Origin of the sequence: Arcobacter aquimarinus (assembly GCF_013177635.1) — a bacterium.
GTDB classification, from domain to species: Bacteria; Campylobacterota; Campylobacteria; order Campylobacterales; family Arcobacteraceae; genus Aliarcobacter; species Aliarcobacter aquimarinus.
In genome coordinates, this window is sequence record NZ_CP030944.1 from 2479046 (window position 1) to 2520808 (window position 41763).

The following is a 41763-nucleotide window of genomic DNA, read 5'->3' on the forward strand; positions in this document are numbered from 1 at the left end:
TTAAAGAGATGATTGAGTTTAGAGATAAAAGAGCTAAAGAAGTTGGTATGGAACTTTTAGTTTATATCAATCCAAAAGGAGCAGAAATGAATATCTCTCCATTTACTCATGGTTCAGCGTTACACACAGATATCATGAAAACTGAAGGTTTAAAAAATATGTTAAACATTCAACAGTTTGATGCTGTTTTTGGTGGAGCTAGACGTGATGAAGAAAAATCAAGAGCTAAAGAGAGAATTTACTCATTTAGAGATAAAAACCATAGATGGGATCCCAAAAATCAAAGACCTGAACTTTGGAATATTTACAACGGAAGACACACAAAAGGTGAGTCTATCAGAGTATTCCCATTATCAAACTGGACAGAACTTGATATTTGGCAATATATCTATTTAGAAAATATTTCTATTCCTGATTTATACTTTGCAAAAGAAAGAGATGTAGTAGAATATATGGGTACAAAAATCATGGTTGACGATGATAGAATGCCTGAAAATTTGCGAAAAACAGCTAAAAAAGAGATGGTAAGATTTAGAACTTTAGGGTGTTATCCATTAACTGGAGCAGTAAATTCAACTGCTACAACATTACCTGAAATTATTCAAGAAATGCTTATTTGTACAACAAGTGAGAGACAAGGAAGATTAATAGATAGTGATGGTGACGCATCAATGGAGAAAAAGAAACAAGAAGGATATTTTTAAGATGGCACATCAATCAGATTTAATTTCACAAAATATAGAACAATATTTAAAAGAACATGAGAATAAAGAAATCTTAAGATTTATTACTTGTGGAAGTGTTGATGACGGTAAATCAACTCTAATTGGAAGATTATTATACGATTCAAAAATGATTTTTGAAGACCAATTAGCTGCTATTGAAAAAGATAGTAAAAAAGTTGGAACAACTGGTGATAAAATTGACTTAGCACTTTTAGTTGATGGATTAGCAAGTGAAAGAGAACAAGGTATTACTATCGATGTTGCTTATAGATTTTTCTCAACAGAAAGAAGAAAATTCATCATCGCAGATACTCCAGGTCACGAGCAATACACAAGAAATATGGCAACAGGTGCAAGTACAGCTGATGTTGCTATTATTTTAATTGATGCAAGACAAGGTATTTTAACACAAACTAAAAGACACTCTTATATTGCAAGTCTTTTAGGAATTAAAAACCTAATTGTTGCAATAAATAAAATGGATTTAGTTAACTTTAGCCAAGAAGTATTTGAAAAAATCAAAAATGATTATAATGAGATTATTGAATATCTTCCTCATAACAAAGATTTGAATATTCAATTTATTCCTATTTCTGCATTGGATGGAGATAATATTTTAACAAATTCTCCGAAGTGTCCTTGGTATAAAGAGCTTCCATTGATGCCGTTGTTAGACACAATTCCTATACATAAACAAGAGTCTTCTTCATTTAGACTTCCTGTTCAATATGTGGTACGTCCTCATCTAAACTTTAGAGGTTTTAGTGGAACAATTGCAAGTGGGGAAATCAAAGTTGGTGATGAAATTACTGTATTACCATCAAGAAAAACATCAAAAGTTAAATCAATAGTATCAAATGATATTAAAGATTTAAGACCAATTGGAAAAGATGAAACTGTTGAAACAATACAAAAAGCATTTGCTCCAATGGCAACAACAATTACTCTTGAAGATGAAATTGATATTAGTCGTGGTGATATGATAGTTAAAACTGGAGATATTCCAAAAGTATCAAATCACCTTTCAGTTATGGTTGTTTGGATGGATGAAGCTCCTATGAAACTAAATCAAAACTATGTAATCAAAAGAGCAACATCAGTAATTAATGGTGCATTTAATGCTATTGAATTTAAAAAGAATATTAATACATTTGAAGAAATTGATGCAACAGAATTAGCATTAAATGATATTGCAAAATGTACTTTATCATTAGATAGAGAAATTGCAGTTGATCCATACCATGAAAACAGATACACAGGAAGTTTTATCATTATTGATAAATACAATAACTCAACTGTTGGGGCTGGTATGATTGTATCTTCAGTTGAAGGTTTTGCTCATTTAGAAGAAGAGAAAAAAGTTTATTCAAAAGCAGAAATTGAGTTAAATGAATTTATTAGAAGAAATTATCCTGAGTGGGAATGTAAGGCAATCTAATGTCTAATAATTTAGCTTTAAATATTGAAAAAATCAAAAAAGAGAAAAGTGGAATAGATGTCTTAGCCGATATCTATTTCCATGCTGTTTTTGGTGAAAAAATTAGTCCTGAAAATTTAGAAAGATTTAAATGGTATGGAATTTATGCACAAGATGAACAACAAAACTATTTTAGTATAAAAATTCCTCTTAATATGGGAGAATTAAATTTAATCCAATTAAAAACATTAAGTCTTATATCTAAACAATTTAGTGATGATAGTTTGATTTTTTCAAATGAACAAAAAATTGAGTTTAAAAATATAAAGATTTTTGATTTACCAAAAATTTTCAAACTTCTTCAAGAAGTAAATTTAAACACTTTTTTTGAAGCAGGACACACAGTACGAAGAGTTTTAACTTGTCCCGTAAATGGAATAGATAAAACTCAATTAATTGATGTTGAACCTTTAGCAAATAAACTAAATGAAACTTTTATAGGAAATAAAAAATTTGAAAATCTACCAAATAAACTACAAATTGCAATAAGTGGTTATGAAGAGGGTTGTGATGTTCAATTTACTCCTGATGTTAGTTTTAATGCAATAAAAGATTCAAAAGAAAAAATTCTTTTTAATGTGAAGATTTTAGGTAATTCAATTGGTTTTATATCACCTTCACAAGTTTTAAAAACTGCAATTGCAATTGCAAACATTTATAAAGATTTTGGTGAAAGAGATGATGTTGAAAAAAGTAGTTTTGAATATCTTGTTAAAAATTTAGGATTAATTAGATTTTATGATATTTTAAATTCAACCATAAACTATAAAATTCAACAAAGTTCTTTTAAAAATGAGATTTCTCATCCAAGAAAACCAAGGCTTGGAATAAATGAAAGTAAAATTGAAGGACAAAGTTATATAGGTTGTAAAATCTATGATAGAGTTGTTCAAAGTTCTAAACTTGATAATCTATCTTCATTGCTTGAAAAATATGAGGCAAATAGAGTAAAACTAACTCACAAAGGGAATATTATAATTCTTGATGTTCCAACTTTAAATGCACAAAATCTAGCTTGTGAACTTGAAAAAATAAGTTTTAATCCTTTTGTTTAAAAACAAAGGGATTATCATAAATCTTCTCTCTATTTTTTTATTCTGTCTTAACCAAGAATTTTAAACAATTTTCATAATTTTTGATAAGAATCAATAATTTTCTATTTATTTTGTTTCATTTTTAAATTCTTCTAACTCAAACATATATCTATCAACAATTATTTCAGGATGTACAGATACTGATTTTTCAATAATTTTTTCACAACACTCAATAATTAAGAACATTAAAACTGTTAATTCTGTAATTCCCATTGTTTCGAAAGAATCATATTTATCCATTTTTTTATATTTCACTTTACCTATTCCTAAATAAGTTTCTCCTTTTCCTCCAATAAACCCATTAGAATGTAATGAATTTCTCCTATTGATAAGTCTATTGTTTATCTCTAAATATGTAGTTTTTGTATTTTTCATATTATCAAATAAGCTTTTAAAATTTTCATTATTTTCATTTAATCGTTCAAGTATTTCTGAAAACTTTGATTCTAAATCTATTTTTTCATCAATACCAAAATAAATTAAAATATTTCCTAATAATAGTTGTTTTTTTCTTGTATCTTTAATTTCAATATTAAATTCTTCAATAATCACAGAAAAAAAATGCTCTATATTAAAATATATTTCTATAATAAAATTTCTTCTTATATTGATTTCTTCTAAAATTATAAGACTTTCAATTATTTCATTTATAGAATAATTAAGCTTCTTCATATATAAAAAATTTTCTTTAAAATGTTTTTCAAAATTTCTGAATCTATGGAAAATGGAAATAGTAATTGTCTCAAGTCTATGAAATAGTTGTCTTCTAATATCTAGTTTATCAAAATTATAATATTCAGATAAAACTGGACTTTTAAATATATAATTATGTAAAGAAAAAACACTCTCTTCGCTTTTTATATCAACATCTATAAAATCTTTAATTAAGAGTTTATAGAAAATCTTTTCTATGTCATTTTGGATATACCAATCATACATCTTTAATAAAAATTCATCTAAACACTCTGTTGAAATATTTCCTTGAGATTCTTCATATTTTAATCCATCCATAAACTCTTCAAGAGATTCTTCAAATGCTTTTTGATACATTGCATGTAATGCAAATTTAAAATGATATTTACCATCAATAAAATATTCATATTCTCTCATTGCATTATTAAAACTTGATAAATCAATATTAATATGATAGTTTTCTGGAACATATTGACTTATTAACAAATCAATTAATTTTGATACTTCACCATTTTTTAATATTTCTGGTATTTGTTTTTCCATATGAAAATCACCTTTTTTATTTACTATTGTTTAAGTTACTTATATTTGTAATTAACTATTTATAAACATCACCTCTAAATCCAATATCTTCAATTATTGCTTCAATGATAATTTCATCATCTATAATCTTTAAAATAATTCTAATATTGCCTTTTCTAATTCTAAAAGTATCTTTTAAATTACCTTGAAGTTGCTTATAATCTATATTTATATCAATATTATAAAAATGTTTTTTTATAAATTTTATAATTAGTTCATCAACCTGAGTTTCAGTAATGATTGAATTATTTTTATCCAAAAACTTTTTTGATTTTTTTAGATAAGTTAATTTTATCTCTTTTTTCATCTAAATATCTATTGTTAGAATTTTTGTATGTGAAATTTCTTTATCTTCAATAGTTCTATTTTCTAAAATTGTTTCTATCTCTTTTTGTTCCATCATATCATAGGCATTTTTCAATCTTTCATACTCTTCAATATCTAATAAAACTGCTTCAAGTTTATTGTTTTTTGAGATTGCCAATTTATCTTTTGATTTATCGATAATACTATTTAGAATAGTTGAAAAACTTCTTGCAACATCACTTGCGGACACTATTTCATCTCTTGTATATGCAACCATATTATTTACCTTTTTAAAATATCATGTAAAATTATACATAATATTTAACATAAAATCAATTATAATATTTAAAACTGACTCCTTAAATATACTTCTTATCTAAAATAATATAAAATTATAATATTAATAACTACATATAATTCAAAGAGTAAGTAATCCATGACAAAAGATATTTTTAGACCATTTTTCAATGAAAATACAAATATATTAGAATTTATTAGATACAACACAATTGGAAAAAATAAAAAAGAGTATTTTGATTACACAGCTTCAGGACTTGCATTTAGACAAATAGAAAATAGAATTTTTGATGTTTTAGAAACTTATGCTAATACTCACTCAAAAGAGGCTTCAAACGCTGATACTACATCAAACTATTATGAAGAAGCTAGAAAAAACTTAGCAAAAAGTTTTGATTTAAATGATGAGTTTGCAATACTTCCGTGTGGTTGTGGAACAACAGCTGCTATAAAAAAATTTCAAGAGTTATTAGGAATATACATTCCACCTGCAACTATCAAAAGATTTGGAATAACTGTAGCTAAAAAGAAACTTCCTTTAATCATTGTTGGACCGTATGAACACCATTCAAATGAGGTAAGCTATAGAGAAGCTTTATGTGAAGTAAAAAGAATCAGACTTACAAATGATGGATTAGTTGACCTTGTTCAATTAAAAGAGACTTTACAAGAAAATATGCATAGAGAAATAATTGGTTGTTTTTGTATTGCTTCAAATGTATCTGGAATAATCACTCCTTATGAAGAGATATCAAAACTTATCAAACGTTATGGTGGGAAAGTTTTATTTGATGCAGCAGCAAGTAGTCCTTATATAAATGTTCCTTGCCAACTTTATGATGCTTTAGTTTTATCTCCTCATAAACTTTTAGGAGGTCCGGGAAGTTGTGGATTATTAATTATTAGAAAAAATCTTATTGATACATCAATTGCTCCAACATTTGCTGGTGGTGGAACAGTAGAATATGTAAATAAAGATTCACAATATTATCAAAAAGATATAGAAGCTAGAGAAGATGCTGGAACTCCACCCATTTTGCAATTTATTCGAGCTAGTTTAGCATATCAACTAAGAAATGAAATAGGTTTTGATTTTATAAAAGATAGAAAAAATGAATTAAAAGAATATTTTATAAGTGAATTAAAAAATATACCAAATTGTGAAATCTATGGAAATCAAGAAGTTGAAAATATAGGAATAGTCTCTTTCAATATAAAAGGTTTAAGTCCTTATGATTTATGTAATAATTTATCTTTAAATGATAATTTTCAAACAAGAGCTGGATGTTCATGTGCTGGACCTTATGGACATGATTTATTGGGAATACAACAATTAGATATGACAAATCGTCCGGGATGGGTTAGAATTTCTATACATTTTTCACAAACAAAAGAAGAGATTAAAAGTTTAATTGAGGGAATAAAAAAGATTTTAAAATAAACTACACAAAGACTAAATAATTCATTTAGAGTTCATTAACTAAGATTGATTATTATTTCACCCATGAGTTTTATAATATTTTTTTCAGTCTTTACAATTGTTTTTGCTTTCCAAACTTATGTAATAAAAAAACGATTGATAAATAAACTGGATTTTAATTATAAAACTAAAAAATATCTTAGCCTATTTTTATATCTTACATTTTTTGGGGTACTTTTGTATCCAGCAGCTAGATATTTTCCTGTAGTGCCAAACTGGCTCTACTTTCTTTTATCTCTACCAATTGGGGTGATTTTTTTAACATTTATTATCACTTTATTACACGAAATCATCTCTTTTGGTATCTCTAAAACAAAATATACAAAAAATCGAAGAGAATTCTTTAAAAAAGGTTTAGATATAGGTGCTGTTTCTTTTGTTTTAGCTACAAATGCAAAAGCTATGGATAATGCTAGAAATATCGAACTTGAAGTTGTTGATGTAAAAATCAAAAATCTTTTATCTCCTTATAAAATTGTTCAAATTAGTGATGTCCATATTGGAGGATTAATCGATAAAGAATTCATAAAAAATTTAGTTGATAAAATAAATCTATTAGGTGCTGATATTGTTGTAATTACTGGTGATTTGGTTGATACAAAACTAGAATATGCAAAACCTGCTTTAAATGAATTAGCAAATATTAATTCAAAATATGGAACTTATTTTATAGTTGGAAATCACGAATATTTTCATGGTGTTAAACCAATAATTGATTATGTAAACTCTTTGGGAATAAAAACTTTAGAAAATGAAAATGTTTACATAGGTGAAGAAAATAAAGGTTTTTATATTTGTGGAGTTTATGATAGATTTGGATTTAGATATGGTGCGTTTGAACCTGATATAAATAAAGCTCTTTTAAATACTCAAGATTTTCCAACAGTATTGTTAGCTCATCAACCAAAATATATAAACTCTATAGAGGATACAAAAGGTATAGATTTAATACTTTGTGGACATACTCACGGTGGTCAAATTTTCCCTTTTAATTTTTTAGTTAAACTAGAACAACCTTATGTTAGAGGATTAAATGTACACAATGAACACACTTTAGTTTATGTAAATAAAGGTACAGGATTTTGGGGACCACCCATGAGATTGGGTGCTAGTGCTGAGATAACTGTTTTAAAGTTATCTTCTTAAATTTTATATATTTAATAAAAATAGTGAACTTACAATTGAAATCGTATAAATACTTAATAAAATAATATAATCTACGTTTTTAGCTTTTTCTTTTTCCATTGAAATCTCCTTTAATAGAAGGAGTTCTCACTCCTTCTTATTTTATTGTGATTGTTTTTTTAGTGTTATCATCTTTTAATTTTGGAATAATTACTTCTAAAACTCCATTATCACTACTCGCTTCTATATTTTCAATATCTGCATTATCAGGAAGTGTAAAACTTCTAGAAAATTTACCAAAGTATGTTTCTACTTTATAGTAATCTTCCTCTTTCACCTCATCTTTTACTTTTCTTTCACCACTGATTGTTAAAACACCTTTATTAATATCTACTTTTATATCTTCTTTTTTCACACCTGGTAAATCAACATCAACATGATATGCAAACTCCCCTTCTCTTGTATTTACTACAGGAACAAAAGCATTTACACCTTCATTTTTTGTTTGGTTATATAAATTTTTTTCAATTTCTCTTATTTGTTTAAATGGGTCAAATTTTGTCAATAACATTTTTAACTCCTTAAATATTTTTAATCTTGATAGTATTTATATCAAGTTGATGAAATATTAACATATTTTTTAGCACTTGTCAATATATATTGCTAATAATATTTTAAAAATCTATAAAATAGTAATTTATTATTAGCAATATATGGATATAAATGCTAATAAAAAGACTGTACTACTAATATACAATTTTTAATTATTATTCTTTAATTATTTATGTATAATGTTTTTAACTCAAAAAAAGGATTAGAAATATGTCTTTAAAAGTAGTAATTTCTCATAAAACCCATTATAAATATGATAAGTATATTTCATTGTCACCACACATTATAAGATTACGTCCAGCTCCTCATAGTAGAACTCCAATAGAGGCTTATTCTTTAAAAATTAAACCTGATGGTCATTTTTTAAACTGGCAACAAGACCCTTTTGGAAACTATCTTGCAAGACTTGTATTTCCAGAAAAAACAAAAGAATTTTGCGTTGATGTTGAAATCATTGCAGACATGATTACAATAAATCCTTTTGACTTTTTCGTAGAAGATAGTGCTAAAAACTACCCTTTTGAATATAAAGAAGATTTAAGAAAAGAGTTAAAACCTTATTTAAAAATTGAAGAAAAAAATAAAATATTAAAAGATTTTGTTGCTTCTATTGATAAAAAAGAAAAGTCTATTATTGATTTCTTAGTTGAAGTTAACCAAAAAATAAATCAACATCTAAACTACACTGTAAGATTAGAACCAGGTGTTCAAACTTGTAAAACAACTTTAGAAAAAAAGTTAGGAAGTTGTAGAGACTTTGCTTGGTTATTTGTACAAGTATTAAGACATCTTGGACTTGCTGCTAGATTTGTATCTGGATATTTAGTTCAATTAACAGCCGATGTAAAATCACTTGATGGTCCAAGTGGTCCTGAAGCTGACTTTACAGATTTACATGCTTGGACAGAAGTTTATGTTCCAGGTGCTGGATGGATTGGACTTGATAGTACAAGTGGACTTTTTGCAGGAGAAGGTCATATTCCACTTGCTTGTACACCTCACTATAACTCTGCTCACGCTATTGAAGGATTTAGTGATAAATGTGAAACAGAGTTCTTTTTTGAAAACACAGTAACAAGAATTTTTGAATCACCAAGGGTTACAAAACCTTATAAAGATGAGCAATGGGAAGCTATTTATAATTTAGGTTTCAAAGTTGATGAAGATTTAGTAAAAAATGATGTTCGTTTAACTATGGGAGGAGAACCAACTTTTGTATCTATTGATGATATGGAATCAGCTCAATGGAATAGTGAAGCAGATGGAGAGCATAAAAGAGAGTTAGCAAATAATCTATCAAGAAGATTACTTGAAACAAATACAAATGGTGGATTATTGCATCATGCTCAAGGAAAATGGTATCCAGGAGAGCCACTACCACGTTGGCAAACAACTGTTTTTTGGAGAAAAGATAAAAAACCTATTTGGAAGAATCCAGATTTATTAGCTGATATGAATAAAAATTATGATTACACAATAGCTGATGCAAAAGAGTTTATTTCAACACTTTCTTTAATTTTAGGTATAAGTGATGAAAATGTAATTCCAGCTTTTGAAGACCCTATTTATTATATTATGAAAGAAGCTGAACTTCCTATTGATATTGACCCTTTAAAATATGATTTAAAAGACCCTTTAGAGAGAAAAACTATTGCTCAAAAATTAACTTATGGATTAAACAATGAAGTGGGATATGTGCTTCCTGTTAGTTTTGGATTTACAAAATGGATTACTTCAAAATGGGAATTTAGACGTGGACATCTATTTTTAGGAGCAGGAAACTCTCCTATTGGACTTAGACTTCCACTTGAATCACTTATTGTTAAACCTCAAGTAGAATTAGAACAAGATTTTCAACCTGATTTATTTACTTCATATCCAGCACTTGGTGATTACATAAGTGCTGTTGAAAAACGTGCTAAAAAAATGAGTAAAAAAACTACTCTTAAAAATAAATATTCTGCTTTTGTAAGAACAGCATTAAGTGTTGAAATAAGAGATAACAAACTTTGTGTATTCCTTCCTCCTATTGAAAAAACAGAAGTATTTTTGGATTTAATTGCTTCTATTGAAGAAACAGCAAAACGATTAAATTTAGCTGTTATTATTGAAGGTTATGAACCTCCTCATGATTTAAGAACAGATAGAATCAAAGTTACTCCCGACCCAGGAGTTATTGAAGTAAATATTCAACCAACAAGTTCATGGAAAGAATTAAGTGATAATATTTTAAGTCTTTATGAAGATGCAAGATTATGTAGACTTGGAACTGAAAAATTTATGATAGATGGTAGACACACAGGAACAGGTGGAGGAAACCACGTAACTATTGGAGCTATGAGTCCAAGTGATTCACCACTATTAAGAAACCCTCAACTTTTAAGAAGTTTAATCACATTTTGGCAACATCATCCAGGTTTATCTTATCTTTTCTCAGGAGCGTTTATAGGTCCAACTTCTCAAGCACCAAGAGTTGATGAAGGAAGAGTTGAAAATCTATATGAACTTGAAATTGCTTTCTCTCAGATACCTGAAAGTGGAGATGTTCCATATTGGTTAACAGATAGATTATTTAGACATATGCTCACAGATATTACAGGAAATACTCATAGAAGTGAGTTTTGTATAGATAAACTTTATTCGCCTGATAGTAGTACAGGAAGATTAGGTATTTTAGAACTTCGAGCTTTTGATATGCCACCTCATTCACAAATGGCACTTTTACAAATGTTATTGGTTCGAGCTTTAGTTTCTTGTTTTTGGAAAAGACCATATAAACATAACCTAATTAGATGGGGAACAAGACTTCATGATAAATTCTTACTTGAGCACTATGTAAAAGAAGATTTAAAAGGTGTAGTTGAGTATTTAAATGATGAAGGATATGAGTTTAAACTAGATTGGTTTGACCCATTTTTTGAATTTAGATTCCCATTATATGGAATGACTATGATAAATGGAATGCATGTAGAAATAAGATCAGCTATTGAGCCTTGGCATGTTTTAGGAGAAGAATCAGGAAGTCAAGGAACAGCTAGATATGTGGACTCTTCACTTGAAAGACTACAAATAAAAATAAAAGATTTCAATGAAGAAAGATATATAGTAACTTGTAATGGTGTTCAAGTTCCTCTTACAAAAACTGAAATTGAAGGGGAATATGTAAGTGGTGTAAGATACAAAGCTTGGCAACCTTGGTCAGCACTTCATCCAACAATTAAAGTTGATACACCTTTAACTTTTGATATAATAGATAAATGGAATACAAGGTCAATTGGTGGATTTAACTACTTTGTTACACATCCAGGTGGAAGAAGTTATGATACTTTTCCTGTAAACTCTTATGAAGCTGAATCAAGAAGAATAAACAGATATTGGGATTTTAATCACTCTCAAGGAGAAGTAACGCCAATTGAACCAAAAATAACTGGTGAAGTAAACTCTGTATTTGCTATTGAAGCAAATAGAAAAGTTACAAGTAGAACAGGAAGTAAAAAACTATACTTTCACGAAATGCCAAAAAATAAAGAGTATCCTCATACATTAGATTTAAGACAAAGGTGGATAAAAAATTAAATGTCAATTTTTGATAGTTGTAGATTAGAGTCATCATTTGATGAAGTATTTGATAATGAATGTAATATTAGACCCCATTGGAAAGAACTAATTGAGGGTTTAGAAAATGCAGGAATTAAACAATTAGAACAAAAACAACTAGAAATAGATTGGCGTTTAGAAGATAATGGAGTTACTTATAATATCTATAATGACCCTGAAGGAAATAATAGAAGATGGAATTTAGATCCTATTCCTTTAGTTTTAACGCAAGAAGAGTGGGATGAAGTAACGAAAGGTTTAAAACAAAGAGCAAAACTATTAAATTTAATATTCAAAGATTTATATACAGAACAAAAACTAATAAAAGAAGGAATAATTCCTGCTGAAATTGTTTTTGGTCATAAAAGTTTTATTCCTGAAGTTTTTAACTTTAAAAATAAAGATTATTACTCTTTAAGATTTTATGCAAGTGATATTAGTCGTGGTCCTGATGGTAAGTTTTGGGTTATAAATGATAGAACGCAATCCCCTTCAGGTCTTGGATATGCAATTGAAAACAGACTTACGATGAACTCTATTTCTAACGATTTATATCCAAATGTAGAGATAAAAAAAATTGCTAGTTTTATAGAAGGATATAAAAATACGCTAAAAACATTATCTCCTTCAAATCAAGAAAATCCTCTTATTGCTTTATTAACTCCAGGTCCACTAAATGAAACATATTTTGAACATGCTTATCTTAGTTCTTTTCTTGATTTAACACTGGTTCAAGGAGAAGATTTACTTGTAAAAAACAACCATCTTTGGCTTAAAAGTTTAAAAGGCTTAAGAAAAGTTGATACATTAATTAGAAGAGTTGATGCACAATATTGTGACCCTTTAGAATTAAAAAACTATTCTCAACTGGGAGTTGCTGGACTTGTAAATGTAGTAAGAGAAGATAATTTATCTATGATAAATCCAATTGGAGTTGGTATTTTAGAAAATATTGGATTAAATCCTTTTATGAAAAATATTGCTAACTATTTGTTAAATGAAGAGTTAATTCTTCCTCAAATAGCTACTTGGTGGTGTGGACAAAAAAAGGAGTTAGATTTTGTTTTAGAAAATCTAAAAAATCTAATAGTAAAAAAAATAGATAGAACTGATAATATTGAGATATATTTTGGAAATAAACTAAATGAAACTCAACTTTTACAACTAAAAGAAAAAATAGAAAAAACTCCTCAATATTATGTTGGTCAAGAAATTATTGATTTTTCAACAACAGCCTCTTTTTCTAAAGGAAAAGTAGAACCAAGAAATACAGTAATAAGAGCCTTTTCATATCAACAAGATGAAGACTACAACGTTTTACAAGGAGGACTTGTAAGAGTATCTCCCTCAAAAGATAGTTTAGTAGTCTCAAATCAAAAAGGTGGAACTAGTAAAGATTTATGGATACTTGGAAAAGATGAAGAGTTTAATAGCAATAATATTTTTAAAAATAGAGTTTTTATAGACTCAAGATTAGAAAATATCTCTACTAAAAGAGCTGAAAATCTTTTTTGGATGGGAAGGTATTTAAATAGAGCAATTATAACAGCCCGAATGCTAAGATTTAATCTTAAATCTATGCTAAATATAAATAGATATGATGATAATACAAACTCTAAACAAACAACAAAAATCCTAAATAATGCACTAAGTCATCTTACTATGTGTTATCCAGGATTCTTAGATGAAGAGTTGAAATCACCTTTAAATGAAATTATTTCTCTAATAAAAGATAAAAATAGAGTTGGAACTCTCTCTTTTTCACTTAGTTTATTATCAAACTTAAATACAAACGTAAAAAATCTTCTAACAATAGAAGCTTGGCGTATTTATGAGAAAATGCAAAAAGAGTGGAATATTTATCTAAAAAGAGAAGTTTTAACAAATAAAGACCATATAAATGAACTCGATAAATTATTGATTTATCTTATGGCTTATAAAGAATTAATTGATGAAAGTATTTTCAAAGAACAAGGTTTAATTTTATATGATATTGGCTGTAAAATAGAGATTTCACAACTTTTAATCTCAAAACTAAGGTCTTTACTTACTTTAAAACTTGACAAACTTTTAGAATATGATGTACTTGATTCTATGCTTAACTCTTATGAAAGTTATAACTCTTATAGGGCATATTATAAATCATCTTTAGATTTAAAAAATGTATTGGATTTTTTACTTTTTAACAGAAAATATCCAAAATCTTTGATTTATATTATAACTCAACTACTTGAAGACTTAAAAGAGTTACCAAATGAAGAGAATAACTCTAATTTAAGTAATTTTGAAGAGCCTATATTTAAAGTATTTTCTATGCTTACGCTTATGAATACAAATAAACTTTTAGAGATTAAAGAAGATGAATATGTATATAAAGAACTTGATGGTTTTTTATCTACACTTTCAGATTTATTAAGTAAAACTTCTGAAGAGTTAACAAAAACATATTTTTCACACTACAACGAGTAATTATGATTTATGAAATATACCATGAAACAACCTTTGATTATGCTGCACTTGTGACTTTTAGCCATAATATTGCAAGACTTAAACCAAAAGATTTCGCTACTCAAAAACTTTTAGAGTATTCTTTAAAAATAGAACCCACTCCTTATGAAATGAGTGAATTTGTAGATTATTTTGAAAATACAAATAACTTTATGTTAATAAGAGAAGCACATACTTCTTTAAAAGTAGTGGCTACTTCAAAAGTTCATAGAGTTGAAGAAGAGATAAACAAACAAATTAAAAATTTAAAAAATGTATCTATTACTGTTAGTGAAGCAAAACAAAGATTAAATAAATACTACAAAGATGATGTTTTAGCAAAGCTATTTTTATTTGAAACAGAGTCTATTCCTATGCCTTCAAATGAAATAAAAGCTTATGCTTTAGAATCATTCCAAGAAAATAGAAATCTTTTTGAAGCAACAAATGAATTTATGGGAAGAATTTTTAATGACTTTAGTTTTGTTTCTGGATTTACAGATATTACAACTCCAATAGAAACTGTTTTTAAAGAGAAAAAAGGGGTTTGTCAAGATTTTGCACAATTTGCAATATCAGCCCTTAGAAGTATTGGTATTCCTACTCGTTATGTAAGTGGATATATTCAAACTATTCCTGCTGAAGGAAAAGAGAAACTATTTGGTGCAGATGCATCTCATGCTTGGTTTTCAGTTTATATTCCAACTTTTGGTTGGGCTTGTTTTGACCCAACAAATAATAAAATCCCTAATGAAGAATATATTATTTTAGGATATGGAAGAGATTATTTAGATATTGCACCTTTAAAAGGTGTAGTTCAAAGTAGTGGTGGAAGTAATTTAAAAGTAAAAGTTAATGTTGAAGCCATAAAAGAATAAAGAGTTTTCACTCTTTTTCTTTAAATTCCTGCACCATCTTCAAATGTTCTTAAAGCTCTTGGGCGAATTCCAACAATATCACCTTTTTTAATATTTTTTTCTTTAAATTCATAATGTGAAATTTCAACTAAAACTGTCTTTAATTCATTTTCTAAATGTGTTAATTCTACTTTTACTTGTGAACCTGCAAGTTGAATATATTTTATTTTTGCTTGTAAAATAGCTTCACTATCATTTACAGAAACTATTTCTAATTCATGTGGTCTAATTAAAAATTTAGAGTTGTTATCTTGATTTTCCAAAGATGAGTCGATATTTAATCTTCCATCTTCTTCTCTTCCATGAAATAAATTTACATTTCCTAAAAAATTAATTACAAACTCATTTGCTGGATTATGAAATACCTCTTCAGGAGTTCCAACTTGTTCTATTTTTCCCTTACTTATAACTACAATTCTATCAGCAACTTCAAGTGCTTCTTCTTGGTCATGTGTTACTAAAACAGTTGTAATTCCTAACTCTTCTTGTAACTCTTTTAACCATTTTCTTAAATCTGCTCTAACCTTTGCATCTAAAGCACCAAATGGTTCATCTAAAAGTAAAACTTTTGGTTCAACTGCTAATGCACGTGCAAGTGCAACCCTTTGTCTCTGACCACCTGAAAGTTGCCACGGAAATCTGTTTGCGAATCCATCAAGTTGAATAAGTTGTAAAAGTTTTGTAACTTTTTTATTGATTTCATCATTTGATAATCTCTGCTTTTTTGGTTTTACTCTTAATCCAAAAGCGATATTTTCGAAAACTGTCATATGTTTAAAAAGTGCGTAATGTTGGAATACAAATCCAATATCCCTATCACCTATATCTTTTTTTGAAACATCAATATTATTAAATAAAATTTCACCTTTATCTGTGTCATCTACTGTTTCAAGTCCAGCTATCATTCTTAGAAGTGTTGTTTTCCCACTTCCTGATGGTCCTAAAAGTGCTAGAAGTTCACCTTCAACTATTTCTAAATTTATATTATCAAGGGCTACAAAGTTTCCAAAATATTTTGTTAAATTTTTTACTTCAATTTTCATTTTATTATTCCTTGTCTATTCTTCATTTTTTAATTTTTTTAATTCTCTTGCTACTTTCCACTCTAAAATATATTTTAAAACCAAAGTTAAAAGTGCAAGTATTGCTAAAAGTGTAGAAACTGCAAAAGCTGCTACGAAGTTATATTCGTTATATAAAATCTCAACTTGTAAAGGCATAGTATTAGTAACTCCTTGAATATGTCCAGAAACCACTGAAACCGCTCCAAACTCTCCCATTGCTCTTGCATTACATAAAATTACTCCATACAAAAGTCCCCATTTTATATTAGGAAGTGTCACTTTCCAAAATGTTTGAAAACCACTAGCTCCTAAAAGTAAAGCTGCTTGTTCTTCATCATTTCCTTGTTCTTGCATCAGTGGAATTAACTCTCTTGCAACAAAAGGAAAAGTTACAAATATAGTTGCTAATACAATTCCAGGAACTGCAAATATAATCTGAACATCATTTTCAATCAACCAATGCCCAAACCAACCTTGCGCACCAAATAATAAAATATAAACAAACCCTGAAATTACAGGACTTACAGCAAAAGGTAAATCAATCAAAGTTATTAAAAAACTTTTTCCAAAAAAAGAGTATTTTGCTATCGCCCAAGAAGCACATACTCCAAAAACTAAATTTAAAGGAACTGCAATTGCTGCTGTTATTAAAGTTAATTTTATTGCTTGTAAAACATACTCATCTTCAAAAGAGATAAAATAAGCTTCTACACCTTTTCTAAAGGCTTCAGCAAATATAGTAATCAAAGGAACAACTAACATAATCATTAAAAAGCTAACAGCTGTTCCTATTAATAAATATTTTACAACTTTTGATTCATCTAGCGATGTTTGTGAATTACTTCGTGTTTTCATATTGCCTCCATTCCTCTTCTTCTTGAACTCCATCTTTGAAGTATATTTATTAATAACAACATTACAAAAGAGATTACTAACATAACTACAGCAATTGCAGTTGCTCCTGCAAAATCATATTGTTCTAGTTTTGTAATAATCAAAAGTGTACTAATTTCTGTTTTAAATGGCATATTTCCAGCAATAAAAACAACCGAACCATATTCACCTAAAGCCCTTGCAAATGACAAAGCAAATCCTGTTAATAAAGCTGGAAAAATTGTAGGAAGTATCACTTTATAAAATGTTTGCCATCTTGTTGCTCCTAAACTAGCACTAGCTTCCTCTTGTTCTATTTGAATCTCTTCAAGTGCAGGTTGAATTGTTCGTACCACAAAAGGAAGTCCTATAAAAATCAAAGCAATTGTAATTCCAATAGGAGTAAACACAACTTTTATTCCTAATGGTTCTAAATATTGACCAAACCAACCCTGACTTGAATACAAAGTCGTAAGTGCAATTCCTGAAACAGCAGTCGGAAGTGCAAAAGGTAAATCAACAATCGCATCAAAAACTCTTTTTCCCCAAAAGGTATATCGAACCAAACACCAAGCAACTATAAGTCCAAAAAAAGTATTTACAAGAGCTGCAATTAGTGAAGTAACAAATGTTAATTTATAACTAGCAACTACTCTTGAATCCGTTGAAGCACTAATAAATGCGTCCCATCCCAAACTAAAAGCCTCTGTAAAAAGTGCAATTAAAGGAATAATTACAATTATGCTTAAATAAAAAACTGTATATCCCATCGTAAGACCAAACCCTGGTATTGGGGATTTTTGTCTTTTTAATATTCCAAAATTAAGTCTCATTTTAAATCTTCCTTATTTTAATTTTTTAACATTTTTTGGCTCATCAAACCAATATCCTTGAAAATAATCAATTTCCAACTCTTTACAAGTTTCATAAATCTCTTTTGAAGAAACAAACTCTGCAACAGTTTTTATTCCTATTCTTTTAGCAAAAAAAACTATTGCTTCAACAACTGCTTTTGCCGATTTTGTTTTATTTATATCTTGAATGATAGAACCATCAAGTTTTATGAAATCTGCTTGTAATCTAACTAAATATGAAAAGTTAGAATAACCTGTTCCAAAATCATCTATTGCTATTTTCACCCCAAGATTTTTAACAATTTTTATAAAAGAAATGACCTCTTCAATATTATCAATACCTTCACTCTCTGTTATTTCTATTGTTAAAAAATGCCCTATATCAAATTCATAAATTTTTTGTATCAAAAAATCTACAACATCTTTTTCCAAGATATCACTAATAGAAAGATTTATACTAAACTCAATATTTTTGTTTTCAAAAAATTCAAAAGATTTTTGAATTACTTTTTTTGTAATTTCACTATATAAATTTATTTTTTTTGCTCTATTTATAAAAAAATATGGACTTATTATTTCACCTTTTGAGTTTTTCATACGAACTAAGATCTCATATTTTTTTTCAAATTGATTGCTTATTAACTGTGCAAAAATTTCAAATTTATCTCTTCTTACTGCTTCTATTATTTGCCCTTCCCAATACAAATCTTGTTCTATTGATAAAGAATCTGGATGACAAATATGATGTTGTTCAGCATCATAAATAACTAGATTATGTTTTACTATTTTTGTTTGTTTTAAAGCAAACTCAGCAGTAAACAAAAGTTCAGGATAATTTATAGCAACACCAACTCTCAAAGGTATATATATTTTAAATCCATCAACTTCAATAGGTGAATAACCAAAATACCAAATAATTGATTTTATAGTTTGAATAAACCTATCTTTTGAAATATCTTCACTTGAAGCAGATGCAAAAATATCTGCTCCTAAATAATAGATTTTGCTATTTAAAAATCTATTCTCTAATCTTAAAGAGATTATTTTTAATACTTTTTCTCCAAAATCATATCCATAATAGTGATTAATATTTCCAAACCCATTAACATCAAAAATAGCTACTTTATTAAATGTTTTATTTTTATTATCTTCTAAAAACTCTTTTCTATTTGGAAGATTAATCTCAAACTCTTTATTATCTATAAATTGCGTCAAATGTTCCACCATCATCAAAATGAGTTTTTTGAGCATCTTGCCAACTTCCAAAAATATCATTTATTTTTACAAGTTCAAGATTTGGAAAAAGTTTTAAATCTTCTTGATTTACTAATTCAGATTTTGCTGGTCTATAATAATGCTTTGCTGCTAATTTTTGTCCTATAGGTGAATATAAATACTCTAAATAAGCCTTTGAAACATTATAAGCTACTCTTTTTTTAGCATTTTCATCAACAACTGTAACAGGAGGTTCAGCCAAAATAGAAATAGTAGGTACAACTATTTCAAACTCATCTTTTCCTAACTCATTGATTGCTAAAAAAGCTTCATTTTCCCAAGCTAATAAAACATCACCTATTTTTCTTTGAACAAAAGTATTTGTAGCTCCTCTTGCGCCAGAATCAAGAACTGGAACATTTTTATATACTTTTTTCACAAATTCTAAAGCTTTAATATCTGCTTCTTTGAACTTCTCAGAGTTTCTATCAATATTATTAATATCTTTTAACTCTTGTTTAATTGCATAACTATAAGCTGCTAAATAGTTCCATCTTGCACCTCCAGAAGTTTTAGGATTTGGAGTGATTACTTCAACACCATCTTTTACTAAATCATTCCAATCTTTAATCCCTTTTGGATTTCCCTTTCTTACTAAAAATACAATAGTTGAAGTATATGGAGATGAATTATTTTCTAATCTTGTTTGCCAATCTTGAGGAAATAGATTTGTACTTTGTGAAATTTTATCAATATCATATGCCAAAGCTAAAGTAACTACATCTGCCTTTAATCCATCAATCACAGCTCGTGCTTGTTTTCCAGCCCCACCATGAGATTGTTTTATTTTTATATTTTGACCTGTTTTCTCTTTCCAATAAATACTAAACTCTTTATTATAATCTGTATAAAACTCCCTTGTTGGGTCATAAGATACATTTAAAATCTCTATAGATTCTTTTTCACTCTCTTTTTTGAAATCATAAGTTTCACTTGCAATTGCTAAAATTGGGGCTACAAATGTAGCCACTATTAAATTTTTTATTTTCATTTTATTTTCCTGTTTAAACTAATATACACTAAATGTATGAATATTAAAGATTTAAAAAAATCTCACCTTATTATTTTGAACGAATCTTTATTTTACTCATGGGACACATCATTTTTGCTCCTTCTAATATAATATACACTAAATAGGTGAATATTAAAAGTTTAAAAAAATATAGATGCTTAGGTTAAATACCTAAACCACCTATAAACTCTTCTTTATAAATATCTTCTTTTGAAACTGGCTCTTGTGCTAAACAAGAAGCTATAGTTGTTTTATCTAAAATTTGAGCTGTCAAATTTCTTATATTTAGAAAAACTCTTCTAAAATAACATTTGCTTTCTTGAGAGCAAGGTTCGTAACTTGAAACTGATACACAAGATATCATAGCTATCATACCTTCAAAATATCTTATTACTTCACCTAAAGTTATTTCGTTTGAAGCTTTTGCTAAAATATATCCACCATAACGACCTGGAATACTACTAACCCAACCAGCTTTATTCATTTCAAGCATAATATTTTCAAGAAATCTTCTTGGAACATCAGTACTTTCAGATAATTCTCTAATTGAAATAGAACTCTCTTTTTGTTGAGCTATTGCAAACAAAGCTCTTAATGCATAATCTGTTTTTTTCGATATTTTCATTTATCACCTACTAAATTGGTGATAATTATAATCTTTTATTTTAAACTTGTCAATAGCTATTTTATAAAAATTACAAAATTAGCTAGTTTTCTAGCCAATTTTTGCAATCCTAAAAGCCACTGCATGTTCAAAAATCAGTGAATTACTATAAAAACAAGTAACCATTCCATTACAAGGTGCTAAAAATTGATGTATTACATTTCCCTCTAAAGAATGTACTATTTCACCAATTACTTGGTCTTTTGATACATAATTCCCAGGTAATTCTTTTGAGATAAAAATTCCACTTTTAGCAGATTTTACAACACTTATTGTATTTCTATCCATAACTGTTGATTCATATCCATTAAAAATATGATAATTTAAGATTTTACTTTTATCCATAAATCTAATAATTGCTTGATTTATTTGACTTGCAACTTTTTTATCTACTTGATTATCACTAGGACACATAATAGAAAAAGCTTTAGTTCCCCAAAGTTGCCAGTTATATTGTAAAGTTACAGTATCTATTGATTTCATTGTTCTATGATGAATTAGTTTAAAACCAAACTTCTTTGCTGCAAGTAAATCTTCATATCCACTTTTATAAAGTTTTATATAAGGCAAACAAGTTGCTGGATCAGGACGTCTTTCAAGTATAACTCCATAATCATAACCATTTAAAGCATCAAACACTTTTTTTGCAATTCTTTGTGTTGTTTCACCTAATTCATAACCAGGGAACATCATATTGATATCTGTATTATCCAAAGGCCAAAATCTTTTTGATATATTTAAAGCATAGTGATTTATAGAAGGAATAATTAAAACATCACCTTTTAATTTCTCTTTTTCAAGTTTATTCTTAAAAAAATCAACTAAAGTTGAAGCACAATATAAAGGCAATATAGACTCACCTTCCATCGCTCCAACAATTGCAATTTTAGGAGCATTTGGATTTGTTCCTTTAAATAAATACCCTTCAACAACTAAAGGATCACGACTTAAAGACTCTATTCTTAAAATTTCAATTTTTTCCACTTTTTTCTCCAAAAATTCTAGCAATCAAAGAACCTTCATAAACAACTGGATACTCTCTTAAAGTAAAAAGTATTCCATCATTTGGTGCTTTTAAAGTTGAATAAATTGTCCCTGTTAAAGGATCTACAATATCACCTATTTTATCACCCTCTTTTATAATAGCACAATGATCAAGAGCAGGTACAAAAAGACCACTTTTAGGAGCATTTAAATAAAAAACATCACCTATTTCTGAACTAAATGGTGTTCTTACTGTAAACTCTTCTTCACATTCGATAATGCCTTCTTTTTTCATCAAATTTAAAATACCAATTAAAAGCTGATTCCCATACTCTTTTGTAAGTCTCATTCCTACACCCATTTCAACTACTAAAGTTTTTGTACCCATCGAATTCATAGTATGTGAAAAAGTCGCCTCTAAAACAGTAACTGCATCATGTATCCAAATAAAATCACAGTTCAACTCTTTTGCAAGAGCTAAGGTTGATTTTGAATACTCTTTATTTATTCTGATTTGTGGAATTTCCCGTAAAAAAATATTACTTGAGTGAATATCAATTGCAATATCACTACCTTTTACATCATTAGCTAAAGCATATACAACTTGACCTGGCAAAAATTCATTTGCACTTCCAGGAAAAGTTCTATTTAAATCAACTTCATATAAAGGGAACCCTCTTGTAATTGTATCAACTCCCAAAGAGTTAACAGCAGGATAAATATCAACTATACCTTTTAACTTATCATTATTTTTATTTAACCAATCAGCTAACAAATAAATAACTAATTGCCCTTCCAACTCATCTCCATGGATTCCACTTACAATAGAGATTCTTTTCATTTTTTTATTATCTACACTTTTTGGTTCAAATCTTGTTCTTTTTACAGATAATTTCTCTCCAACTGGTAGATTTGATGTGAAAATTTCACTTGTTTTCATTGTTCCTCAACTATAATTTTTTTTATTTTTCCATTTATTGAACTTATAATAACTTCATAAGAATCTGTTTGATTATGTGGTTTAAACTCCGAATTAGGTGCTAATCTTGTAACTATTTTATCAATTTCATCCATAATAACTAAAGATAACTCCTTATCTTTTTGTACTCTTACATGAAAATCTACTTTTTCTACAAGTTTTCCTAACCTTAAAAAATAATCACTTGTATTTCTTTTTTGACGTCTTGTTAATTCTCCCCAAATTTCACTAATCAACGAAAGTACATAATCAATGAATCTGCAATCTATAGAAAAACTTGAATGACTTGAATGTTTCAATAAGTCAGCCAACTCTATAACAGATCCAAAAGCTTCTGTATCTAGATTTGATCTACATATTATTGCATTCTCTTTTGCATAAGAGATTAGTTGATATAAATTTGAAGAGTGATTACCAAAAACTGCTGCATTTAAGAAATCTTTCGCATTTTCATACTCTATTTCTATTCCTAATTTTTTATAAAATTCTTTTCCTGAATTTTTATCAATATCAATTATTCTATCAAAATGATATACAACCTCAATCAAAGTAGATTCAACTCTTTCTAAATATCTTCCAAACCAATAAAGATTATTTGCCACATTTGCTGTTAATAATTGCTCCATATTAAGCCTCCACAACCCAAGTATCTTTAAAACCACCACCTTGTGATGAATTTACCAAGTAATTTCCTGCTTCCATTGCATATCTAGTCAAACCACATTGCCAAACTTTTGGTTCATCACTCATTACAACATAGGCTCTAAAATCTGCTTTTCTTGGAACTACTTCATCATTTATAAAACACTCTTCATCATAAAATTCTATTAACTCTTGAGCTATAAATCTTCTTGGATTTGCACTTATAATAGTTTTTAAATCTTCTATTTGTATTTTTGACATATTATGTCCAAACATTACGCCATATCCACCAGCTTCTGCCACATCTTTTATTACTAATTTATCCATATTTTCAAATATATATTTTTTATCTTCTTCAAAATATGGTAAATAAGTAGGAGCATTATGTAAAATAGGCTCTTCACCTAAATAATATTTAATCATTTTTGGAACAAAATAGTAAATTCCTTTATCATCTGCTATTCCATTTCCAGGAGCATTCATAATAGCTACATTACCCGATAAATATGCTTCCATAATTCCAGAAACACCTATTAAACTCTCTTCATTAAAGAATCTTGGGTCTAAGAATTCATCATCAAGTCTTCTATAAACAGCCCCTACTTTGATTAATTTCCCATCATAATTTTTGAAATATAAAACCTTATCTTTTACAATTAATTCTTCATTTCTAACAAGTTGAGCGCCTATTTTTTTTGCTAAATATGCATGTTCATAATAAGCTGAGTTAAATCTTCCAGGAGTTAAAACAACATTTATTCCTCCACAACTTACATAATTCATTGCTTCTTCTAAAATAGAAGGATAAGCTTTTATAGGTTTTATCTTTATTTTCTCAAAAAATTCTGGATAGATTTTTCTATAAGTATCTCTTATTGATAAAGGATAACTAGCACCACTTGGAACTCTCAAATTATCTTCCAAAATAACCCAATCATCAGTTTTAGTATCTTTTACTAAATCAATTCCGTTTATATGAGTTCTAATTTTTTTATTTGGAGAAAAACCTTCTAACTCTTTTAAATAACCCTTTGCTTGATATACAAACTCTTGTGGAATTATTCCATCTTTTATAATCTTTTTATCTGTATATAAATCTTCCAAAAAAAGATTTAGTGCTTTTATTCTTTGAGATAAACCTCTATCCATTTTATCAAACTCTTTTGAATCAATAATTCTAGGAATAACATCAAAAGGAAGAGACCTTTCTATAAAATTTCCATCTTTATATAGATTAAAATTTACAGCAAACTTATCCATATACTTTTGAAATTCGTCAATCTTTAGTCTATCTTGCTTGGAAAATATTTCCCAAAACAATTCTGTATTCGTATTTTTAACATCTAACAATTCACACCTCCTAAACTAATAAATTCTAATACGATTAAAATAAAAAAAGACTAAATATTATTTATAGTTTCAATTTTAGCTGTTTAATTTATATACATTATTTTCTCTAAGAAAAGTGACAATAACATAGCAATTTGATATATTTACTAATAATTTTTATAGAAAATAAATTATTTTAAAAAAATAAAGAAATTTATTTAGAAGAACTTGAAGCTTTTTAGCTTCAAGTTATTTTGGAAGTGATTAAAAAGTGCTATTAAGCAAACTTCTCTTTTTTTGCAGTTCTTTTTCTAACTGTAGGATCTAACTCTTTTTTTCTTACTCTAATAGAAAGAGGTGTAATCTCAACTAACTCATCATCTTCAATCCACTCTAGTGCATTTTCTAAAGACATTTGTCTTGGTGGAACTAATTTAATAGCTTCATCAGCACCACTTGATCTTACATTTGATTGAGCTTTTCCTTTGATAGGATTAACATCTAAATCATTATCTTTTGCATGTTGACCAATAACCATACCAATATATACTTTATCTTGAGGTTTAATAAACATAATACCTCTGTCTTGTAAGTTAAAGATTGAATAACCTAAAGCTTCTCCATTTTCCATAGAAACTAAAGCACCATTTTTTCTAGACTCAACTGTTCCTGAATATGGTCTAAACTCTAAGAATGAGTGATTCATAACACCCTCACCTTTTGTTTCTGTTAAGAACTCTGTTCTAATACCAATTAATCCACGTGCAGGAATTTCAAACTCTAACCTTGTATAACCTTCACCCATTGGTACCATGTTTGTCATAGTAGCTTTTCTTTTTCCAAGTTTTTCGATAATTGCACCTGTAAATTCATCTGGTAAATCGATTACTAAATGCTCAAATGGCTCCATTTTTACACCATTTTCTTCTCTAATAATAACCTCAGGTCTTCCAATAGAGAACTCAAAACCTTCTCTTCTCATATTTTCAGCCAAAATAGTAATTTGAAGTTCACCTCTTCCATTTACTTTAAATTTACCTTCACCAATTTGCTCATAACTCATAGCAATATTTGTATTCATTTCAGAAGCTAATCTTTCGTTGATTTTATTTGAAGTAACATATTTACCTTCAGTTCCTGCTAATGGAGAATCATTTACAGCAAATGTAACAGAAAGTGTTGGTTCTTCAATATGCATTGGATCAAGTGGCATTGGATTATTTGGATCACATAAAGAATCTCCAACATCAATAGTTTCAAAACCAGCAACAGCTACGATATCACCAGTTCCTGCTTGTTTAATATCAAATCTATCCATACCTTTAAATCCGATAAGTTTAGTAACTCTTCCTTTGATTTTTTCACCATCAGCTTTACATAAAACTACAGTTTCTCCCATAGAAATTGTACCATTGAAGATTCTTGCAATTCCAATTTTTCCAATAAAATTGTCATAATCAAGAGTAAATACTTGAAGTTGTAAACCATTTGCATCATCACCTTTTGGTTTTGGAACTTCTTTTAAAATAGTTTCATATAATGGCGTTAAATCTTTATTTTCATCTTCTAAAGCTAATTTCGCATATCCATCTCTTGCTGCTGCATAAACAACTGGGAATTCTAATTGCTCTTCTGTTGCATCCATATTTGCAAAAAGGTCAAATACCTCATCAATAACTCTATCTGGCTCTCCACCTGGTTTATCAATTTTATTGATAACAACGATTGGTCTATGTCCTAAAGATAAAGCTTTTTTTACAACAAATTTTGTTTGAGGCATAACTCCCTCTTGTGCATCAACAAGAAGTAAAACAGAATCAACCATTTTTAAAACCCTCTCAACTTCTCCACCAAAATCGGCGTGTCCTGGAGTGTCAATAATGTTAATTCTAACACCTTCATAATCAATTGCTGTGTTTTTAGAAAGAATAGTAATTCCTCTCTCTTTTTCTATAGCATTGCTATCCATAACTCTTTCATCTACATTTTGGTGTGCTGAAAATGTACCACTTTGTTTTAAAAGTTGGTCTACAAGTGTTGTTTTACCGTGGTCAACGTGCGCTATTACTGCGATATTTCTAATGTCTCTCATTGATTCTCTTTTTATAAATTTTCGCGATTATACTAAAAAAAAGCTTAATTTTTTTATATATTAAGTGTAAAGAAAATGTAAAGATTCAAAACAATCTCTTTTTACAATTGTCAATTAAGATTCTATTATCAAAATATATAAAGGATGTTTTTTGTTCTTAATTCGTGAATTAATAAAATCTTATTTACTCTTAGTATCCATACTTTTTATTGGTAGATTATTTTTATATCTATTTTTTTTCGACCGTTTTTTAGATATAAATTTAACAGAATCTCTACTTAGCTTTTTTTATGGAATAAGAATGGACTCTATATTAATAGGAATTATTCTAACTCCTATAATAATATCTATAACTTTAATACCTAAATATTTTAAAAAAACTATTTCAAAAATTTTATATTTTTATCTATTTTTTTGGATGATATTTTTAATATTTATTGAAAATGCAACTTTTCCTTTTTTTCTTCAATATGATGTTAGACCAAATTATCTATTTTTGGAGTATCTTGAATATCCTCATGAAATAGCTTCTTTACTATTTAAAGATTATAAATTAGAACTTTTAATTTCATTTATAATGATGATTTTAGCTTCTATAGTTTTTTTAAAAAAAGATTTCATTAATTTTGAAAATTCTTTTAAAACCTCTTATTTAAAAAGATTAATACTATTTATACCTTTAGTTTTAATAGCTTTTTTAATGATTCGCTCTTCTATAGGACATCGACCTGCAAATATTTCTGATGCACTTTATAGTTCTAACAGAGTTTTAAATGAAATAACAAAAAACTCTCTTTATAATGTCGGTTATGCCTTTTATAGTTACAAAAAAAATGAAAAAAATCTTGCTGATAAATATGGAAAAGTTTCTATTTTGGAAGCTTATAACTTAGTTTCAAATACTCTTAATATAGATTTTAATGATGCATCTAAACCTTTTAATAGGTTAGAAAAAACTCATTTTAAAACAGATAAACCAAAAAATTTAGTAATTTTTGTTCAAGAAAGTATGGGTGCACAATTTACTTCTTTTGCAGGTGAAGAAAAAGATTTAACTCCAAATTTAAATAATTTAGCAAATAAAAATTTAGCTTTTACAAATCTTTATGCAAATGGAACAAGAAGTGTGAGAGGATTAGAAGCTTTAACTTCTGGTTATTTACCTATTATTGGAGATAGTGTTATTAAAAGAAATAAATCTCAAAGTGATTTTCTTACTATTGCAAAACTATTAAAACCTTTTGGTTACAAATCTAGTTTTATTTATGGAGGAGAAGGAAGATTTGACAATATGAGAAATTGGTATTTAGGAAATGGTTTTGATGAAGTAATTGAACAAAAAGATTTTAAAAATCCACTTTTTACAAGTACTTGGGGAGTTAGTGATGAGGATTTAGTTATAAAAGCAAATGAAAAATTTAAAGAATACAATAAAAATAAAGAACCTTTTGTAACAGTAATGTTTTCACAATCAAATCATGCTCCATTTGAATTACCTGATAATAAAATAGAATTTATAGAAAATCTTCCAAAAAATGATGTAAAAAATGCAATAAAATATGCTGATTTTGCAATAGGAAAATTCTTTGAACTTGCACAAAAAGAAGAATATTATAAAGATACAGTTTTTGTTGTAGTTGCTGATCATAATGTAAGAACTTATGGAGATGAAACTATTCCTATTTCAACTTTTAAAATACCTGCAGTGATAATAGCTTCAAATATCAAACAACAGTTTTATAACAACTTATCTTCTCAACCTGATGTTTTAGCAACTGCTCTTGATTTAATAGGTTTAGATTTACAATACCCAATCTTAGGTAATTCAATTTTTAATGATAAAAAGAATAATATTAATTTTATGCTTTTTAATGATACTTATGCTTTTAGAAAAGATAATGAAGTGGCTGTTTTAATTCCAAATAAAGAGGCTAAAACGTTTTATTATAAAGATTCAAAATTACAAGAAAAAGAACATAATAAAAATTTAGAAAATACAGCACTTGCACTAATTCATGTTCTAAGTGATATGTATGAAAAAAAACTTTACAGATAAAGGATTTACTTTGATAAAAATCTCTTCACAGTATAAACTAATATTTTTTACTTCAATATTTTTTACTCTTTTTTATAATTTTTCATTCTTTAAAAATATTATAAATGTATATGGTTTTGAAGGTTTTAATAAAATCTATATTATTTCAACTATTATTTTATTAATTTCAGTATTTACACTATTTTTCACTCTATTTGCTTCAAAATATACCACAAAAACAATTTTAATTTTAACTCTTTTTATCTCATCATTTACAGCTTATTTTATGGATAGTTATAATGTAGTAATTGATAGTGAAATGATAAGAAATAGCTTACAAACAAACCTTGATGAGTCATTAGATTTATTTAACTTAAAACTAATAGTTTATGTATTTTTTCTAGGAATAATCCCAAGTTTTATAATTTTAAAAACAAAAATCACTTATAACTCAACAAAAATAGAGATATATAAAAAATTTCAAACTATCTTTTTTTCACTTACAATAATTGGTTTAATTTTATTTAGTTTTACTAAATTTTACACTTCATTTTTTAGAGAACATAAACCTTTAAGATATAGCGTAAATCCTATTTATTGGATTTATAGTGTTGGAAATTATATAAATAAAACTATAGATTCTAAACCTTTGGAGTTAAAACAAATAGGAATTGATGCAAAAATTGTAGAAAATGAAGAGATAGAAAAACCAGAACTAATTATTATGGTTTTAGGTGAAGCTTCAAGAGCCGATAGATTTTCTTTAAATGGCTATGAAAAAGAGACAAATCCTCTTTTAAAAAATGAAGAAGTTGTAAGTTTTTCAAATATCTCTTCATGTGGAACTTCAACAGCTTATAGTGTTCCTTGTATGTTCTCTATTTTCGATAGAACACAATATGACTATAAAAAAGGAATAAGTACTCAAAATGTTCTTGATGTTTTAAAAAACACAAAAGATGTTGAAATTTTGTGGAGAGATAATAATTCGGATTCAAAAGGTGTTGCTCTAAGAGTAGATTATGAAGATTTTAAAAATCCAGAAATAAATACAAAATGTGATGAAACAGAGTGTAGAGATGAAGGAATGATTATTGGTCTTGATAAATATATCAAAAATCATCCAAATAAAGATATTTTAATTGTTCTTCACCAAATGGGTAATCACGGACCTGCATATTATAAAAGATATCCAAAAGAGTTTGAAAAATTCACTCCTGTTTGTAAAACAAATCAGTTAGAAAACTGTACACAAGAAGAAGTAAGTAATGCTTATGATAATGCCATTTTACATACTGATTATTTTCTATCTGAAGTTATAAAATTTTTAAAACCCTATTCAAAAGATTACGAAGCCGCAATGTTTTATATGAGTGACCATGGAGAGAGTTTGGGTGAAAATGGACTTTATTTACACGGTATGCCTTATTTTATTGCACCAAAAGAGCAAACAAATGTAGCTTCAATTTTTTGGGCAAGCCAAAGTTTAAAAGAAGAGGATATAGATATAGAAAAACTAAAAACTTATAAAGATAAAGAATTTTCGCAAGATAATTTATTTCACTCATTACTAGGACTTTTTGAAGTTCAAAGTGAAGTTTACAACAAAAAGATGGATATTTTCAATGATGCAAGAAAAAATAAATAAGCAAATAGCAATTACAACTATTTTTTTAATAGTTGTTATTTGCATATTTGAATTTACAAATTTAGATATTTTTATTCAATCGTTTTTTTATGATTTTAATACAAAAACTTGGCTTATAGACAAAAATGAGCCTATTTTGAAACTCTTTTTTTATGATGGATTTAAAAAGATTTTTATATTTTTTTCTATTTTAGTTTTGATTTCTTTAATTTTTTTTAGAAAAACAAATCTAATAAAAGAGTATAAAAAAGGTCTATTAATTGTTTTATTATCAACTATTTTTATTCCAACAATTGTAGTATCATTAAAAAACAATACAAATACTCCTTGTCCTTGTAATTTGGCTATTTTTGGAGGAGACTATCCAAATATAAAACTATTTGATTCTTATCCAAAAGATTTTATACAAGAATCAAAAATCAAATGTTGGCCAGCAGGTCATGCAAGTATGGGATTTTCTTTAATGGCACTGTTTTTTTTGTTTAAAACAGCTTCAAATCAAAAAAAAGCTTTAATTATATCTATAATATTAGGATGTGTAACAGGTGCATATAAAATGCTTTTAGGTGACCATTTTTTAAGCCATACCTTGGTAACCATGATTTTAGCTTGGCTTATAATTTTAATAATAGTAAAAATAATAAAAGGAAAAGACTTTGAGAAATCAACCAAAATATAATTTTTTTAAAAATACATCTTATGCAATAAAAGGTTTAATAGATTTAATTAAAAATGAAACTTCATTTAAAATAGAACTAATAATTACCTTACTTTTAATTCCTGTTATTATTTTTATTGATACCAATTTGACAAATAAAGCTTTAATGTTTATAACTTTAATGGGAATGATTCTAGCTGAAACTATAAATAGTGCAATTGAAAGAACTGTTGATTTAGTAACCCTAGAACACCATGAAATGGCAGGACGAGCTAAAGATGTGGGAAGTGCTATTGTATTTATTAGTATTTTTATTTTTGTAATTACTTGGCTAATACTCTTAATAGATATTTTGTAAAGAAATTGTCAAGAAACTTAACAACTTAATTTTAAACTATTCTTCTAAACTTCTATATGTAAAAGGAGGAGAAATTATGAAAATTTTACTAATTAGTGCATTGATTGCTACTTTTAGCTTTAGTGCTGTTGTTGATGATTATTTAGATTCTTTAAAACAAGAAGTTTTAAAAGAGAATCCTAGTTTTAAAGGTTTTGATGCAAAAAGAGGTGAACAAATTTTTACTTCAAAACATATAGGAAAAAAAGGAAAAGAGATTTCATGTACATCTTGCCATGGAGTAGATTTAAGCAAATCAAATGAAAACTTTTTTACAGGAAAAGTTATTGAGCCACTTTCACCAAAAGCAAATAAAAAAAGGTTCACAGATATAGCTGAAATTGAAAAATGGATGAAAAGAAACTTCAATGACGTTTATGTAAGAGAAGGTACAGCTCTTGAAAAAGGTGATGTAACAACTTACATCATAAATCAATAAGGTAAAAATATGAAAAAATTAATATTTTTAACTTTTAGTGCATCTGTTTTATTTGCTAGTGGTTTAAAAGTTACTGTAGCTCCTGTAAACAATGAACTATATATAAAAGAGTGTGGAAGTTGTCATTTTGCTTATCCTGCTGGACTTTTACCTAGTAATGCTTGGAATAAAATGATGAATGATTTAGATAATCACTTTGGAGATAATGCTAGTGTTGATGAAAAAACTTTTCAATCTCTATCAAAATATCTAAATGATAATAGTGCCGAAAAAAATATGAATTATAAAAGAAGTAAAAAAATAGTTGAAAGTTTAACATCAAATGAAATACCTGATTCTATTTCAACAACTCCTTACATGAAAAAAAAGCATAAAGAAATAAAAAAAGAGTTAATTACTCAAAAAGAAGTAAAGGGACTATTTAATTGTACAGCTTGTCATCAAAATGCAAAAAAAGGTATTTTTAGTGAAGAAGATGTTGATATTCCAAATTATGGAAAATGGGATAAAGATTAAATATGAATAAATCATATATTTGGTCTCTTCCTACTAGAGTTTTTCACGCTCTTTTTGCATTATTTATTATTTTGGCATTTTTAAGTGCTGAGGATGAATGGTTAAATTATCATGCGATAATTGGTTATGGTGTTTTGATTTTAGTTTTTTTTAGAATTTGTTGGGGATTTTTTGGACCTAAATACTCTTTATTTAAAGATTTTCCTACAGGTAAAAAAAATGTAAAAGATTTTTTAAATCACATTTTTGAAGAAAAACAAAAATATATAGGTCACAATCCCCTAGCCTCTTATGTGATGATTTCTATGCTTATAGTGGCTATTTTAGCAGTATTATCAGGTGCATTATTATTTGGAATTCAAGAAGGGAAAGGAGTTTTTTCTTTTTTAAATGATTCATTTTTTAAAAAAATGGAGCTATTTGAAGAGTTACATGAAGTTTTATCAAATCTTTTTATAGCTTTAATAATTGCTCATTTATGTGGAATTTTTGCGGACAAATTCTTACATAAAAAACAAGAGACTTTAAACTCTATAGTTACTGGTTACAAAATTACAAGTGAAAATGAAAGTATAAAATTAAACATTTATCAAAAGATGTTCTCCCTTTTAATGTTTATATTTTTTGTTGGATTTCTTATCTTTAATATTTATAACCCTAAAAATCTTCTTGTAGCTTCAAAATATGAAACTATAGATTACAAAACACAAAATGAACTATTTGTAAAAGAGTGTGCTTCTTGCCACACTCTTTATCCTCCTTCTGTTTTACCTAAAAAATCATGGGAATTAATAATGGCTGATTTAGAAAATCATTTTGGAGATGATGCTTCACTGGATGTTGAATCAAATAAAAATATTTTGGCTTTTTTACTTAAAAATAGTGCTGAGAATTCTACAATGGAGTCAAGTTTCAAATTTTTACAAAGCATAAAAAATCAAGATATAATAGCAATGAGTAAAACAACTTATTGGGAAAAAACCCACAAAGATTTACCCAAAGAGATTTTTAATAATGAAAAAATCAAAAGTAAAGCAAACTGTAAAGCTTGTCATATTGATATTGAAAAAGGACTAATTGAAGATGAAAACATTAAAAATCCTCTTAATTGAAGATGATTTACAAATGCAAAAATTTATTGCAGAATATCTAAAAGATTATGGTTTTGATTGTAACGTATTTGAAAATCCAAAAGATGCCATAGAAAACTTTAAAAAAGAGGATTATGAGCTTATAATTCTTGATTTAATGCTTCCTGATATGGATGGATTTGATTTATTTAAAAAATTAAAATCTATTAAAGATACTCCTATAATTATCTCCTCAGCAAGGGGTGATATAGGAAATAAAATACATGGTTTTGAGCTTGGAGCCGATGATTATTTAGCAAAGCCTTATGAACCTAGAGAATTGGTTTTAAGAATTGAAAATATTTTGAGAAAAACTTTTAAAAAAACCATAAAAATTGGTGATTTTTTAATAGATAAAGAAAACCGAACTGTTTTTTTAGATGATTTTCCAATTGATTTTACAAAAATAGAGTTTGATATTTTTATATTTTTATGTGAAAATTTAAATAAAATATCATCAAGAGAACAGATTATAAACGCAACTTCATTAGATATAAATACAAAAAATAGAACTATAGATATGCATATTTCAAATATAAGATATAAAATTGGAGATGATTCAAAAAATCCTAAATTTATAAAATCTGTTTGGGGTATAGGCTATAAATTTGTAGGATAAAAAATGTCAATCTTTAAAAAAATTTCTATTTTATTTTTTCTAAGCATATTTGTTATGGGTCTTATTGGTTTTTGGACTAATAATATAAATAATAAAAGATTAAATAAACTAATTCAAGAAAAATATTTGGCTATTGTAGAAGATATTATTGAAAATATTGAAAATAAAATCCTACTAAATAAATTACTTAATGAACACCACTTTAAAACTTTAAAAAAAAGTTCAGGTAAAGATTTTGAAACTCTTTATTCATCAAAATATGATTTTGGAAAAGTTGAAATTATAAAAGAATCTTTCGAAGATGAATTTATAATCCTAATAGATTATTTTGATAAAAAATATATTTTCAAAGCTCCCGATGAACAAAATATTATTGACAAATATATTTTAAATAGTTTAGTATTTCTTGATATATTTTTATTATTTCTTATTTTCGTATATATTTTAAAACTACTCTCTCCTTTAAAAGTAATAACTAAACAAATTAAAAATTTTGCACAAGGAAATCTTGAAACAAGAATAAATATAAAATCAAATGATGAAATAGGAACATTAGCAAAAACATTTAATACTATGGCTTCTTCTTTGGAAAATTCTATAAAAACAAGAGAAGAACTTTTAAGAGATATAGGACATGAATTAAGAACTCCTATTGCAAAAGGAAAATTTGCAATTGAAAAAATAGATGACTTTTCACAAAAAGAGTTATTGAAAAAGATTTTTAAAGATTTAGAACTTTTAACAAATGAGTTATTAGAACTTGAAAAATTAGATTTAACAAAATTAAATAAAACAACTTTTGATGCAGAAACTTTAATAATTGAATCTTTGGGGAAACTCTATTTAGATGACGAATCAAAAATTAATATTTTAATAGATGAAAATTTTAAAATCCAAGGAGATTTATACTATTTATCAATTGCCATAAAAAATTTGCTTGATAATGCTCTAAAATATACAAATCATCTTCCTATAATTATAGAAATAGATAAAAATCAAATCTCTATTTTAAATAAAGGTGAAAAACTTTCTAAAGAGTTTGAATATTATCTAAAACCTTTTACACAAGAGTTATCACAAAGAGATGGTTTTGGTTTGGGATTAAGTATTGTAAAAAAAGTAATAGATAGACATGATTTTTCACTTTCTTACTCTTACGAAAATGATTTCAATATCTTTAAAATAAATTTTGGTAAATAAATTTTTACCATTTTAAACAAATCTAAGTAATTTTTAACTATTATTTCAGCCTTTAGATTTGTGGTACAAATAGAGACAATTACTTTTTAATCTCAACTTCGGATAGTAATACTTTTAAAAAAAAGCATTATCCAAAAAATTTCAAAAATCAAAACATAATGTTGAAAGGATTTTGCATGGAATATTTCAAGCAATTTAGACAAACCTATATGGTTAATTTTTGGCGTCCAACACCTGCTGTTATAGCACTTGGAGTGCTTGCAGCTTACTATTTTGGTATAACTGGAACTTATTGGGCAGTTACAGGAGAATTTACAAGATGGGGAGGACACATCTTACAATTCTTTGGTGTTGATATCAGTAATTGGGGATATTACAAAATTATGAAGATGGAAGGAACTTCCCTAACTCGTATTGATGGAGTAATGATTATAGGTATGTTTGCTGGTTGTATTGCTGCTGCTTTTTGGGGAAATAATGTAAAACTTAGAATGCCTGCAAGTAACATCAGGATTGCTCAAGCTTTAATAGGTGGAATAATCGCAGGATTTGGAGCAAGACTGGGAATGGGTTGTAACTTAGCTAGCTTATTTACAGGTATTCCTCAATTTTCAGTGCATGCTTGGTTTTTTACAATTGCTATGATTGTTGGTGTTTATTTAGGAGCAAAAGTTACTATGCTTCCATTTTTCCAATCAAAAATCAAACTTCAAAAAGTATCTTGTAGTAAAGAGTTGCAAAAAGATGAAACACAAATAAAATCATTTTTTAAATTTGGTACTTTCGTATTTATTGCTGCAATTATTTGGGCTTTATATTTAATATTTTTTGCAAATAGTGAAAAACTTGGTATTGCTGTACTTTTTGGTTGTGCTTTTGGTCTATTAATTGCAAAAGCTCAGATTTGTTTTACTTCTGCATTTAGAGATATTTTTACAACAGGAAGAAATGAACTTGCTATCGCTATTATTATTGGAATGGCTGTTTCAACTATTGGTGTTTTTAGTTACATTATGATTGGAACTCCTGCAAAAATTATGTGGGCAGGACCAAATGCAATACTTGGTGGATTATTGTTTGGTTTTGGAATTGTACTTGCTGGTGGTTGTGAATGTGGTTGGATGTATAGAGCTGTTGAAGGACAAGTTCACTTTTGGATTGTTGGAATTGGAAATGTAATAGGAGCAACTTTTCTTGCATTTACTTGGGATAGTTTTTCAATATCACTTGCAACTTCTTGGCCAAAAATAAATCTTCTTGAATCATTTGGTTCTTATGGTGGATTATTTATGAATTATATTTTGCTATTTTTACTATTTTTATTAATTTTAAAATTAGAAAGAAATTACAAACAAAAATTAAAAAATAAAGGAAATTAACCTATGAAAGAGAATATAACTCCAGATTATAGACTTGATATGCAAGGTGAACCTTGTCCATATCCTGCTGTTAAAACACTTGAAGCAATGGAAAGTTTACAAAAAGGTGAAATCTTAGAAATAATTAGTGATTGTCCACAAAGTATAAATAATATTCCAATTGATGCAAAAAATCACGGATATAAAGTTTTAAATATAGATAGTAGTGGTCCAACTATCAAATATTTAATACAAAAATAATGTTTAAAAGATTGTATTAAAATTTATTAATACAATCTTTGATAATAGATACTTCAACAACTTTTTTATATAATTGCCCCAATTAAAATTAAGGGTAAAAAATGATTCAACTTATAAATAAAAAAGAAAATATTTTTGAAGATAACATTGCATTTGTTGAGCAATGGGATTTTTCAAAGGCAAATCTAAATGAAGAGAATAGAATCTTAGCTATTACTCAAGTTGCATCAATTTGTTATCAATCACCAAAAGCCTTAGGAAGCGAAAGTTTATATAACAGACTTATGGCTGAATCTCAAGGTTTACCCTCTTCTTCTTTTGAATTTGTACCTGTTTTACTAGACCCTTTAAATTCTAAACATCAAGAAATTTTAGCACTTGAGTATTCAAATACTAAAAAATTTGGTGAATTAATATGTGAAGGAAAATATTTACTTACAAATTATAGAGCCTTAGTTTATGATTTTGAAAACAATCCAAAAGCTTACTCTTTTGATATTCGAACTACTTATAACACACTTGAAGAGTGTAATATTATCAAAGAGCATTTCAAGGTATTTTTATACAAAGTTGATTTCCCAACTCGTTCTCAAATGGTAAGACATAGAGTTAATTGGCAAGAGCTTAGTAGAAGATATGTAAGTGGGAAAAGAGTTCCTTTTGATTTTTATATTAGTGAAAAAATGAAAGATATTACAAGCGATGCTGGTGATACTCAAAAGATTTTAGATATTTGTTTAGAACACTATTATAAAGCATTAGAAGAAGGTGTTAAACCTCAAGAAGCTAGACGTATAATTCCTCAAGCTGGTTATTCTCAAATTTGGGGAGGTTTTCAACCAACTCAACTTGAAAATTACTTCAAATTAAGACTTGATTCTCACGCTCAATGGGAAATTAGAAAAACAGCAGAAGCTATGAAAGAGTTAATAGAAAAATAGATGAACTATCAATCAATTTTAGAAGAAATTGAATCAGAGATTCAACCTTTATTTAATGAAGGGAAAGTTGCAAGTTATATTCCAGCACTTGCAAATGTAAATCCAAATCAATTTTCAATGTCAATTCAAATGTTTGATGGAACATCTTTTGGCATTGGAGAAGTAAATAAAAAATTTTCTATTCAAAGTATTTCTAAAGTTTTCACATTTACTCTTGCTTTAAATAACTATGGAAAAGATTTATATAAAAGAGTTAGTCATGAACCATCTGGAAACCCTTTTAACTCTTTAGTTCAACTAGAATACGAAAATGGAATTCCTAGAAATCCATTTATAAATGCAGGTGCAATAGTAACTGCTGATAGTTTAGTTTCAATTTATAAAAAAAATAGTTTTGAAAATATTTTAGATTTTATAAAAAAAGTATCAAATGATGAAACAATAACTTATGATGAAGAAATTTTTAATTCAGAATTAGAGCATGGTTTTAGAAATTATGCTTTAATAAATATGATAAAAAGTTTTGGAAATATTCATAATAATATAGATGATGTGATTAAAACTTATTTTAAACAATGCTCTATCATGATGAGTCCAGTTCAACTTGCAAAGTCTATGCTTTTTTTAGCAAATCATGGAGAAAATCCACTTACAAATGAGTGTATAATAACTGAATCAAAAGCAAAAAGAATTAACTCTTTGATGCTTACTTGTGGTCATTATGATGCAAGTGGTGATTTTGCATATAAAGTTGGGCTTCCTGGAAAAAGTGGAGTTGGTGGAGGAATTGTTGCAATTGTTCCAAAAAAAATGGCAATTTGTGTATATTCTCCAAGATTAAACATTCAAGGAAATTCACTTATTGGTACAAAAGCTTTAGAATTATTTACTACAAAAACTGGTTTATCAATTTTTTAAATTTAAGGATTTTAGATTATGACTGCATTAGAAATAGCTGATATTATAGGAATTATCTGTTTTGCATTGAGTGGGTTTTTAATTGCTGTTCATTATAAACTTGATATTTTGGGAGTTTTTATCTCTTCATTTCTAACGGCACTTGGTGGTGGAATGATAAGAGATGTTTTAGCAGATAGAACTCCTTATGTTTTCACTACAAATCTACCTGTTATTTTAGTTGTAGCTACTGTTGTAATTGCTTTATTATTCAAGCTTCATAAAATTGATGATTTAGAAGGTAAAACTGCTTTTATAATCTCTGATGCAATAGGTTTAGTATCTTTTTCAATTACAGGTTCTATTGTTGCCATTCAAAATGAATTTAACTTCTTAGGTGTATTAATACTTGCATTTTTAACAGCTGTAGGAGGAGGAACAATCAGAGATATTTTAATAAATAGAGTTCCTTCTATTTTAGTATCAGAATTTTATGCGACTGTTGCTTTAATTATTGCTACTATAATATTTGTTCTTGAAATTTTTCATTTAAGAAATTTACCTATTTTGACTCTTGTTTTTATTTTTGGAGTTGCGTTAAGACTTCTTGCATATTACAGAAATTGGCATTTACCAACTTTATCTAAAGAATAATTTCTTCTTAACCTTTTGTTTACTTTTTATAGATAAAATCACCCAATTTTAATACCAAAGGAAAAGAAATGATAAGAAAATTTTTATTTACAGCTTTATTAGGTCTAAGTGCAATAGCAAGTTCATTAACTATAGATAGTCAAGTACCTGCTATAAAAATCAAAGATCAATTTGAAAAAGAGCATACTATAGATGCAAATGTTAAAACTATTTTATTTGCTTCTGATAAAGGAACAAGTGATATTTTAAAAGAGTATTTACTTTCAAAAGATGCAGATATTCTAACTAAAAACAATGCTGTTTATGTTGCTGATATCTCAGGAATGCCTAGCTTAATCTCAAAATTTATCGCTTTACCAAAAATGAAAAAGTATCCATTTTCAGTTTTATTATTAGATGATACAAATAAAGATAATTTTAGTAAAGAAGAAGGAAAAATTATAGTTTATACTTTAGATAATTCAAAAGTTACGAATATAGCTAAAATTACTACTAAAGAAGAATTAGAAGCTATTATAAAATAAAACTTACTAGCTTAGGCTAGTAGTTTTTTAAATGCTTCAACAATAGCCTCTTTTTCAAGCTCTTTTATTCTAGTTTCCAAACTATCAACTGTTTCGTTTAGTGTAAGTTCTAGCTCTTTTACTAATATTTTCTCACCTTCATCATAAACTTCATTTACATAATGAATTGTAACACCAGATTTTTTTTCTCCATTTTTTATAACAGCTTCATGAACAAATCTTCCATACATTCCAACTCCACCATAAATTGAAGGTAAAATTGCTGGGTGAGTATTTATTATTTTATTTGGAAATGCACTTAAAAGTTTTGATTCAATTTTTTTCATATAACCAGATAAAAATATATAATCACACTCAAATTCCAAAAGTAATTTAGTTATTTTCTCATCTAAATTTTCATTTGGATATCTTTTATCATTTATTATAAAATGAGGAATATTATAAGATTGAGCTTTTTGTAAGACCCCTGCATTAGTATTATTTGTAATTATTACAACCACTTTTGCATCAAATTCATTATTCTGTATGGCTTTTTGAATAGTTTCAAAACCACTTCCATTATAAGAGGCTAAAATTCCTATTTTTTTCATTCTTTTTCCTATTTTTTAAAGCTAAAATTATAACAAAATTATGTTTATAATCTTTGGGCATGAGTTAATGCAATTGCAATAGCATCTGTAATATCAAGTGGTTTAATCTCTTTTTTAATTCCTAATAATCTTTTAACCATAAAAGATACCTGTTCTTTTGTAGCTTTTCCATTTCCTGTAACTGCTTGTTTTACTTGTAAAGGAGTATATTCAGAAAAATTTCCAAACTCTTGTAAAATTTTTAAACTTATAGCTCCTCTAAATTGTGCAAGTTTTATAACTGTTTTTGGATTAAATGCATAAAACATATCTTCTATTGAAACCTCATCAATTTTATGCTTAGAAAATAATAGATCAAATCCTTCTGTCATCTCAACAATTTGCTCTTGTAAAATTTTTGTTTTTATTTTTATAAGCCCTGCTTCTAAAAGTTTTATTTCCCTTCCATTCTTTTCAATTATTGCATATCCACAGTTTCTAGTTCCTGGGTCAATTCCTAATATTTTCAACTTTTCACTCTTTTCATATTTATTTTATTCACATAGCTACAAAGCCCAAATTATGGTATTTTTATAATATAAATTTACTTAAAAGAAAAAATTTATTCACTACTTATTCACTATGTGTACAACTTTGTTTTTTCTATAAATTTAATCACTTTCACCCTATTTGAAGCTCTTTTATAAAAAATTTAGATATAATATCTAGTAATTACAATTAAAGAGTTTATAAATAG

The 41763-nt window shown here is 27.2% G+C and carries 40 protein-coding genes (1 of these 40 running past the window's edge); 23 read left to right on the top strand and 17 right to left on the bottom strand.

Going from position 1 to position 41763, the window contains the following annotated elements:
• The 3 genes in view from cysD to AAQM_RS12545 are tightly spaced (at most 1 nt apart) and all read left to right on the top strand, a layout consistent with a single transcriptional unit that may run on beyond the window.
• Nucleotides 1-704, top strand: the 3' portion of a protein-coding gene (gene cysD, locus AAQM_RS12535) for a sulfate adenylyltransferase subunit CysD (RefSeq protein ID WP_129095525.1). 211 nt of this gene lie to the left of the window's left edge; only the last 704 of its 915 coding nucleotides appear in the window; its start codon lies beyond the left edge, outside the window; its stop codon occupies nucleotides 702-704.
• Nucleotide 705: 1 nt separating this feature from the next.
• Complete coding sequence (gene cysN, locus AAQM_RS12540) at nucleotides 706-2163, top strand: sulfate adenylyltransferase subunit CysN (protein WP_129095524.1); 1458 nt, start codon at nucleotides 706-708, stop codon at nucleotides 2161-2163.
• Complete coding sequence (locus AAQM_RS12545) at nucleotides 2163-3257, top strand: sulfite reductase (protein WP_129095523.1); 1095 nt, start codon at nucleotides 2163-2165, stop codon at nucleotides 3255-3257. The genes cysN and AAQM_RS12545 overlap by 1 nt, the downstream gene beginning before the upstream one ends.
• A gap of 105 nt (nucleotides 3258-3362) precedes the next feature.
• On the opposite strand, the gene AAQM_RS12550 is transcribed toward AAQM_RS12545, so the two are convergent.
• From AAQM_RS12550 to AAQM_RS12560, 3 genes are read right to left on the bottom strand one after another with little or no spacing between them, the layout of a single operon-like run.
• Nucleotides 3363-4532, bottom strand: coding sequence for a hypothetical protein (locus AAQM_RS12550; protein ID WP_129095522.1), 1170 nt, complete (start codon nucleotides 4530-4532; stop codon nucleotides 3363-3365).
• 55 nt (nucleotides 4533-4587) lie between these two features.
• Complete coding sequence (locus tag AAQM_RS12555; protein WP_129095521.1) at nucleotides 4588-4878, bottom strand: hypothetical protein; 291 nt, start codon at nucleotides 4876-4878, stop codon at nucleotides 4588-4590.
• Entirely contained in the window at nucleotides 4879-5154 is a 276-nt protein-coding gene (locus AAQM_RS12560) for a type II toxin-antitoxin system Phd/YefM family antitoxin (protein WP_129095520.1), read from the bottom strand.
• Between the two features lie 159 nt (nucleotides 5155-5313).
• Here AAQM_RS12560 and AAQM_RS12565 point away from each other — a divergent pair, with 159 nt between their 5' ends.
• Together AAQM_RS12565 and AAQM_RS12570 are read left to right on the top strand one after the other, a co-directional pair.
• Complete coding sequence (locus AAQM_RS12565; RefSeq protein ID WP_129095519.1) at nucleotides 5314-6615, top strand: aminotransferase class V-fold PLP-dependent enzyme; 1302 nt, start codon at nucleotides 5314-5316, stop codon at nucleotides 6613-6615.
• Between the two features lie 63 nt (nucleotides 6616-6678).
• Nucleotides 6679-7800 carry a metallophosphoesterase gene (locus AAQM_RS12570; RefSeq protein WP_129095518.1) on the top strand — a complete coding sequence of 374 codons (1122 nt, stop codon included), beginning with the start codon at nucleotides 6679-6681 and terminating at the stop codon, nucleotides 7798-7800.
• Between the two features lie 136 nt (nucleotides 7801-7936).
• On the opposite strand, the gene AAQM_RS12575 is transcribed toward AAQM_RS12570, so the two are convergent.
• Nucleotides 7937-8350: an Hsp20/alpha crystallin family protein gene (locus AAQM_RS12575; protein WP_129095517.1), complete on the bottom strand. Its 414-nt coding sequence runs from the start codon at nucleotides 8348-8350 to the stop codon at nucleotides 7937-7939.
• A gap of 251 nt (nucleotides 8351-8601) precedes the next feature.
• On the opposite strand from AAQM_RS12575, the gene AAQM_RS12580 reads away from it, so the two are divergent.
• From AAQM_RS12580 to AAQM_RS12590, 3 genes are read left to right on the top strand one after another with little or no spacing between them, the layout of a single operon-like run.
• A complete protein-coding gene (locus tag AAQM_RS12580) occupies nucleotides 8602-11967 on the top strand; it encodes a transglutaminase family protein (protein ID WP_129095516.1) in 3366 nt (1121 codons plus the stop codon).
• A complete protein-coding gene (locus tag AAQM_RS12585; protein WP_129095515.1) occupies nucleotides 11968-14457 on the top strand; it encodes a circularly permuted type 2 ATP-grasp protein in 2490 nt (829 codons plus the stop codon).
• A 2-nt stretch (nucleotides 14458-14459) separates the two neighbouring features.
• Nucleotides 14460-15353 (top strand): transglutaminase family protein, encoded by an 894-nt coding sequence (locus AAQM_RS12590; protein ID WP_129095514.1) that lies wholly within the window; start codon nucleotides 14460-14462, stop codon nucleotides 15351-15353.
• A 20-nt stretch (nucleotides 15354-15373) separates the two neighbouring features.
• Here the strand turns inward: AAQM_RS12590 and AAQM_RS12595 are convergent, their stop codons facing one another.
• From AAQM_RS12595 to typA, 11 genes are all read right to left on the bottom strand, one after another.
• Nucleotides 15374-16435, bottom strand: a complete 1062-nt coding sequence (locus tag AAQM_RS12595) for a sulfate/molybdate ABC transporter ATP-binding protein (RefSeq protein ID WP_129095513.1) — start codon at nucleotides 16433-16435, stop codon at nucleotides 15374-15376.
• 15 nt (nucleotides 16436-16450) lie between these two features.
• Nucleotides 16451-17311, bottom strand: coding sequence for a sulfate ABC transporter permease subunit CysW (gene cysW, locus AAQM_RS12600; RefSeq protein WP_129095512.1), 861 nt, complete (start codon nucleotides 17309-17311; stop codon nucleotides 16451-16453).
• Nucleotides 17308-18162 (bottom strand): sulfate ABC transporter permease subunit CysT, encoded by an 855-nt coding sequence (cysT, locus tag AAQM_RS12605; RefSeq protein WP_129095511.1) that lies wholly within the window; start codon nucleotides 18160-18162, stop codon nucleotides 17308-17310. Before cysT ends, cysW begins: the two co-directional genes overlap by 4 nt.
• Before the next feature lie 12 nt (nucleotides 18163-18174).
• Nucleotides 18175-19398, bottom strand: coding sequence for an EAL domain-containing protein (locus AAQM_RS12610; protein WP_228254532.1), 1224 nt, complete (start codon nucleotides 19396-19398; stop codon nucleotides 18175-18177).
• Complete coding sequence (locus tag AAQM_RS12615; protein WP_129095510.1) at nucleotides 19379-20449, bottom strand: sulfate ABC transporter substrate-binding protein; 1071 nt, start codon at nucleotides 20447-20449, stop codon at nucleotides 19379-19381. The genes AAQM_RS12610 and AAQM_RS12615 overlap by 20 nt, the downstream gene beginning before the upstream one ends.
• A gap of 184 nt (nucleotides 20450-20633) precedes the next feature.
• Complete coding sequence (locus AAQM_RS12620) at nucleotides 20634-21095, bottom strand: RrF2 family transcriptional regulator (protein WP_129095509.1); 462 nt, start codon at nucleotides 21093-21095, stop codon at nucleotides 20634-20636.
• A gap of 90 nt (nucleotides 21096-21185) precedes the next feature.
• Nucleotides 21186-22118: a M14 family metallopeptidase gene (locus AAQM_RS12625; protein WP_129095508.1), complete on the bottom strand. Its 933-nt coding sequence runs from the start codon at nucleotides 22116-22118 to the stop codon at nucleotides 21186-21188.
• Nucleotides 22105-23058: a M14 family metallopeptidase gene (locus AAQM_RS12630; RefSeq protein WP_129095507.1), complete on the bottom strand. Its 954-nt coding sequence runs from the start codon at nucleotides 23056-23058 to the stop codon at nucleotides 22105-22107. The genes AAQM_RS12625 and AAQM_RS12630 overlap by 14 nt, the downstream gene beginning before the upstream one ends.
• Nucleotides 23055-23723, bottom strand: coding sequence for an alpha-E domain-containing protein (locus AAQM_RS12635; protein WP_129095506.1), 669 nt, complete (start codon nucleotides 23721-23723; stop codon nucleotides 23055-23057). The genes AAQM_RS12630 and AAQM_RS12635 overlap by 4 nt, the downstream gene beginning before the upstream one ends.
• A gap of 1 nt (nucleotide 23724) precedes the next feature.
• Nucleotides 23725-25089: a circularly permuted type 2 ATP-grasp protein gene (locus AAQM_RS12640; protein ID WP_129095505.1), complete on the bottom strand. Its 1365-nt coding sequence runs from the start codon at nucleotides 25087-25089 to the stop codon at nucleotides 23725-23727.
• A gap of 256 nt (nucleotides 25090-25345) precedes the next feature.
• On the bottom strand, nucleotides 25346-27160 hold the full coding sequence (typA, locus tag AAQM_RS12645; protein WP_129095504.1) for a translational GTPase TypA: 1815 nt from the start codon (nucleotides 27158-27160) through the stop codon (nucleotides 25346-25348).
• 301 nt (nucleotides 27161-27461) lie between these two features.
• Between typA and AAQM_RS12650 the strand changes: the two genes are divergently transcribed.
• The 15 genes from AAQM_RS12650 (at nucleotide 27462) to AAQM_RS12720 (ending at nucleotide 40437) form a co-directional block, all read left to right on the top strand.
• The gene (locus tag AAQM_RS12650) at nucleotides 27462-29216 is read left to right on the top strand and encodes an LTA synthase family protein (protein ID WP_228254531.1); all 1755 of its coding nucleotides are present in this window, start codon (nucleotides 27462-27464) and stop codon (nucleotides 29214-29216) included.
• Nucleotides 29194-30843 (top strand): phosphoethanolamine transferase, encoded by a 1650-nt coding sequence (locus AAQM_RS12655; protein WP_228254530.1) that lies wholly within the window; start codon nucleotides 29194-29196, stop codon nucleotides 30841-30843. The genes AAQM_RS12650 and AAQM_RS12655 overlap by 23 nt, the downstream gene beginning before the upstream one ends.
• On the top strand, nucleotides 30821-31522 hold the full coding sequence (locus AAQM_RS12660; RefSeq protein ID WP_129095568.1) for a phosphatase PAP2 family protein: 702 nt from the start codon (nucleotides 30821-30823) through the stop codon (nucleotides 31520-31522). The genes AAQM_RS12655 and AAQM_RS12660 overlap by 23 nt, the downstream gene beginning before the upstream one ends.
• Complete coding sequence (locus AAQM_RS12665) at nucleotides 31500-31859, top strand: diacylglycerol kinase (protein ID WP_129095502.1); 360 nt, start codon at nucleotides 31500-31502, stop codon at nucleotides 31857-31859. Before AAQM_RS12660 ends, AAQM_RS12665 begins: the two co-directional genes overlap by 23 nt.
• A 76-nt stretch (nucleotides 31860-31935) precedes the next feature.
• Nucleotides 31936-32337: a DUF1924 domain-containing protein gene (locus AAQM_RS12670; RefSeq protein ID WP_129095501.1), complete on the top strand. Its 402-nt coding sequence runs from the start codon at nucleotides 31936-31938 to the stop codon at nucleotides 32335-32337.
• 9 nt (nucleotides 32338-32346) lie between these two features.
• Nucleotides 32347-32853, top strand: coding sequence for a diheme cytochrome c (locus AAQM_RS12675; RefSeq protein ID WP_129095500.1), 507 nt, complete (start codon nucleotides 32347-32349; stop codon nucleotides 32851-32853).
• 2 nt (nucleotides 32854-32855) lie between these two features.
• Nucleotides 32856-33965 (top strand): cytochrome b/b6 domain-containing protein, encoded by a 1110-nt coding sequence (locus AAQM_RS12680; RefSeq protein ID WP_129095499.1) that lies wholly within the window; start codon nucleotides 32856-32858, stop codon nucleotides 33963-33965.
• A complete protein-coding gene (locus tag AAQM_RS12685) occupies nucleotides 33937-34602 on the top strand; it encodes a response regulator transcription factor (protein ID WP_129095498.1) in 666 nt (221 codons plus the stop codon). Before AAQM_RS12680 ends, AAQM_RS12685 begins: the two co-directional genes overlap by 29 nt.
• A 3-nt stretch (nucleotides 34603-34605) precedes the next feature.
• On the top strand, nucleotides 34606-35802 hold the full coding sequence (locus AAQM_RS12690) for an ArsS family sensor histidine kinase (protein ID WP_129095497.1): 1197 nt from the start codon (nucleotides 34606-34608) through the stop codon (nucleotides 35800-35802).
• 176 nt (nucleotides 35803-35978) lie between these two features.
• Complete coding sequence (yedE, locus tag AAQM_RS12695; protein WP_129013557.1) at nucleotides 35979-37181, top strand: selenium metabolism membrane protein YedE/FdhT; 1203 nt, start codon at nucleotides 35979-35981, stop codon at nucleotides 37179-37181.
• Nucleotides 37182-37184: 3 nt separating this feature from the next.
• Complete coding sequence (gene yedF, locus AAQM_RS12700; protein ID WP_129095496.1) at nucleotides 37185-37421, top strand: sulfurtransferase-like selenium metabolism protein YedF; 237 nt, start codon at nucleotides 37185-37187, stop codon at nucleotides 37419-37421.
• 101 nt (nucleotides 37422-37522) lie between these two features.
• Complete coding sequence (locus tag AAQM_RS12705) at nucleotides 37523-38362, top strand: FAD-dependent thymidylate synthase (protein WP_128985863.1); 840 nt, start codon at nucleotides 37523-37525, stop codon at nucleotides 38360-38362.
• Entirely contained in the window at nucleotides 38363-39280 is a 918-nt protein-coding gene (locus tag AAQM_RS12710; RefSeq protein WP_129095495.1) for a glutaminase, read from the top strand. It abuts the gene before it with no gap.
• 18 nt (nucleotides 39281-39298) lie between these two features.
• Entirely contained in the window at nucleotides 39299-39913 is a 615-nt protein-coding gene (locus tag AAQM_RS12715) for a trimeric intracellular cation channel family protein (RefSeq protein ID WP_129095494.1), read from the top strand.
• A gap of 68 nt (nucleotides 39914-39981) precedes the next feature.
• The gene (locus AAQM_RS12720; protein WP_129095493.1) at nucleotides 39982-40437 is read left to right on the top strand and encodes a hypothetical protein; all 456 of its coding nucleotides are present in this window, start codon (nucleotides 39982-39984) and stop codon (nucleotides 40435-40437) included.
• 11 nt (nucleotides 40438-40448) lie between these two features.
• On the opposite strand, the gene purN is transcribed toward AAQM_RS12720, so the two are convergent.
• On the bottom strand, nucleotides 40449-41027 hold the full coding sequence (purN, locus tag AAQM_RS12725) for a phosphoribosylglycinamide formyltransferase (RefSeq protein ID WP_129095492.1): 579 nt from the start codon (nucleotides 41025-41027) through the stop codon (nucleotides 40449-40451).
• Nucleotides 41028-41071: 44 nt separating this feature from the next.
• Nucleotides 41072-41536 carry a crossover junction endodeoxyribonuclease RuvC gene (gene ruvC, locus AAQM_RS12730; protein WP_128985868.1) on the bottom strand — a complete coding sequence of 155 codons (465 nt, stop codon included), beginning with the start codon at nucleotides 41534-41536 and terminating at the stop codon, nucleotides 41072-41074.
• Between the last annotated feature and the right edge of the window lie 227 nt (nucleotides 41537-41763).

What these genes read in the sequence shown, in the direction of transcription:
- cysN (WP_129095524.1), top strand. Translation starts at nt 706, where the DNA reads ATGGCACATCAATCAGATTTAATTTCACAAAATATAGAACAATATTTA.
- AAQM_RS12545 (WP_129095523.1), top strand. Translation starts at nt 2,163, where the DNA reads ATGTCTAATAATTTAGCTTTAAATATTGAAAAAATCAAAAAAGAGAAA.
- AAQM_RS12550 (WP_129095522.1), bottom strand. Translation starts at nt 4,532, where the DNA reads ATGGAAAAACAAATACCAGAAATATTAAAAAATGGTGAAGTATCAAAA.
- AAQM_RS12555 (WP_129095521.1), bottom strand. Translation starts at nt 4,878, where the DNA reads ATGAAAAAAGAGATAAAATTAACTTATCTAAAAAAATCAAAAAAGTTT.
- AAQM_RS12560 (WP_129095520.1), bottom strand. Translation starts at nt 5,154, where the DNA reads ATGGTTGCATATACAAGAGATGAAATAGTGTCCGCAAGTGATGTTGCA.
- AAQM_RS12565 (WP_129095519.1), top strand. Translation starts at nt 5,314, where the DNA reads ATGACAAAAGATATTTTTAGACCATTTTTCAATGAAAATACAAATATA.
- AAQM_RS12570 (WP_129095518.1), top strand. Translation starts at nt 6,679, where the DNA reads ATGAGTTTTATAATATTTTTTTCAGTCTTTACAATTGTTTTTGCTTTC.
- AAQM_RS12575 (WP_129095517.1), bottom strand. Translation starts at nt 8,350, where the DNA reads ATGTTATTGACAAAATTTGACCCATTTAAACAAATAAGAGAAATTGAA.
- AAQM_RS12580 (WP_129095516.1), top strand. Translation starts at nt 8,602, where the DNA reads ATGTCTTTAAAAGTAGTAATTTCTCATAAAACCCATTATAAATATGAT.
- AAQM_RS12585 (WP_129095515.1), top strand. Translation starts at nt 11,968, where the DNA reads ATGTCAATTTTTGATAGTTGTAGATTAGAGTCATCATTTGATGAAGTA.
- AAQM_RS12590 (WP_129095514.1), top strand. Translation starts at nt 14,460, where the DNA reads ATGATTTATGAAATATACCATGAAACAACCTTTGATTATGCTGCACTT.
- AAQM_RS12595 (WP_129095513.1), bottom strand. Translation starts at nt 16,435, where the DNA reads ATGAAAATTGAAGTAAAAAATTTAACAAAATATTTTGGAAACTTTGTA.
- cysW (WP_129095512.1), bottom strand. Translation starts at nt 17,311, where the DNA reads ATGAAAACACGAAGTAATTCACAAACATCGCTAGATGAATCAAAAGTT.
- cysT (WP_129095511.1), bottom strand. Translation starts at nt 18,162, where the DNA reads ATGAGACTTAATTTTGGAATATTAAAAAGACAAAAATCCCCAATACCA.
- AAQM_RS12615 (WP_129095510.1), bottom strand. Translation starts at nt 20,449, where the DNA reads ATGAAAATAAAAAATTTAATAGTGGCTACATTTGTAGCCCCAATTTTA.
- AAQM_RS12620 (WP_129095509.1), bottom strand. Translation starts at nt 21,095, where the DNA reads ATGAAAATATCGAAAAAAACAGATTATGCATTAAGAGCTTTGTTTGCA.
- AAQM_RS12630 (WP_129095507.1), bottom strand. Translation starts at nt 23,058, where the DNA reads ATGAAAACAAGTGAAATTTTCACATCAAATCTACCAGTTGGAGAGAAA.
- AAQM_RS12635 (WP_129095506.1), bottom strand. Translation starts at nt 23,723, where the DNA reads ATGGAGCAATTATTAACAGCAAATGTGGCAAATAATCTTTATTGGTTT.
- typA (WP_129095504.1), bottom strand. Translation starts at nt 27,160, where the DNA reads ATGAGAGACATTAGAAATATCGCAGTAATAGCGCACGTTGACCACGGT.
- AAQM_RS12650 (WP_228254531.1), top strand. Translation starts at nt 27,462, where the DNA reads ATGGACTCTATATTAATAGGAATTATTCTAACTCCTATAATAATATCT.
- AAQM_RS12655 (WP_228254530.1), top strand. Translation starts at nt 29,194, where the DNA reads ATGAAAAAAAACTTTACAGATAAAGGATTTACTTTGATAAAAATCTCT.
- AAQM_RS12660 (WP_129095568.1), top strand. Translation starts at nt 30,821, where the DNA reads ATGATGCAAGAAAAAATAAATAAGCAAATAGCAATTACAACTATTTTT.
- AAQM_RS12670 (WP_129095501.1), top strand. Translation starts at nt 31,936, where the DNA reads ATGAAAATTTTACTAATTAGTGCATTGATTGCTACTTTTAGCTTTAGT.
- AAQM_RS12675 (WP_129095500.1), top strand. Translation starts at nt 32,347, where the DNA reads ATGAAAAAATTAATATTTTTAACTTTTAGTGCATCTGTTTTATTTGCT.
- AAQM_RS12680 (WP_129095499.1), top strand. Translation starts at nt 32,856, where the DNA reads ATGAATAAATCATATATTTGGTCTCTTCCTACTAGAGTTTTTCACGCT.
- AAQM_RS12685 (WP_129095498.1), top strand. Translation starts at nt 33,937, where the DNA reads ATGAAAACATTAAAAATCCTCTTAATTGAAGATGATTTACAAATGCAA.
- AAQM_RS12690 (WP_129095497.1), top strand. Translation starts at nt 34,606, where the DNA reads ATGTCAATCTTTAAAAAAATTTCTATTTTATTTTTTCTAAGCATATTT.
- yedE (WP_129013557.1), top strand. Translation starts at nt 35,979, where the DNA reads ATGGAATATTTCAAGCAATTTAGACAAACCTATATGGTTAATTTTTGG.
- yedF (WP_129095496.1), top strand. Translation starts at nt 37,185, where the DNA reads ATGAAAGAGAATATAACTCCAGATTATAGACTTGATATGCAAGGTGAA.
- AAQM_RS12705 (WP_128985863.1), top strand. Translation starts at nt 37,523, where the DNA reads ATGATTCAACTTATAAATAAAAAAGAAAATATTTTTGAAGATAACATT.
- AAQM_RS12710 (WP_129095495.1), top strand. Translation starts at nt 38,363, where the DNA reads ATGAACTATCAATCAATTTTAGAAGAAATTGAATCAGAGATTCAACCT.
- AAQM_RS12715 (WP_129095494.1), top strand. Translation starts at nt 39,299, where the DNA reads ATGACTGCATTAGAAATAGCTGATATTATAGGAATTATCTGTTTTGCA.
- AAQM_RS12720 (WP_129095493.1), top strand. Translation starts at nt 39,982, where the DNA reads ATGATAAGAAAATTTTTATTTACAGCTTTATTAGGTCTAAGTGCAATA.
- purN (WP_129095492.1), bottom strand. Translation starts at nt 41,027, where the DNA reads ATGAAAAAAATAGGAATTTTAGCCTCTTATAATGGAAGTGGTTTTGAA.